Raw genomic sequence first — 57,671 nt, forward strand, 5'->3', positions numbered from 1 at the left:
TCTCAAAGTCGCCATTTTTCAAGCAGACCACTTGAAAAATCCCACGGCTGAGACCAAATTTGACTCACTCACGGCTACATGAGATGTATCCAATTAAACTGGCAGAACGTTGCCACTTCAGCGATCTCATCGCACATTTAGTCGATTTCAACCACTGTAACCGGAGGCAGCTAGAACCGATGGCCATAGCCGTGACAGCGGTGTTAGCTGCGCAACAGCTTACAGCGCGGGACGTGTTTGAAGACTGATGATCTTTATCAGGCTTCAAACCGAGCCGGAGGACCGCTTCTCAGGCCGCAGGCGGTCCCCACAGCGCCGGAATCTCTGGCAGCCGCAGGTGGTCGGTGATGACTAGTTTAATGGCGATAGGCCTTACCAGCTGGGGACTGGAGCGTGTTCGTGAACTTTCAACCTTTAACTACTATCAGGTTAATACGATAGTTCGCGTAAAATACAATTTGACTGCAGCAAATCGGCGAGAAAAAACATTAGTGATAAGTAGAAGGACCGATTAAAAAAGCCAACGCCCAAGACGTTAGCTTCCTTAATCTGTGTGGTTTTAGCTTGCACTATCGGCTAGCCGCCGCACGATGACACCAACTGAAACGGTGTTCAGCCCTGAAATTCAGTTGAGGCATCGTGGGTGAGCCTTTGTGATGGAATGACCACTTGGGCAACGTTGCCGAAACGTGTTCAGCGAGGCAATCGGCTCCGCTTAACCTCGTTCGGGAAAAAATCCAAGTTCAGGATTCCCTCCGGCGACATGGCCGAAACGTGTTCAGCAAGGCAGAAGCCTGCGCTTAACCCCAGTCAGGGAATAATCCAAACCCAGGATTTTTCCCTGACTGACGTTTATGCTCACCGACTCCCGCCTTGCTTCACACTCTTTTCCTATCTCACCGTCTCATGAATCAGCGTGAATGGTTCCGCGGAATCACTGATTTCAATGTTGGCGTATAACAGATCCTTGATGTCATCGACATTTTCGCGGTCGCTGTAGATCGTCAGGAGTGGTTCGCCGGCTTCAACCTTGTCGCCGACCTTCTTATCCATCATGATCCCCACGGCGTAATCCAACTTGTCGTCAGCCTTTTGCCGGCCGCCGCCTAGTAACATGCTGGCCACGCCCATTTCATCCGCTTCAACGCGGCTCACAACGCCACTGGTCTTCGCTGGTAGCGGAATCTTGAACTTGGCTTGTGGCATGATTTCTGGATGATCAATCACGCTACGGTCGCCACCCTGTGCCTCGACCATGTCCCCGAACTTCTTGAGTGCGGAGCCATCTTCAATGGTCTTTTCACACATCGTCCGGGCTTCGGCCATGTTGTCGGTCTTGCCGGACATGACGACCATGTAGGAGCCTAACGTCAAGACCAGGTCGGTAATGTCGGCCGGTGCTTGGCCCTTCAACAGGTCGATGGATTCCTTGATTTCCAAGGCGTTCCCAATCGCGTTCCCCAGGGGTTGATTCATATCGGAAATGATGGCCATGCAGTTCATGCCGACGCCCTTCCCGATACCCACTAAGGCCTTCGCCAATTCACGCGAATCATCCAACGTCTTCATGAAGGCCCCGGAACCGGTCTTGACATCGATCACCAACGCATCGGTTCCTGAGGCAATCTTCTTACTCATGATGGAGCTGGCAATCAACGGAATGGAATCCACCGTATCGGTCACATCACGCAAGGCATAGATCTTCTTATCGGCAGGCGCAATGTTCCCCGTGGCCCCGACGATCGCCAAGCCTTGGTTCTGAACCTGCTTGATGAAGTCGGCTTCACTGATTTCGACTTGATAGCCGGGAATGGCTTCCAATTTATCCAACGTGCCCCCCGTGTGTCCGAGGCCCCGACCGGAGATCATCGGTACCGGAATGCCCAGTGCGGCCACGATAGGTGCCAACGGAATACTGGTCTTGTCCCCAACCCCACCGGTCGAGTGTTTATCCACCTTAAGGCCGTCGATGCTGGACAGATCCAAATGATCGCCAGACTTCATCATAGCCATGGTTAGCTCCGAACGCTCTGCATCGGTCATGTCCTTGAAGTAAGTCGCCATTAAAAAGGCACTGGTTTGGTAATCAGGAATTTCACCGGAAACAACCCCGTCCACGAAAGTCTGAATCTCTTCCTTGGTCAGTTCGCCACCGTTACGTTTCTTATCAATAATATCAACCATTCTCATGTTTCAGCCACTCCATTTCTAATTGGATGCGTTTACCGCGACTGCGCTGTCGCCGTAACCTTTAGTAGTTGTGCTGCTGCGTGTTGATCAATAATCAAACAATTGGGGTACCCCCCTAGCAGAGCGGCCCGAACCGCCGGAATCTTGGCGTCACCGGCCGCAACGAGGATCGAATGTTCCTTGTGCCGTAAGTTATCGAGATCGATGCCAATCGTTCGCTGGTTTAATTTTGGATCGACGACTTCACCATTTTCGTCGATGTAACGGGAGAAGATATCCCCCACAGCATGGGCCTGCAGAAAGTCTTTTTCTTGATCCTGCAGGTACCCCAGCTGAAAGACCAGCGCCGAACTGCGCACCGTCCCCACGGAGTAAATCGCGATATTGGCTTTACGTCCCAGCTCGAGGAGGTACTGAATGTGTCGCTCGGCCTCCACCAATTCCTTAGTTTGTTGGTGGTCAAAGATCACGGGCAACGGCAAGTACTGGGGCACCGCATGGAAGGCATTGGCAAAGGCGTCAATGCTCTCGTAGGCATACGTGTGCTCCGTGGAGTAACTCACACTCCCCTTAAGCTGGATCACTTCCACCCCGGTTAACGTATCCGGTTGTAAATTCGATCCAATGGCATAGATGGTCTTCCCCCAGCCGATCCCAATAATATCGTGTTCGGTCACGATATCTTCAAGATAGTGTGCCGCGTACTGACCGACCGTATTGAGCAGCTCGCTGGCCGCAGTTAATTGCGTCGGGACCACGTGAACCTCCACGTGATAGGCACGCGTCAGGGCTTGTTCCAACGTTTGAACGTCTTGAACCGGATCAATGATCTGGATGCGAACCAAGCCCTGCTCTCTGGCATACTGCAGAAGTCGGGAAACGGTTGGGCGAGAAATCCCCAGTTGCTGGGCAATCTGACTTTGACTCTGATCCGATTGGTAGTACATCTTCGCAACCGCTAAACTTTGCGTCAGCCGCTGATCCGTGGTCTCCGTCATGAATTTGCCCTCTTTCTTTCATCTAAATAGTCTCTAACTGACGTTTATCAGCGCATATTACCCCGTTAACCCAAAACGGGTAGGTCCTCACCAATCGTAAACTGGTTAGGTCCAGTTAGCATGATGCGATCCTACCAGTTTTGTGGTTGCTTCTCTCAGGTAACACTGCGCGTCCTGTCAGTCGTCTGCTTATTCGGCAATTGCCGCTTCCAAGGCCACCTTGATCATGTCGCCGAAGGACGTTTCCCGTTCCTCAGGACTCGTGGATTCACCGGTAACCAAATGATTGCTAATCGTCAACACGGACAAGGCCTTCACGTGGTACTTCGCCGCGATCAGGAACAGCGCTGCTGATTCCATTTCCGTGGCGATAACCCCGTAATCGACCAACTTTTGCCGGTCCATTTCATCGTTGTAGAAGCGATCCTCGGCCAAAATGTTCCCGACCTTGACCGGAATCTTCAGGTCTTTAGCCGCATGGTACGCCGCGTCCAACAAGCCGAAGTCACTCAACGTGGCGTAGTAGATACCGCCGCCAAACGTATTGTGAATGATGGCCGAATCCGTGGTTGAGCCTTGGGCCAATACCACGTCGCGAACGTGAACGTCGGGACTCATGCCGCCAGCCGTTCCCACCCGGAACAGCTTCTTGGCACCATAATCGTTGATCAGCTCATGGGCGTAGATCGAGATGGAGGGAATCCCCATTCCCGTGCCTTGAACCGAGATCCGGTGGCCCTTGTAGGTTCCCGTATAGCCAAAGGCATTCCGAACCTTGTTATAGCACACGGGATTCTCCAGGAATGTTTCCGCAATGTACTTGGCCCGCAATGGATCTCCTGGCATTAAGACCGTGTCGGCGATATCGCCCATTTTTGCTTCCAAATGGTTACTCATGATGGTTATCCTCCTTGGATGTTCTAGTTCAAGTCAGCTAAGAAACTGTGACCCGCATCGTTGCCGGCCACGCCAAAGTTATCCAACACCGTTGCGCCAAAGTCCGAGAATGGTGACCGGATACCCAGGCTGCCACCCTGCTTAAAGCTTGGTGAGTAGGCCAGTAATGGCACGAATTCACGGGTGTGGTCCGTCCCGGTATAGGTCGGGTCGTTCCCATGGTCGGCCGTAATCATGAGCAGGTCATCGTCATGCATGTTGGCCATGACCGTTCCGAGCCGTTGGTCAAAGTCCATCAAGGCTTGACCAAAGCCCTTGGGGTTCCGCCGGTGACCGTACATGGCATCGAAGTCCACCAAGTTAATGAAGCAAAAGCCGGTAAAGTCTTCTTGCATGACGTGATCGACGTGATCCATCCCGTCCATGTTGCTTTCATTGTGGTAGCCTTCATCGATCCCGTGGCCGGAGAAGATGTCGTTAATCTTCCCCACGCCGACCACGTGAACACCAGCGGCTTGTAAACGGTCCATGTCGGTCTCACCCGTTGGTTCCAACGTGAAGTCCCGCCGGTTGGCCGTCCGCGTGAAGTGTTCGGCATCTGGCCCTACGTATGGCCGTGCAATGACCCGGCCAATTAAGTTTTCCGGACCATTTACCAGAGAGCGCGCATACTCACAGATCTTGTAGAGTTCGTCGAGTGGAATGATATCCTCGTGAGCCGCAATCTGCAGTACCGAGTCGCCGGACGTGTAAACGATCAAATCGCCCTTGGCCATCTGTTGTTCACCCAATTCGGCAATAATCTTGGTGCCGGATTCTGGCCGGTTCCCGATGATCTTCCGTCCTGAGAACGCTTCCAATTTCTTTAATAAGTCGGCCGGAAAACCATTCGGATAGGTACTCAAGGCTTTGCGAACCGGCAAGCCCATCATTTCCCAGTGACCATCCATGGAATCCTTACCGGCGGAGATTTCTTGCATCTTGCCGTAGTAGGCCTTGGGGGCGTCAGCGACGGGAACCCCTTCGATCGGCGTGTCCCGGAGATTGGATATCCCCAATTTAGCCAGGTTCGGTAAGGCTAGCTTGCCCGCATAGTAGTGACCCACGTGACCCAGGGTATCGGCCCCCTCGTCACCGTAGTTCACAGAGTCCGGTGCGGCCCCCGTCCCGACAGAATCCATAACTAAACCGAAAACGCGTTTAAACTTCATATCCGTATCCCTACTTTCACTGACTGATTTTTAGTAGCCTGACTTCGTTGCGGTTGCTTCACCCGTTAAGATGGCGACCGTGGCACTGACACCCAAACGACTGGCACCGGCATCGATCATGGCTAAGGCTTCGTCCTTGCTGTGAATCCCACCAGAAGCCTTGACGCCCAAACGATCGCCAACGGTTTCACGCATTAACTTAACGTCTTCTAACTTCGCACCGGCCGTTGAGAACCCAGTCGAGGTCTTCACGAAGTCGGCACCGGCCTGTTCACTCAGCTTGCAAGCGCGGATGATTTCTTCATTATTTAATAGGCAGGTTTCCAAGATAACCTTCAACAACTTCCCCTTGGCGTGAACGGCTTCGGCTAAGGCTAAGATATCCTGGCCAACCTTATCGTTGTTACCGGCTTTCAATTCGCCGACGTTAATGACCATGTCGATTTCTTCGGCGCCATCGTCAATGGCCTTGTTGGCTTCAAAGACTTCACTGTCCGTGGCCATGGCCCCTAGTGGGAAGCCCACAACGGCGATAGGGTTAACGTCGCTGTCCTTTAATTGCTCAGCAACGAACGGAATCCAGTAGGAGTTAACACAGACGGAAGCTGTATCAAATTGCTTAGCTTCGTCACAAGTTTGTTTGATGCTGGCCTCAGTTGCGTCAGCCTTTAAGTTAGTGTGATCAATGTATTTTGCTAATTGTGCAGTCGTTAATGTCATAGTATGAAACCCCTTTCATTTATCACAATTAGCATACCGGATTCGTGCACGTTTGTAAAGGCTATTTTTGAAATTATGTTCAGGATGCTTTTTAATTGTGTTTTAATGAACAAGTTAGAGCTGCGGTTTCACGTTTAACGTTTTACCTATGAAAACACGTGGTACCAACGCTGGCGTCTCCTCGAGACAAGGACGCTTTCTGAGTATTTTATTACAATTAACCCCCTAATCAGTTATAATTTTTTATGGTCTGTCTCGTAGAAAAAAGCCACCGCTAAAGGAAGAACTTCCCCCATAATCGATAGCTCATCGTGAATTACACTCTCGCTGCCGTCACAACCTACAATAACGACATACGTTTGGTGAACCGTGCCATTGCCTGAGTCAACTGATCGCCTACTTCATGATCAATCAACTGCCCTTGACGATTAAATACAGTCTGAACGTGACCAATCGTGATGAAGTCGTTCATCACATTCATTCCCATATAGCGCAGCAACTGTTGAATGTGGGCGTTAGCGTTCGCACCACCACGATCTCCAGAGGAATCTGTCACCACCAACACCGGCTTATTCGCAATATGTGACTTCGGTATCGGCACAGATAGCACATCTAAAGCATTCTTTAACCCACCGGGAATTGAGAAATTGTACTCTGGGGTTATCAGAAGCAATGCGTCCATTTGGTCAACCACACTTCGAAAGACTTGCCATTCCAGAACCGAGGCCTCTTCGCAATCCGGATTGTAGAGTGGTAAGAGGTCATAATTAAGCTGAACCCATTTTGCAGTTGTCTGGTTCTTCACTAAATAATCAGCTACTTTTTGGCTATAGGCTTGCCGACTAAGGCTTCCAACCAAAACGCCAATCGTTGCCATAACGCTCACTTCCTTAAATCATGAGATGACTCACATCTCAATTTCGCCAGTTTCGTGATGGCGCACATCATCACCGTGTCAAATAGAGCTGTCTAAACCGCTCGAGGTCACTTTCTCGAAGACCTAACTGCTCATGAAAGAAAGCCGAGAAGCCACCATATCTTGCCGTCACAATGTCTAGTAGTCGTGTAAAATAAACCGGTCTAACGGTTGAAATATCAAAAATTGATTGTAGATAGGCCAAACTATCGCTTGTTTTCTTAGCGGCACTCAGTTGCTGATTAATGTTCACCGCCAACAGCTCATTGCTCATTAAGTAGTCTTTTTGAACCACGTCATCGGGAATCATCAATGCTTTTAAAATTAGTATGGTCAATACTCCCGTCCGATCCTTCCCCATTGAGCAGTGAAAGAGGGTGCCGCCAGTTGCTGGTTCAAGTAAAGTTAGCATGAACTGTCGATAGGCAGCCTGTGCTTCAACACTCGTAATCAGCCGTTCATAGGCTTGCAGCATTTGCCGCAACCCAGCCTTCTTATCGACCAAATTCTGACTGAGTCGTCGGACATTGTTCGGACTGGTTGATAAGTCTTGGGTCGAAATCGGTAATTTCACAACGCGTATTCGAGAATCTAAATGATCCGGATACCGGGCCATCTCACCTGGAGAGCGCAGGTCAATCACCGTACGAATACCGTACTGATACAATATCTCTTGATCGTCGTTATCCAGATCGGATAGGTAGCCCGCTCTAATGAGCTTTTTGGGCTTGATCTGTTCACCATCATGCGTCCTGTACCCGGCTAGGTCCCGACAATTAAACCCGTTGTTCAACTTAATCTCGTGCGCCATTCGTTCCCCCCTCCCTTATGATGATGTGCATCGCAAAAGGGCCACGGCCTAATGCGATGGCCCTCGTGTGCATTAAGTTCTAGTGATGCTGGGAATGTCGAACCCCAATAGGCCATTTAATTTATCAATAACCGCTTTTAATGCTGATTCGACTTCTGAGACTTCACCAACGATAACGACCGAACCGCTAAAGCGATCAATAAAGCCCAATGTCACATTACTCGATTTGGTAGCGATATCGCCCGCGATGATTGCAGCCTCACTAGGGGTAATCGTCAATATTCCCAAAGCATTCTTCGGCGTCTGAATACCTAATTTTTCATAGATATCAGGCGTGGGATTGGCAACAATGTGAGCCAGCGTCACCTGCTTCCCAGGCACATACTCTTGAATGGTTCGTTCAATATCACGACTCATAGACTATCCCTCGCTAACCGATTCGCTCTTCCACCTCACGCTTTAAGTCTTCTAGTAAAGGTGAGTTATCCACGTCGCCAGACTGATCTCGTGTTTTGGCTTGGACCGAATCTCGTAACGCTTTCAACAGTGGCGATATATCCTGATCATCCCGATCTGCCTGATAACCGGCAACACTTTTGTGGCTCAGGGAGTTACCCATTTCTTGTGAAATAATATCACGAATGATTGTTTCAACTTTGCCTTGATCCATAATCTCAACGACTCTCCTTCATAAAAGTTTTAACAGCCACTTCACAGATTTCCTGATCCTGTGCAACTGTTCCACCGCTTACACCGATTGCGCCAATGACTTCACCATCAACTTCCAGTGGGATTCCACCACCAAAAGACGTCAGCTGTCCAGTCATCATCGTTTCAATTTGATAAAGTTCCTCACCGGGCTGTACCTGTTGCGACAAGTCAATGGTGGATTGCTGCATCGCTAAAGCCGACCATGCCTTCTTGGGAGCTAACTGGCTACTTACCAAGTTCGCGTTAGGCATATGGTAACTCATCTGAACGACCTGATCATTACGCATGATTGCGATTGTCACTCCGACATCCAATTCAGACGCCCGCTTCACCGCGGCCGCAATTACCGTCTCCATTTTAGTTAATGAAAACAGATTCGCCTTTCTCGCCAGAACCGCTTGAACTAACGCCGTCAACTGTGCTTCATTCATCGCCATGACCAGCTCCACCACCTTTTAAGTAGATTTCAATAACCTGCTTCGTCACCCGACTTATGAGGTCTTCATAGTCCTCCGAACGTGCCATGATATATAAGAAGTCAGACAGCCGATTGATATAACGCTCCAATTCTGGCCGAAACTGCACGCTTCTTGAGAGCTCAACAAACGATCGCTCAGCCCGGCGACAAATGGTTCGACAGACATGTAATTGTGCGCCGGCATGACTCGTTCCGGGAAGAATAAAACTATGAATTTGTGGGAGCCGCTGGGTATACTCATCAATCACGCTCTCCAGAAAATGCGTATCTTCGTCCGTGATGACTCGACTCTGCGCTAAAAACTTCTCAGTGTCTTTCGTGGCAATCTCACCTTGAAGATAAAACATCCGATACTCAACGGTCTGTAAAATTTTTCGATTCGCTTGACTTTGACATAGTTTCTCAGCGAGGCTGATTGTTGCGTTCAACTCATCAAATGTGCCATACGTCGCAACTCGAATCGAATCTTTTTCAACCCGCAGGCCATCAAATAGGCTCGTTTTACCTTTATCACCGCCTTTGGTGTAAATTGGCATAGCATTTCCTCCTCAACGGCACTTTATTTGTCGAACCGGTCAATGATCCCCACGATCGTACAGTCATTCACGTCGGTTGCATCCGGTTTGTTTTCGCTATCCGCGCGTCGTGCGCTCGATCCGCGGACAACTAACACGTTATCCCCAATCCCAGCATTCACTTTATCCGCTGCAACCTGTTCAAATCGGATCTCATTTTGATCCGAATCGATCGGTCGAATAATCATTAATTTCTGGCCAACTAAAGATGGGTCTTTTTGGGTAGACACAACGCTACCCATTACTCTAGCCATATACAATTTTCCTCAGTCCTCATCTTTATTTTGATGTTTTTCTCTCGACAAATTTCGCGTCCTTCATCTGTTAACCGTTGCCGGTTCGTCCTAATCAAGGTCGCGTTATCCGGCAATGCTGCTAGATTGGTTCGCGATAGGATTGACGCTTGATCACTAACCACTAGCGAACGCCGTCCAACTACAAACTTGATTGGCCAGTCCAAGACCATCATTCGCGGAATGAAATTCACCAGTTGTTCATTGACACGCAGATAAAAGTGAACATCATATTTAATGCCATTTAAGATCCATAACACCTGAGCATTATTGGTCTGCAGTGTATACAACGCTTTGATAAACGGTATGGAGACATCCTCGATAATGATGTTGCCATAATCCACGAATAATTGTTTATCCCGTGACGCCGGCAAGTCAGGCAAAGAGATGACCCGCGTTGCCGTCTGTCTTTTTTTTAATTTCTCAACGACCTTTTCCAGCAAGTCATCCATCGCCACACCTCCAATTCATCCCCAAAATTAGTGACTATTCACCAGCACCACTTGGCGTTTGAATGGATGGTAATACGCTCTCAACTTCACTATGTGGGCGAGGGATGACATAAGATGACACCACTTCACCAACATTTTCAGCTGCTTGAATCCCTGCGTCTACAGCTGATTTTACGGCCCCAACATCTCCACGAATCATCACAGTGACTAAGCCAGCCCCAATCTTTTCTTGACCCGTTAAGACCACGTTAGCAGCTTTTACCATGGCATCGGCAGCCTCAATTGACGGTACCAATCCTCTAGTTTCAATCATTCCTAAAGCGTTATTCATGGGTTATTCCTCCTTGTTATTGGTTGAATTCTTCTTATTTGCATCGTCTTTATTTTTCAGTTCGCTATAGTGGATGCACTTAACATGTGGTTCCCCCACCTTGCGTGGACACTCTGGGTCACCACATAAATTACACGTGACCTCAGCATCCACCGGCTTCTCAGTCGGCTGATCCTGTGACGTTGAGACACTGTCAGTCTTAACCAGCTGTGGCGCCTTTGTCACCGTTTTAGGACGAGGACCAAACATCGCCGATTCCTTCATCGAGCCATCGGAATTGTATTTTTCAGGATTAAAGTTTGGCGGATTAACGTCCGTTGCCCCGGAGCTCCCGATCTCATCCAATCCCTTCGCCGGACTCCCGATGACCAGACCTGCAACATATTTTTCCGGTAGAGTTTGTTTGACCGTCTCAACGGCAACTTCCAAAGCGGCAATGTCACCTGTAAACTCCAGCGTAATCCAACCGTTTTCGGCATTACGGATTCTGCTGAGTTGCACATCACTTGTCTTTAACATGCGATCTGCGGCAACCGTTGCGCTAGTGAGTCCGTCACACTCTACATATCCTAACGCTTCCATAATTTTATCCCCATTCATGCTAATTTCTTAAAGGGTATGCCCTTTACCAGTCGTGCGGCATTCGCACCTAAGACCCGTTGTTGGGCGTTATCCTCAAGACGAATATCAAATAGTGGGTGTTGCTCTGGCAAATTCTTATAGTGAACCACATACCGATCCCCATCGTAAGCAATGCCTACTGACAATCGTGAAGCCAGAGCCGCTTGATAAGCGCGTGAAACAACATCATCAACTGCGATTGTCTTAAGTAAAATTGGAATCTGTTCTTCCTCGATACCGTTAAGAAGTGGTTCCAGCAGACGTGCCGTGTGACTCACCGTACGGGGTACCCCAATAATGATTGCTGGTCGCTCAAGATTATCAGCCATTGCCTTGCCTTCTTTCTTCGGCATAGCGTAGGACCAGACCCGTTGCAACCGCATTTCTCGGCCCCATAATGCCACGAACGTTTCCCCGACCAGATACCAAGTTATAGTGTGCGAGCTCATCGGTAACTAGTTGTGGAATTTCAAAGTCCAGTGCAGAACCACCTACGATTACCACAAAGGGGATGTCACGAATATTGCCCGTCGGACTCACGTATTTCAACGCGCGAATGGCATTCGTCACGAACACCCGCTTCTTCGCCCCTTGACGCACCAGCTTAATTCTTTCGATGCTGGGATTACCGATTACGGGCTCGTAGCCGTCCGGCTTGATGACCACAACCCGGGCAAATAACTCGGAAGGCAAGGGATGATCGAAGAACTGTACCGAACCATCTTCATGGCGGAGTTGGAACAGATTTTCTACCTTAGCCAGTGGATAGCGCTTCACGTCCTCAGCGAGATGAACATCTGACAACCCAAGTTCAGAATTGATAATCATCGTAACCATATCACCGGCACCGGCTAGATGAATGGCAATGGACTGATCCTTTCGATCAATGATTGACGCATCCGTCGATCCAGCCCCAAAATCAAGAATGGCAATGGGTTTGGAGGTCCCAGGGGTCGTCAGTGCACCGTGAATGGCCGATTCAACCTCCGCTCCACCAATTTCAACCTTAACCTTCAATTCCTTTTCGATAAGCCGTGCAATGGCCGCCATCTGCAAGTGATCCGATTTAACCATTGCGGCGATTCCCACCGCGGACTCATTGAGAAATTCACCTGCAAGCCCCCCCTTTACCTTTACGGGGACTTGAGTATCAATGGCCAATAAATCCTGAATGGCAACGTCTTTGTTCTGCTTGCCAGTTAACGTGGCCATGGTCTGACGCACCTTTTCCAGCATGCCACCGATGTTTGTTCCGGTTTCGCCCGTGATGTCTTTAATATGTCGAAAGCTGGAAATCTTCTTCATGATAGCAGCGGCCCCACGTGAGACGCCTACCTCATCATTTCCCGTCTCTCCATTGATCACAATCTTGCCGGCTGGAATAACGCGGGCCTTGACGTCTCCTGCTGGTGTCTTAATGACCACCGCAGAGCGATTGCCAATCAAGGCTCGTGAGACAGGCACGATATTCTTGGTTTCCTCAGAGTCTAGTTGGAACAACGTGGCAATCCCATATGGATTAGCAAGCTGTGAGATGACTTGTCCCGGACCAGCGACTTCAACCCCTGCCAACATATGTAGGGGAACCTTATCAATCATCGCTACCTCATCAACAATCGGAATCTTCTGTTTTAATCGATTATCGACTAACACAGCATCATCGTTTTGGAGAATAGCAGCTGAAATTTGGTAGCCAGCTGCAACATACGCATTGATGAGTTTGGCGCAATTTTCGAAGTCAATCTCTCTCGGAACAATCACGATATACTGCTGATCCTTATCCCGTTCACCCGCCAACTTTAGAATCGGTACCGTTACACCCGAGGCCGTTCCAATCCCCCCCGGCGTATCAGGATTATGACCAATCATCGTCGACTCCGTAACCACCGTCTCTGTGATGGTCTCCATGGCCACGTCCCCAATCACTGGTGTGGCCTCATTAATCCGAATTAAGTCAATCTGACCGATTGCTAAGCTTGTTTTATGCAAAACCTGATTCAGCGCATCACGGATACCAACTAGATTTTCCTTAGTTCCTTTGATACCGGTAGTGGCAGCTATCCCTGATCCAATGAAACTAGCTACGCCTTCATCGGAAACATTGGCGAGTGCAACTTCAGTTGACGAATTTCCAATGTCAACACCAATCACTTTTTTCATTGCCATATCTAGACACCCTTTTTCAACGTTTTCTACTTATCTCCTTTAAGCTTCTTCCGGCTCGCGTAGTAGTCAGCTGCCTCTTCAAACCAAGCCGCACAGATTGTTGCCTGATAGTCTGAACGTAATTCCTTTGCAATCCCCAGCAGTTCTTCTTTAGTCGACCGGTAGGGACGCAAGGCATTATACATTTCGAGTAGGCGATCATCGGGAATCTTGGTAAGTTCCGCTGCACGGTCAAAATTCATCTGCAAGGTCTTGCGGCCAGCAGCACCCGCCACATCCCCTTGCATCTTCAACGCTTCAGCCGTAATCCGCAGATCTTTACGATCAATTCGATTATTGGCAATGTCGTCCAACGTCACATCATCAAGTGGCTTACCAGAAGGCGTTTTGATAATGTCCCGATGCTTTTCATAGAGGGGATAGTCCGCAACGCCATACTGTTTGTCCCTCGTAAGCGTGTCGTGAGTCGCTTGCGTAGACGCGGTATCAGAATTATTAACTTGGTTTAAAATATTCGATACTAATTCATTAATATCACTCATTGATACCTCTCCTTAAAATGTGACTTTAATCTCTTCTGCCGGCTTTCCTGAAACCACTTGATGCGTTTCGCGAATATGCAGAATTGCAGAGATTGCTTGGAAATTAGGCCGTGCCATTTGGTCATTAGGCTGAGAAACTGGTTCCGGTGAATCGCCCTTAGCATAGTGAGCCGCATTTTTCCCAATGGCCCGGAACATCTTCTCATCAACCACGGGCGCTTCAGGGAAGAGCTCCAGGTTGTTTAGCGCTTCTTGGTCCTTTTGGTGAATAATAACGGTTCCCTTGGATTGAATCCCAATGGAGATGCCAGAACCCGACAGGCTGTCCGCTTCCACAGCCATAAACGACACATCAGAAGTATCGTAGACCTTAACTACCCGTGCCTTCAGTCCCTCTTCTTCAATACCGGCAATCATTTGGCGCAAGGCCTCTTGATGGGTAACACTGGATTCAGTTTTGGTTAGCACCGTTGCATAGGCAGGCGCAACAGCAATCACGATCTCATCCTTAGAGTATCCCGGTTTTGCTAAACCAACTGGCTGAAACCAATCAAGTGCCTTTTCTGAGACAGCACCCGATTTTGAGGAAGCGCTACCATTATTTTGTGTATTATTTTTTTGAAAATCAATTGTTTGATCCGTCTGCGTTTGTGCCAGAACTTCACGAACAATCTTGCGGATTAAGTTCTCATCAATATCAGTCAAAATAATGCCCCTTTCTTACATATCAAAGTGCTCTGGATCAATAACTTGTGGAATATCGGTGACTTTCTTCCACTCCTCTGGATCATCGTACAACCGGTAGCCGGTGCCTGGGCCTTGGTAGTCATTGCCCTCATTGACGGCTGATTCAACGTGCCAATTCTTATCAAAGATTGCTGAGGTTTGCAGGTAATCGCCAACCACCTTTTGCTTCTGTAAGTTAAGAATAGCTTCCGCAACATCATGGAAGTCACTATCGACCAGCGCCTTGATTACATCGACCGCGGTGATCCCTCTGTCCATCATGTCTTGAGCAGCCTTCATATCAACGACCTTATCTCGTTTAGGCATGTCTTCGTGAACATCTGCATACGTTGCAGCCTCTACTTCTTCATCAGTAATGTTTGGTAACCCCAGGCCCTTGAAGACGGCTTGTAGCGCTTCAGCGGCTTTACGACGAACCTTAATGGCTTCTTCTTCTCGAATTGAATGAATCCCGAATGATTGTCCATAATCCCGCGATAGGAAGTGAATATCATCGTAGTCATAAACATCTTCGTTAGAGCCCGCAAAGGTGTTATCTGGGTTAGGTTCGGCCCCAAATCCTGAACAGATAAAGTCCGTTCCACCGATGAATTGACCCATAAACCGCCAAGTCCGCCGCATTGAAGAGTGAGAGAAGGATTGGTCACTCCCCGTTGCCGCTTCCAGGTCGTACATCATGCACAATAGGTTTTCACCAAGGACTTCTCGTAAGCCATTGGGAACCGCCGTAGGAATTGAAATACAACTCAGCGACCCATTTTGGAGACCTTGGACTCCGGAAGCCTTCGATAGTAAGATACAGCGTGCTTCCAGATACAGCATCGATTTACCTTCTGGATACCCCATCAGGACTTCTGAACCGGAGCCGGACGTGAACCGCATCTTAATCCCCCGTGAAGCATAGCAGGATGCTAAGAATCCCTTTGACCAAGGTGTATCATCACCATCCGTGAAGGACCGATCTGTACCATACACTGAAATGGTTTCTGCGTATGACGTTAAGCCCCGCATCCCCAACTGTAGTTCTGTGGCTTCATCAACTGAGCATTGGTGCAATACACCCGGTCGTCCAGTCTGTGACCCCACCAAAACGGACAGGGCATTGAATGGTGCGTCCCGACTGACAGCCGTTGTAGTTTCTTCTTCTGCAAATCCTCGCAACGCGGCTTCAGCTGCATCCGCCGCCAGCTCAACCGGATTATCAATGTAGTTAGTGACGTGACTTTGATTGGCTGGTTTACGGCGTTCCCGCATCTTCTTGGCACCCATAATCATTTCGCCAAAGTCCAGTTCGTTAATCACGGCTTGACCCTTGGCTGGCGTCATCGCCGTCGTGTACTTCAGGACTTCCTTGTGTGAAACATTCGGGTCAATCAGCATTCTCGCGATTTTAGTTGAATCCATCGCCATAACCTTTTCCGCATTGGCCACATTAATCCCGTAGTTGGCAATGTACATATCGATGAGGTCGAAATCGGAACGCTTCTTCCCATCCATTTCGGTGATGACCCCATCTTCAACCTTAATGCTTGGTTCGGGATCATTCGGGCTCTTCATCGCCACGAATCCTTCTTCAGGCCACTCTTGAACAATCACATCTTGATTGATTGGTCGTTGTTCCAATTTTTCAAATCTTTTTTGACGTTTCATTAAGTGATCCTCCTTAGAATAAAGTCTTTACACGATGTAGGAGGGGAAATCATTGGTTGGTTTATCTCCCATTTGTCCTAGTAGCTCTAAACCACGATCGCGCGCAGCAATGACAGCCTGACGGACAGCCCCCGATTCACCACTGATCGTCAAGGTCCCTTCGTTGGAAGGACTCCCGTTATGACTAGGGGTGGCAACCGAAATAATCTTCACGCCAGCGGTCTTCAACGCCGTATCCGCCATGACGATCCCGATGGCAGCCGGACAAGCATTAATAATTCCGAAGGCCTTGCCCTTTTCGGCACCCAATGCCTCGGAAAGACAGCCATCCGCTCGGGCCGTGTATTGCAATTCAATATAACCAGCGGCGTTTCCGTATACATCGCCAAAGTACCGATGTAAATTATCAAAGGTGACCTTTATAGCTTCACGAACATCCGAAGGGTCGTAGCCACCGATGATGATCATGCAGCCCTGTCCCCCGCCACCTTTGGTATCATTGGTCCACTCAACGTCGATACACTCTGTATTCGTAGACTTGATTCCTTCATCCATGGAGAACAGTTGTGGGCCACCACCGGTCCGGTCACTAACGATACCAATTACTGAATATTTTTTCTTAACGTGCAGTTTTTCAAGCAGAAGTGGGTCTACGTTAGGAATACATAAACCAATCGTATCCCCAGCTTCGTCAGCACCCACGAACTCGGGTGCAACGCTGGTAGAATTCAAAAAGTCAATCATACGACTGCCTCCTAATATTTTGTAACGGAGAATTTCGAGTGCATGAACACCCGCTAATAAAAAGGTTCTTATTTGTCCTCCACTTCAAACAAAATAAGAACCAATTTTAATCATTATTCTTTGTGTGGAAGAATCTTCTCGACATCCGTATGTGGACGTGGAATGACGTAATTAGAAACAACTTCGCCAACGTTTCCTGCGGCTTGAACCCCCGCATCTACGGCTGCTTTAACAGCACCAACATCCCCACGGACCATCGCTGTTACAAGGCCTGCGCCAATTTTTTGTTGACCAATCAAGTCAACATTTGCGGCCTTTACCATGGCATCTGCTGCTTCAATTGAGGGGACTAAACCTCTCGTTTCAATCATTCCTAGTGCCTCTTGTTCCATAAAGAAAGCCTCCTAATGTGAATGTTGCGCTGTAAGCGCTTACTCTTTTGCTACACGGTTATTATATAACAGGCACTTTTATTTTTCTTCATTCGCATCATGTACAAAATATAGATAATTGCAAAATACCATCTTCATTTATGATACTAATTTGCTTTTTTTCGATATATAAGCTATTCTGTATTCAGAAATAAGCCGATTAGCCGTCAAAGGAGACTTTTTTATGAACTTTAATTCACAAAGCAGTCACGCCATCCAGATTAAAAGAATTCTATCCCTGTTCTATCAGCTTACTAAGGCGCGCATTGCCTTTATCGACACCACCTTACAGCTGGTGACAAGCGATGGCATTTTTCCTAATTCTAGTAAAGTTAAGTCTCTTTTTCACAAAAGGAGCTTCTCCCTCTTCTTCCCCCTCATTACCAACAATCAGTTCAACGGCTTATTTATTGCCAACAAAAATAGTATTCCAATAAATGCGATGCCCTTACACCGCGCTGCTTTAGATAATATTTCCGTAAGCATTCTCAAACCTTATTATCAAGAGATTAGTGTGCTTTCGCCGTTAACTAAAGAAGAGTTGACTAAGGGCAACCAGCTATTCGGCCTAGTCGCTTCGGGATTTGGAGCCAAATCCGAAGCCGATCTTCAAGCCTTGAGCACGTCAAACGCCACTAACCCCAGCAAAAGTATTAATGACATCGACATCGCGTTAGCCTACATTGATGCCAATATCGACCAAAAACTGACGCTCGACACCGTTTCTCAAAATTCATATCTTTCCCCAGCCTATCTGAGTCGATTGTTTAAAGAACATTTTAAAATCAACTTTTCAAATTATATTCGAATCAGAAAAATCGCCTTGGCTCAACAGCGCCTAGTCTCAACCGACCACTCCATCAATCAGATTTCAAAGGCCATTGGGTTCGCGCGTTCCAATTATTTTAACAAGGTTTTCAAGGAAACCACGCACCTCACCCCCTTACAATTTCGGAAACGCTACGAGAGTGCCCAAAAGATCTATACGATTCACCGGGACATGGACTGGAACGACAATATCTCCGTTTATGCCGCCTCTCAACATTTCTTCCAGAAAAAAAGCATCCCCCTCGTAGAACAGAGTGTCAATGGCTATCCTTGTATCATGGCAATCGATGGCCTATCCTCGCTCAGTAATACTGATGGCTGGATTTATCTAGTAGACGGCGTACAACCCCAGCTATTTCCCAGTGAAACCTATGTGCAAGATAAGTCAGTGATTCAATGGATTTACATCAGCTTATCTTAGCCTCACGATTCAGACAATCATCCTCCCAAAACGAAGACATCTGGAACATTATCCACACGATTTCACAAAATAAGCCGTCCATAAGTTTCGCTTGCAGTTTCAAAATTAAAATCGTCCGATATCACCTATGGTTGACACATTAGGGAGATATCGGGCGATTTTAAAAATGATATAATTTTGCGTATTTTTCACAAAATAAGACATTTTATCATAAAGAAAGCGCTTTACTTCTCTTGAACGGGTGCTATATAATACTTTTGTAACAAACTTTAGAATGGAGGCTTTATAATGGGACGGTTGCAAGGGAAGGTTGCGCTGGTTACGGGTGGCTCCAAAGGAATCGGGAAAGCTGTGGTTGAACGCTTTGCTGAAGAAGGCGCCAAAGTTGTATTCACAGCGATCGAAAAAGAAGCCGGCGATTTATTAGAAAAAGAATTAATTCCAAATCGCCTAGTTTTTATGCAGCAAGATGTATCCAAAAAAGATGATTGGGATCGCATTATCAGTGCGACCATCAAACGATTTGGCAAGCTTAACATTATCGTCAACAACGCCGGAATTGGTGTGTTCTCCGATATCGAGAGTATGACTGAAAAGAATTGGAACGCAACGATTGGCGTTAACCTCACCGGGACCATGTGGGGGGTAAAGTATGGAATTAATGCGATGAAGAACAATCATGAAAAAAATTCCATCATCAACCTGTGTTCCGTTGAAGGTCTGATTGGCGACCCTGATCTACTCGCCTACAACGCGTCAAAGGGGGGCGTCCGTCTATTGACCAAATCTGCGGCACTGCACTGTGCTCGCGAAGGTTATGATGTTCGAATTAACTCTGTTCATCCGGGTTATGTGAACACGCCCTTAGTTGAAAATCTTGAGAAAACCGATCCTAAGGTCAAGGATCATTTGGTTTCACTTCACCCAATGGGTCGGTTAGCGGAACCCGCCGAAGTGGCAAACATGACGCTGTTCCTCGCCTCAGACGAATCCTCCTTTAGCACAGGGTCCGAATTTTTAGTTGATGGCGGTTATACAGCGCAATAGTTTTAACGATCCATCATGTACAACACCTAAAAAGTATAGAACCAAAGAAATGAGGAGCTTTTAATGTCAGATGTAAACGAAGATCTCATTAGAGAAGTGATTAAGCAAGTCCTTGCTGAGTCTAACGCGCAAGCAGACACAGCACCCGCCAAGAAATTTAATTCAAATGGCAAGAAACGTATCTTCGCCTTTAGTATTCGTAAAGATGAAGAACCCTACGTTAAGGAATGGGCCAAGAATCACCCCGATATCGAAGTCGGGTACACCGATGAACTGCTCTCCGCACAGACAGCAAAGTATGCAAAAGACGCGAATGGTGTGGTCGTCTACCAGCAATTGGCTTATACGGCTGACACCCTCCAAGCCCTTGCTGATCAAGGTATCACACGGATGTCTCTCCGTAACGTCGGGGTCGATAACATTGACGCCGACAAGGCCAACGAACTGGGTTTTCAGGTGACGAACGTGCCGGTCTACTCCCCTAACGCCATCGCCGAACACGCAGCCATTCAAACTGCTAGAATTTTACGTCAAACTAAAGTTCTCGATGAAAAAATTGAAAAAGGCGACCTTCGTTGGGCCCCCACCATTGGCCGAGAAGTTCGGGATCAAACAGTTGGCGTCATCGGAACAGGCCATATCGGACGGGTCTTCATGCAAATCATGGAAGGATTCGGCGCAAAAGTCATTGCGTTCGATCCGTTTGAAAACCCTGAATTAAAACGTAAAGGTTATTATGTCGATACCTTAGATGATCTTTATGCCCAGTCCGATGTGATTTCCCTACACGTTCCCGCAACCAAGGAAAATACGCACATGATCAATTCTCGGACTATCGCCAAAATGAAAGACAACGTTGTCCTCGTGAACTGTTCTCGCGGTGCCTTAGTCGATACGGACGCTGTCATCAAGGCGTTAGACAGCGGCAAGGTGGCTGGTTTCGTCATGGATACATACGAAGACGAAGTGGGCATCTTCAACAGTGATTGGCAGAACAAAGAATTCCCCGATAAGCGTCTCGCAAACTTAATTCACCGGTCTAACGTTTTGGTCACCCCACATACGGCCTTCTATACCACTCATGCCGTCCGTAATATGGTGCTCAAAGCCTTTGATAACAACCTGAAGCTCGTCAGCGGACAACCAGCTGACACGCCAGTTAAACTTGGTTAGCGCAGGCGCACCACTTTCAATTGATTCACCCAAATAATCTCTCATTCATAAAGTTTGATTGTCTTTAAATAGCAAAGCCCCTCATCAACAATTGGTGAGGGGCTTTGCTATTAATCATCTAAGAATTGACGGAGCGCTTCTGTCCGATCACCAGTTAAGGCGGAGACTTCAAACAGCTGCTTGGCGCCCGCACGTTTCAGTTGATCCGCCGCCCACGCGATCGCCGCCTGATCTGCAATATCCGTTTTGGTTACCACGCCAATGACCGGTCTCGCAAACATCGTGCTAAACGCTTCCGGATAGATCAGGCGCTGGTCCGTGGCGCTCTGAAGCATCACCACCACGTCTGCGTCCATCGCGGTCGTGGCAATACTGGTGTACATCCGGCGATGCTCAATATATTCGCCTGGCGTATCAATAATGTTTTGATAGAACTCAAGCGCTTGCGTCTTGTTGTAGTGGATAGTGAGGTCCTTTAGCCGCTGTAAGAGCGTGGTCTTCCCACAGCCAATGGCCCCAATAAACATCGCTCGTTGCATCGTCAATACCCCTTTGTCGTAAAGTACCAGTGAACGTGATCGCCATTCTTAATCTTTTTCAAATTGGCCGCCTTGTCAATAAATTTGTCATTGACGCGGTATTTCCAGCCGCTTCCCGTCTTCACATCATTCTCGGCCAAACCGTTAATGCTGCTGACGTAGACGACCACCCCATTCTGGTACACCAGCTTGAGCTTGGCCGCCTGCAGGACGGAGAAGGCCGTGGGATGCGCGCCTAGTGTCACGTGCCCCTTGAAAAAGGTCTTCTTATAGCCGGAAACCACCAGATAGGCTTTTCCCGTCGTCTGTTTCTTGGCCTTCTTGGCCGGCGCTACCTGCCGCTTTTGACGCGTTGTCGTGGCCTTTGAAGTCGTGGTCTGACGTTGACTGACCGCCTTAGACGACGCCGTCCGTGACGCTGACGATGGACGCGTGGCAGTCGACTTCTTGGCCGACTTCACAGTAGCTGATGCCTGACGAGACGACTTGGCAGAAGACGTGGCGGACTTCCGGTGGGCCTGTTTAGACGATGACGCGGCCTGATCACCGGCTGTTTTCGACTCAGTCGTCGCCGAGGAACTCGCCGCGACCCGTTCACGGGCAGGCGGCGTGCTTCCCTGTTGGTGATGCTGTTGAACGGCTAGCGCACCCCCGATAATCAGAATGGTCACCACGGTCGCGACAATAATACCTACCGACTTCTTCATGACAGCAGCTCCTTAACTAAAGTCTTATTTAAACGTGTAAACCAGCTTGGACGTGTATTTGCCATTGTGGTAAGCACTGGCCGCTAAGCTCACTTGACCATAGGCCAACGTCATGCTGTAAGCGTCCTTAACCGTGCCATCACTCTTCACGTAGCTCAACATGGTCCGCAGTGGGGTTGCCGTTTGGCCCTTCTTGATGGCCTTCTTGTTCAGGAAGTTGAAGGCGGTCTTGTTGGTGGCTAAGCCCAGAATAGCTTCGGCCGTGGAGTTGGCGTTTGGATTGGTCTTCCCATCGTAAACGTACCCAAAGGCCCCGTTCTTGTAAACGGCCTTCTTGAGGTAGCTCCGACCAGCTTTAGCCGCGGTCGTGACCTGTTTATTCTTGCTCTTGCCCATGGTTAAGGCGTTCACGGCAACGGCAGTGGTATCGCTATCCACGCTAGCCACGGTGTTGTTGTAAGCCCAACCATGGTTGGATTGTTGTTTCTTGGCAATCTTCAAGCTCAATGAGGACTTGGAGAATGCGGCCTTACTAGGCTTCTTAAAGGTCTTGTTAGAAGAAACCGCAATCAGCGCCGTACTCTGCACGTTAACGGTTTGCTTGGTCATGGATTTCTTATACAATGTGCTGACCAGGTTCAGGTTCTTCTTGGCACCGGCTGGCTTGTACTTGGTTGGGTTAACGCCGATGGCCTGTAGCCCAATGATGGCATTGGCCAATACGGCGGGATCACTCTTCTTGGAAACAACTAAGTTCTTCTTAACCAACTTCTTTTGGCTCTTGGTGAACTTATACCCCTGCTTCTTCAACCCCAACAGAAAATCAGAATAGCCAGCTGCGGCCCCCGTGGTCGGGTAAGCGGACTTGCTAAAAATCTTCGCCTGACTCTTCAGGCCATCTTTATTGGCCTTCATCATCTTTTTGGCGTATGTATTGGCCTTCTTAATATGGCTGGTCCGGTAACTCTTGCTAGCCGTCTTGATGCTGGCGGCACTGGCATCGGCCACCGGCACAATGGCCCCTAACATCATAACTGCGGTCATTGAAGCTGCGATTACTTTATTTGTCTTTAACATTATCCCATCATCCTTTTAATTTTTTTATGAACTAACTATGACACACCTGTGGTCATTTTCTCCCCTAGACCATTACGGCCATCACCACCCTTTCAAAATATACCGTTACCTGTCGACCGAAGTCCTGACGACTGAATGCTTTAGCGTTTTACTTTGGCACCTATATTGCCACTTTCAGGGTTCGTGATCTTCGCGACTGGGTAAAATTTGATATTTGACCGTTAATCGATCCATCAACTGACGCCACGGCCGATAAAGTAGCAGAATGCTGATGGCATTTGTTGCCGCGTGCAGGGCGTCAAACACCACGCTCCCGGCAAATGCCAGTAGGAAACTAGCAGGTTGTAGCGGTCGAACATAGGCTAGCGCGTACCAAAGATCCATGATCCAGCCGAACCAAAAGCCCCACAACGCCCCCCAGATAACTAGTACCCAGGTATTGTCCTTCAGCCGACTACGCCGGAGCAATCCGGTGGTCAGGCCCATCAGCCCCCAGGCTAACATCTGCCACGGTGTCCACGGTCCCTGACCCAAAAAGAGATTAGAAACCAACGCCATCATGGAGCCACTGACGAATCCCATCTCGGGACCCAGACTGACAGCGCTTACGATCACCACAAAACTGGTTAACTGAACGTTGGGTACTGCCGCCAAGGGCACTCGGCCCAAGACTCCCAAGGCTACGATGACCGCTAAAAATACTAATAAGCGTGTACTCATTTCACGTTTTTCGAAATGCCAGTACGCTGGCAAAATACTGCAAGCTAAACAACCAAAGCTAAACCAGAGGTAATGCCTCCCCCTTAACAGGAGCATGCCGACTAAAAGTAACAGCATTAACATCACTGGTACGATTAACACCCAGTTGACTTTTCGATGATCGATTACGACTCACCTCCCTTCGTTGCGCACCGAACATCCTGCCAAAACAAAGCTTCAGGAACCTGCTGCTTCACTAACCGGTTAACCGGCGTCGTTGAGAAGAAATTCCGGGTGAAGAAATCACGTGTCAGCTGCGGCTGGCTAACCTGACCGTTAAACATGAACGTACAGTGCAACGCGAATGCCGCACAGAAATCCATATCATGACTCGCCATGACAATCGTCAATCCTGCATGATGGCCTTGGCGTAGGATGCCGCCAATATATTGCTTGGTTACCGGATCTAACCCCTTGGTCGGTTCATCCAACAGCAGAAGTGTCGGCTTCCCAATCAGTGCCAGGCCGAGTCCCAACAATTGTTGTTGTCCCCCGCTAAGATCGAAGGCATTTTGATCGGCAACCGCCGTTAAATGGCACACGGTTAGCATTCGCTTCACGGCCTGTGCCACGTCCGACACCCCCACTAATGTGGCTTGTGCTCTCAGCTCAGCGGTCACACTTCTCCCACTAAACTGTTCCGTCGGATTCTGTGACAAGTATCCGATTTGCTGCAATCGGTCCTTGTTTTTCAACTTCCAAACAGTCCGTTGGTTTAACCGGATCTTCCCGTGCTGGGGCTTCTGTAAACCTGCCAAGACAGTCAGCAACGTAGATTTCCCCGACCCATTTTTTCCGATAATAGCCAACCAGTCACCTGAATAAACGGTTAAATCCAATTGGCGCAAAATAGTCTCTCCCGGCACATAGGACTTACTGATTGTATTGACCACGACCAGCGGTGACATCTGCTTTTGGGGCGGGACCGTTTGCTCCTGTCCCACTAGCTTGTAATCCGCCATTTGTAAGGCATGCCGACCAGCAGTGACCGTTAAAGGAAGTGGCTGGGCAGCCAACTCATGCGCCAAAAAAAATTCAGGAATCGGTGGGACAAACGGTCGGAGTTCCTGTGTCTGATACATCTGTCGCAAACCGGCTGAAACCGGTCCGACATAATCAACTCTGCCATGCGCTAACAAAATCAATTGATCCGTCATCGCTAAGACCTGGTTCAACCGGTGTTCCGTTAGAATAATCGTCACACCCAACTCATCATGGATCTGCCGTAAAACCGCCAAGAACGTTTGCGCCGTTGTCGGGTCCAGTTGCGCAGTCGGTTCATCCAACAAGATGACCTCTGGTTTCAGAACCAGGACCGAAGCCAGATTAACCAACTGTAGCTGGCCCCCTGACAGACTTTCAATCGACCGATGCAAGAGCTTATCCAAGCCTAAGAAATTTGAAAGCTCCGCAATCCGCATGGTCATATCGGCGGCATCCACACCCACATTTTCCAGTGAAAAGGCTAGTTCTTCAATGACCGTGGCCATAATGGGTTGGGTCTGGGGATCCTGTGTCACGTAGCCCAGTTGCTGAGCACTGGCCTTACGTGACAAGGTCTGGACAGAATGGTCGTGAAAGATCACCTGACCTGTCTGTTCACCAGCCGGACGTAATTCGGGCTTCAGGAGCTTCAGGAGCGTGGTCTTTCCACTCCCAGTAGCCCCAACGATAGTGACAAACGTGCCACTTTCAATCGTTAGTGAAACCTCTGCCAACGCCGGACGTGCTTGCTCCGGATAGTGAAAATTCAATTGATCAATGCGTATTAATTCTCCCATAAGCGATACATCCCCTCACCCAGAAGTGGCAGATTCACAAATCCCAGTAGCGGCAATACCAACCACCAATCGGTATGCGCTATCGCCGTAAACTGGTAAACGTCACCAGTCCAGCCCCACCCCTGCCATCGACACATGAGGATAACTGCAAATAAGGTGATCAGTCCGCCGCTAAAAATGATATCCGCCCGTTGCCAAGTGTACGATTGATAGTGACTTCGTTTACGCGCGCCAAAACCACGAGCCTCCATCAAAACTGCTGTTTCCATGGCGGAGGACACCGAATCAATGAATAAGATGCGCAGTAGTCTCCCCGTCTTACGAATTCGCTGACGCCAGTTTCCTTCAGAAAGAATAATTCCTCTGGTTTTCTGAAACATGGCAAGCCGGCGAAACTTCTGAATAAACAGACTCACTAACCGTAGCGAAATGGTCAGCAGCATTGCCAACCGCGGAACAACCGGAAAGAGTAAGTAACTGAGCTTGGGAGTCGTCACAATCCCGTTAAAAAGAACGAAAGCGACAATCATCGCCCCTAGTGACAACGCCATGGTGCATCCGTAAAGGAAACCGGTCCGGGTAATGCGCAAATTCACAACGCCCAGCGACCACTGCCATAGAAGTCCCCGACCATTTTGATTGAGAATCAAATTAAAGAGAACAATCACAATCATTAACGTGACAATACCCTTGAAAAAGGTTAGCAACCGATGAAAGCTGAAATACCAGCCGCTCAATAGCAATACACTAACGAATAAAGTCCCAATCAAGAGTAAATGGTTGAAAGTCAAAAGTAATGTGAATAATCCCACAAAATACAGGATGCTAACCAGTGGATGGACCTGACTAAAGAAGGTTGTACTTTTCACAGTTCCAATATTCACTAAAAGCCCCCCACACTTGTAACCGCTGCCACTTAAATTTCTGCCTTCAAGACCTTTTACCCCAGCAGTTCCCGCTAAAAAAGTCTTGGCGGCTCCACAATGTTAGCAGGTAACCGTTAAATTCTTCAGACATTGTGTATACTCATTGAAAACCAGTACAAAACAAATTCTATCAAAGCGCTTTCACGATGTCTACCACAATCATACAGTTAATCACTAGTCACGTCTACCTCCGAGTAGGAGATTCAAATCCACTCACTTATTTATGATCCCGCCTAGCCGCCAGACGTTCCGCCTTCTCCTTATTACTGGGGATTTCTGCGTACCCGTCTAAGGCGTTCACGTACCGGGCCATGGCAAACAGGTAGTCCGACAGTCGGTTGAGATACGTCAAAATAGCGGGATCTAGGGGTTGCACGGCATTTAACGCGACCGCGGCCCGCTCCGCACGGCGGGCCACCGTCCGCGCGTACTGTAAGTTGGCGCCGGCCGGAGAACCACCCGGTAGGATAAATTCCTTGAGTTCCGGCGTTTGTGCCGTAAAATCATCCACCCGCGCTTCCAACGCCGTCGTATCGGCGGGCGTCATTTCCTGATGGCGTTTCACACTGATATCGGCCTCTAGCGCGTACAATTTCCGCTGCACGTCACATAGCTCCACCCGTAGTTGGGCCTGGTCCACCTTCAAGCTCGTCACGACCACACCCAAGTAGGATTGCAGCTCGTCAATCTCACCCAGCGCGACAATCTGAGCATCCGTTTTGGCGACCATCCGACCACTCACTTGCTTGGTCATCCCCTGATCGCCGACCCGCGTATAAATCTTCGTCATTGGCGTCTCCTTTCGCCCGGTAACCTATCTGATTGGGCAAGCCCCGCCGGCACAGTCAGACTGGTCCACCAGTTCAACATCCTTCTGATCGTGATGTCCCGTCAACTCGGCAAATTTCTTCGCCACGTCACCCGTAATTTGGGCGCAGTGCTGTTGGTAAGTCGCCGCATCGATCGGTTCCTTAGGTGCCTGCTTGAAGTCGGCCCCGCTGTATGGCAACAGGGAGGTTGACTTGATGGCGTTGCGGTACTGACGCAAGAGGCCACTGATCTGGTCCCCCTCTTCCGGCTGGAAGGTCACCGTGCAACTCACGGCGTTATCCGACCAATACTTCTGCAGGAAGGCCTGGGTCGCAAATTGTTCAGCCATCGACACCTCACCCGCGGAGGCAAAGGCCGGATTATCGGCGTGGGCGGCCTTCACGGGGAACTCCACACACATCGTGTTCTGGCTGTAAACGTCGGGTTCCACCTTGTAGCCACAAGCGCGAAGGGCCGGCAGTAAGGGATCGCTATCCTGGAACCGAATCCGTTGAATCAGGTAACGGGCATAGTGGAAATGCATCCCCTCGGAGACCCCGGCCAACTTGGCCACCGTCCCGGACGGCTTAACCGTGGTGTGCTTAATCGACGGCTGACACCCCAGCGTCTTAGAATACGCCGCATCCGCAGCGACCACCGCTTGATACAGGTCATTGACCCGGTCGACGGCGAGCTGATTGTAAACGGGTCGCTGAACGGTCGTGCCATCGGCCAACGTCTGCGTTTCAAAGCCGGTCACGACCCGCTGCTTGAAGGTCTTTAGAATCCAGTCCTGAATTCCGGACATGGACACGCCAATCCGCCGATTCTTCTGAATGGCCTTGCGTGAGACCTCCCAGTCGTAGTGGCTAAACGTGACCCGCTTCGTGTACCGGGCGCCCAGTCCAAACGCGTCTTCCAACGGCCAGCCCTGTTCCTCGGCGACGCTAGGAAAGACTTCAAAGAGGTTGCAGGGTTCGCCATTACTCAGCGAGATTTCACCACACGGATTGGTGCCTTCAACCGCGCCATCAATCCCTTCCTGCCGACCATCGACTAGGCGGCCATAGTTCCGCGATAGCTCGAGATTCACGATCCCGGGTTCCCCATTTTGTTGAATGGCCGCGGCCACGGGTTGGTAGTCGTTAAATTGTTGATCCACGGCGACACTGTTGTTGGAGGCCCAGCGGTGATGGTAGAGCTTAGCCTTGTCTTGCTTCATGGTAATAAAATCTTGGTCGGCGGCACCGCCCAGGGCGAGTTCGGCCGAGCGCCGGACGTTACCCGCAACTACCGTTTTACCAATCAAGTTACCCATATCGGTACAGTCGACGGCGGTTAGATCACGGCCGACCGCGTCATTCAAGATCTGGTTAATATCGAAGAGCATTTCAACCAGTGGCATGGGGCCAGAAGCGGTCCCGCCAAAACCGTGAATGGGCGCATCCTTGGGCCGAATATCGCTAATGTCCAAGACCACCTGTCGCTGATGCGTGGGATTGCTGGCATCGAAGTGCGCGTCGATCAGATTGGCATTGGCCAGTACCCAGCCTTCCCGCGTATCCGGTAACCGGTAGTAGCGGGCATTGGCCAGCGTGTGGTCGCGCAACCATTCGGTCCGGTCAACGGCGCCGAGAGCCACCGAATCCGCGTAGGAGGCACTCGCGGCGTCAATCACAATCGTCAGGTCAATCTGCCGGTCAACCCGCGGCATCTGGCGAACATTGTCGGGCGTCACGGAAAAGCCGACCCCGCCGCCCTTCATGAGTTGATCGAACATGAAGGAAAACGGCATGGAGACCGCGACCTGATTGGCCGTCAGGTAGTCGGGAACGATGTGACTGTCCCCATAGGCCTGGGGCCGAATCGCCACAAACCAACAGTTGTTCAGCGCATCCCCGTTGCGGTGCTGGTAATCGGTGCCGGAGATCCAAAGATTCCGACCGGATGGTGTGGCGGCTAGGCCGTAGATCAGCCGAAATAAGCGTTGGGCCTCCTGCGTCAAGTCAGCCCGTACTTGGGCGTCCGCCGTCCCATCGTGCAATCGAGGGTCGAGGTTAATGTTGCCCTCCACCACGCGTTTAACCGTCTCGGGCCATTCCTCGGTCCGATTCTGTTCCGACAGCCAACGGGCGTAGGTCCGCTTGTAGGTCACCCATCCCAGTTCACCCCAATGCGGCGTCACCTCGCGTTCAGTCTGGGCGATAAAGTCCGCCGTTAATGTGATTTTTGTGGCCATTGCTGCAGTCATCATATCAATCGCTCCCATCATTAAGAATGCACCATATATGGTACCAAGATTCCGAAACGAATACAATATATGGAAAAAGCAAATTGTCCCTAGACATTTCACTCCGACCCGCTATGTAACATAGTTAACAGATAGAACACAAGTTTTCTTACTGAGCGGTTAATTGTAAGTGGGCAAAAATCACCGTCTCCGACTAACCGGGTTGCCACCGCTATTAATAACTGGAGATCTCCCCCACGAGTAAACGACCGGCCCTGACGATCGTTCAATTGGTCATAATTTTAATGCGCGCCCGGAAAATTTTTTTATTTTGAATCATCGTACACGAAAAGAGCCTTCAAGATATGAACCCCCTAGATATGGGAGCTCCCCGTGACACGATCCCAGAGACACAAAAAGTCGGCGACCGACGTCACCGACTTTAGCGTAATGCTCCTTTTTAAGCTTTCCCCAACTTTCCGTTCACTAACGAACGGCTAAAACCATACTCGTTTGACCATCACACTGTCCTAAGTCTGCTCAGAATTAATCAGTGTCCAGTTAATTTGACTCTTATATGTTGCCGAAGACTGTAGCGCGTCCGCATCCAAATCCAGCAGGAGGCCCTGACTCGCTGTCCAGTCCCCCGTCACGTTGGTGGTCGCGTCACTCCCATCAGCCGCATGACGCATCACGGGGGCGGCTGCCTCGGACAACGCCGTCTGCTGCGTCCCATTGACGTAGACTAAGTGTCCCGCCAACGCGTTGCCCGCATCGTCCGCCAGAGGTGTCGCCGCCGCCGTTAGCTGCCAACCGTTGCCACTAGCGCGGGTATCCTGAATCACAATCGAGAGATCACTCGAACTATCGCGTGCGACCAATTGCTGGGCACCCGTCAGCTGGGCTTGGTACCGCGCCGCACCGCTTATCGTCTGAAATTTCAGCTCACCCACCGTGATGACGACCTCACCCACGTTGGAAAGGGCGCCCGTGGTTTTATCCTCAGCCGTCAGATCGAGCACGTTGGCCCCCGGCTGTAGCTTATCGGCGGGAACCGAAACCGAGAAATGCCCCGCCGCATCGCTGGTTGCCAAGTCGGTATCCGACAAGTCTGTGTCGTCATTCAGCTTTCCGTGGATCACGAGGTTACTGTTGGTCACCGCATTGGCCGTGTCCGTCACGGTTCCGGTGACCGGCACGTCAACCGTCCCACTGGCTGAAATCGCCGTCTTATCCGTGGCCAAATGTAGCGTCGACGGACTGACGGTGAAGCCCGGCATCGTCGCCTGGACAATGGCATTACTCCCCCGGAAATCACTCACGGTGCTGGCCGCGGTCGTCGCAGAGTTAACGTCCGCCGCCGTGCCCGTCAGCGTAATCGTAGCGGTCTGATTGCCTCCGTTTAAATCCTTTAAGTCAATGCCGTTGCCCTGACTCAGGCTATCGAGATCAGCGGCCCCCAGCGTTGTCGAATCACCATTCCCATATTTCACGATGCCCTTAGTCATCGTCAGTCCATCGGGAATTTTGAGCAGTGCCTTAATGCCCTGCCAGTCCGCCGAGCCGCTCTCATAATTTGCGTGATACGTCAACGTCACGGGTGAATTGGCGCTAATCTTATCCCCATCGCTCACGGTCTTCCCGTTCGCCGTCATGTCAGCCGATGCCGTGGCATTAACGAGGTTCGGAATCTGCTCGAACGCCACCATGCTGGCTTCACTATAGCTCCCCGTGGCACCGGTAAAGCCCCAATAGGCGGTTCCAGTGCCCTGCGGATCGATGATTCCCGGGTCAACGTCCACACTATTCGTCTGCCCGGGCTGACTGGCACCGGTCGTCGGATTCTTATCGTTAAACGCATAAGTCATCTTCGCCGCGGTCGTCCCGGACTTCGGCGTATAGGTCAGGGTCAAATGATGCCAAGCACCGTCGGACAAGTACTCGAAGTTATTGCCTTGAATAACGCCTTGATGCTTCATTTGAATGTACGAGCTTGTCTTAGTCGTTATAAACGGAAAAATACCGGTCGTTTCCGACAACGTCTTAGCCAAATACGTCGAGGACTGGGCCGGATAATTCGCCGCGATATGTGGCTCCGTTAGCTTCCCACCAGTCGTATCGGTATCAAACGAATCGGCCCCCGTTGTATTCGCCATAGAGGTAGATTTATTGATATACGAATCAAATTCCAACGCCCAGCTGTTCTGAATCGCCGTACTGGCCACCGCCGCCGTATCGGTCGTCCCTAGATTGGCAACGCCCCAGACGCCCAAGGTCTCCCCGTATGGCGAGTTCGTGCCAAAATTGGGGGTGGCACTATAAGGTGAATCGGCATTTTGAAGAACCAAGGCCATGCCATCCCCGGGGATATCTGCCGGAACATAGGTTAATGTTTTATCATCGTAACCCTTGGACCCGAAGTTCAGCCACATCGATGCGACCTGCTTCTTATTCAGGTCAAACTTAAAGGCTTCATTCGACCAAATTGATCCCACCTGACCGCTATTGGTCGTGAGTTCCACGACTTGCGTACCGGGCGACGCCGCATTCGTCCCGTCAGCCACGTGGGCATCGTTATTCGACGAAGTTCCCTTTTGAAAGTAGCTATTGAGGGCTAACCCTTGCGGTACCGTGGCTAATCCATTATCAATATCTAACTTATCCGAGGACGCATACCCCGGCTGAATACCACTCAGGCCTAGAAATAAGGCCGCTAACCCAGCCACTAGCCATCCTTTTCGTTTCATCTGCAATCCCCCGATTATGCTCATCATTTGTCTCGCGTTTTAACGAACCAAGCGCAATTCATATTATACTACCAAACAATCATTAATAAAATAGTTTATGGGAGATAACATTGATAAATCATGAATTGTGTCCTAAATCCCGTGGCACATACAGATCACAATAATTTCATCCGTCAATTATTATCCACTACGTCCAAAGTGTGGTGTGAAATTTCTAAAGCATTTTGCCATATAAAAAGGCCCGTCTGCCGCTAAGCACGGTGACGGGTCTTCATCTCTAGATTTACTTTTTAACCAATACCGTGACACTTTCCACGTGGGGTGTTTGAGGGAATTGGTCGACCGGCTGAATCGGCCCGTCGATGACGTAACCGAGTTCTTGGAACCGCGTCACATCGCGGACCAACGTGGCCGGGTTACAGCTGACGTAGACGACCTTCTTGGGGCCCATCTTCGCCGTAGAGTCAATCAGGCTTTCGGCCAGACCCTTACGTGGTGGATCGACCACCACGACGTCGGGCTTGATGCCGGCTTCCTGCCACTTGGCCATCTGGTCTTCGGCCTTGTCGACTTCGAAGGTCACGTTGGTCAAATGGTTCTTCTGCGCGTTCACCTTGGCGTCCTCGATGGCTTCGGGGACAATATCGACCCCGTAGACCTGCTTGGCATGCTTAGCCAAGGCCAGTGAAATCGTCCCGATCCCACAGTAGGCATCGATCACGGTCTCCTCACCGGTCAGGCCGGCCTTGTCGATGGCCATTTGGTAGAGCTTCTCCGTTTGTTGCGGGTTCACTTGGTAGAAGGACCGCGCCGAAATGGCGAAGGTTAAGCCCAACAGGCTATCCTCAATCGTTGGCTTGCCGTACAACGTCCGCGTCACGTTCCCCATGATCACGTTGGTCTTCTTGGCGTTGACGTTGAGCACGATGCTGGTGACTTCCGGTAAGGCCTGGTGAATCTGGTCCACCAATTGGGCCTGACTCGGCAGCTTCTGCGTCCGGCTAATCAGGACAATCATCATCTCATGGCTGTAGTAACCACGGCGCACCATGATGTTGCGGATGACACCCTTGTCATTGATCTCGTTGTAGGCGGGAATCTCGAATTGACGGAGGATGTCGCGAACCTTGACGATGGCCGCATCAATGGCGGGATCCTGAATGTAGAAGTCGGTCAACGGGATAAGTTCGTGGCTGTGTTGCCGGTAAAATCCGGTTTCCAGCTGCCCCTTGATCATCCGGACGGGCACTTGGGCCTTGTTCCGGTACTGGGTCGGGTTGGCCATGCCCAGCGTTGGCGCCACCTCAACGTCTTGGTGAGCCTTACTGAAGAGTTCGGCAATTTGGTGTTGCTTGAACTTCAGTTGGGCCGGGTACGCCAGGTGTTGGAGCGGCGCAATCCCCGTCTGCCGGTAAGTCTTGTCCACGTCCTTCACCCGGTCAGGCGATTCCGTTTGCCAGGAAATGGCCCGCGCAAAGCCGTAGTGGCTCTGAACCTTGGTGACCTGAATCGTCAGTTCTTCGCCGGGTAAGGCGTTTTCGATAAATAATGGGAAGTCATCGACCTTGGCCACGCCCATCCCCTGATAGGTCAGGTCGGCAATGGTCACGTCGAGACGTTCGTTCTTTGATACGGGTGCTTTAGTTTTCATGTGTTCTCCTTAATGAGAAAGGGATTTTGCCCCTAAAATTTCGCGCAAAATCCCTTCAGTATCTTAGTCTTCCGTTGGTTGTTCGCCCGCAGGTAAGTTTTCAACCTGCTTGACGAAACGTTGTTCTGCTTCCAGAACCTCCGGCGATTCACTGGTGACCGCCGAATCCGGAATGGCGTCGAGGTTGGCATACATTTCAATATGCTGGCCCAGGTTACGGAACTTCATGGGGGCATCCCCACCGTATTCGCCATCCAAATTAATCATCATCCGCTCCTCGACCGGCTTGGCAACCACCTTGCTGGTCTTCTTGTAAATGATGTGGGGATCGTTGATGTGCTTGCCACCGTTTAGAACCAGGCCCATCAACCGCAGAATCTCCGGCATGCTGGCGGTCTTGACGATGATCATGGTGAACTTCCCGTCATCCAGGGCGGCGTCGGGCACAATCTGCTCGAAGCCCCCGATGGAATTGGTCAGCGCCAAGAGGAACATGGACGCCTTGCCCCGGAAATGGCCGCCATCGTAGGTCAAATCCATGTCGATGGGTTTGATGCGCGGCAACAGTTCGGCCCCCTTTAACAGGTACGCCAGGTAGCCAAAGATGGACTTCAGGTTCGACGGCACGTCGTAGGTTAACTCCGTCAGTAGTCCCCCACCGGCGATGTTAATAAAGTACGAATCGCCCGCCTGGCCAATATCCATCTTAATCGTCTGGTCCTTCAAGACCACCTTCGCTGCCGCCAACGGATCTTCGCGCGGGATGTGTAACGCCCGGGCATAATCATTCGTGGTACCGGCAGGAATAATGGCCATTTTAGGACGATGTGGTAATCCAGCAATCCCGTTGACAACCTGATTGATCGTCCCGTCGCCCCCGGCCGCCACGATGAGCTCGAAACCAGCTTTCGCCACCCGAGTCGCTTCGTTTTGAGCCGAGTTGGGGTCAGCGGTGGTCGCAAAGGCACTCGTCTCGTACCCCGCTTGTTCAAACACCGCTAGAATGTCAATCAGGTCTTTCTTCAGGGCCTCGCGACCCGAAGTTGGATTATAAATGACCCGTGCCCGTTTACGCATGATGTGCCTCCATTGCTCTATTTCTGTAATGCCGTCATTAACAATTTGTTAACGACTTGCGGGTTTGCTTGCCCGTGCGTTTGCTTCATAATCTGACCAACCAGGAACCCAACGGCCCGTTTCTTCCCGTTGTTAAAGTCCTCGATAGATTGCGGGTTCGCCTGCAACACGTCATCGATAATTGGTTGTAACTTGGCGGGATCGGACAGTTGAACCAAGCCGTGCTTCTCGACAAAGGCCTTAGGTTCTTCGCCATTGGTGATCGCCTTAAAGACCTTCTTGGCCATCTTGCTGGAGATCGTGCCATCGGAAATCAGGTTGATCATCCCGGCCAGGTTTTCTGGCGTCAACTTCGTGGCCTGTAAGTCCACGTGGTTGTCGTTCAAGTAGGCGTTCACGTCCCCTTGCAGGTAGTTGGCCGCCATCTTCGGATCGGCCTTCAAGGCCACCGTAGCGTCAAAGAAGTCCGACATTTCCTTGGTCTGGGTGATGACCATGGCGTCATAGTCCGTCAAACCAAGGTCGTTGACGTACCGTTCCCGCCGCTTGGTTGGCATTTCTGGCATGGCATCGCCCAATTCCTTGATCCAGTCGTCGCTGATGTTTAAGGCTGGCAGGTCGGGTTCTGGGAAGTACCGGTAGTCATCGGCACCGGCCTTGACCCGCATAAGGATCGTTTCGCCGGTCTTTTCGTCGAAGCGCCGCGTTTCCTGTTGGACGGAACCGCCGGACATCAAGACCTGTTGTTGCCGCTTTTCTTCGTACTCCAACCCGCGTTGCACGTAGTTAAAGGAGTTCAAGTTCTTCAGCTCGGTCTTGGTCCCAAACTTTTCTTGGCCCACGGGACGCACGGAAATGTTGACGTCGACCCGCATGGACCCTTCTTCCATCTTCACATCGGAAATCCCGGTAAATTGAATCCGTTGCCGTAGGGCTTCCAGGTAAGCGTAGGCTTCGGCTGGTGAAGCGATGTCGGGCTTGGACACAATTTCAATCAGTGGGGTCCCCTGCCGGTTCAAATCGACGTAGGAGTAGTCGCGTTCGTGGGTGTTCTTCCCGGCATCTTCTTCGATATGCATCTCGGAGATCCCGATCTTCTTCTTCACGCCATCGACGTCGACTTCCACCCAGCCGTCATGACCGATGGGCTTGTCGGATTGGGTAATCTGGTAAGCCTTCGGGTTATCCGGGTAGAAGTAGTTCTTCCGGTCGAAATGCGTGTGTTGTTCGACCGTGGCGTGTAAAGCCAGGGCCGCAATGATGCCGTCCGCCACAACACCCTTGTTGGTCGTGGGCAATACCCCAGGGTATCCCCAGTCGATCACGTTGGTGTTGGCGTTAGGATCGGCCCCGTAAGCCACGGGGGATGGGCTAAAGATCTTTGAATTGGTCTTTAACTCGATGTGGACTTCTAGTCCAATGGTCGTTTCAAAGTTCATTAGTTTTGACCTCCTAACGTTGGGACTTGTAAATGAAAGTCAGTGTTTTGTTCAAAGACGTAGCCCGCCTTGTACAGCGTGCTTTCGTCAAATGGCCGGCCAATCAGTTGCATACCGACGGGTAAGTTGTTGCTGAAACCGGCTGGTAGTGACAGGCCAGGGAGCCCCGCCAAGTTCACGGGAATCGTGAGGATATCGTTCATGTACATGGTGATTGGGTCCTTAATTTCAGCCCCTAAATCAAAGGCTGGCGTTGGCGCAACCGGCCCCATGATGAAGTCGTGGTCCTTCAAGACGGCCTTAAAGTCGTTGATGATGACCGTCCGTACCTTGGCGGCCTTTAAGAAGTAGGCGTCGTAGAACCCGGCTGACAGGGAGAAGGTCCCCAGCATGATCCGGCGCTTGACTTCGTCACCAAAACCTTCAGAACGGGACTTCACGTAGACGTCTTCCAGGTTCTGAACATCCTTGGCCCGGTAGCCGTACCGAATCCCATCGAACCGTTGTAAGTTGGATGAGGCTTCGGAAGAGGCGATGATGTAGTAAGCGGCGATCCCATACTTGTTGTGTGGAAGGGAAACTTCATCCACCGTGGCCCCCAGCTTGCGGTAAGTGTCCGCAGCGGCCAGGATAGCCGCCTTGACGTCCTCGTTGACCCCTTCGCCCAAGAATTCTTTGGGCAAGCCAATCCGCAGGCCCTTGACGCTGGTAGCATCGTTCAGGTCACCGGCAAAGTCCGGCACGGCCTGCGTTGAGCTGGTTAAGTCGTGATCATCATGCCCGGCAATGGCACTCAAAATGGTGGCGTTATCCTTAACGCCCCGGGTCAGTGGCCCGATTTGGTCCAGACTAGACCCAAAGGCAATCAGGCCCCACCGAGAAACCCGACCATAAGTCGGCTTCATCCCAACGACCCCGTTAAAGGACGCTGGTTGACGAATGGAGCCCCCGGTATCGGTCCCTAATGCGGCAACGACTTGACCAGAGGCCACAGCCGCCGCGGAACCACCCGAAGAGCCACCGGGAACCTTGGTTTGGTCCCAAGCGTTCTTGGTTTGCTTGAAGGCCGACGTTTCGGTCGAGCCCCCCATGGCGAATTCATCCAAGTTGGTCTTCCCAACCGTCACCATCTGGGCGTCGGCGAGCTTCGTGGTCACCGTCGCATCGTAGACGGGCTTGAAGTTTTCAAGAATCTTCGATGCCGCCGTCGTGGTCAGGCCCTTGGTCACAATGTTGTCCTTGATCGCCACGGGAATCCCGGCCAAGGGCTGGTCGGCGTTAATCCCGGCGGCGTCAATCTTGGCCGCTTGGTCTAAGGCGGCGTCTTCATTTAAGGCTAGAAAGGCGTCAATCTTAGGATCAGTCGCTTTGATGTTGTCGAAGGTCGCTTGGGTCAGCTCCTTAGAACTGATCTTCTTGGCCACCAAATCGGCGTGGAGACTGGCGAGATCTTGTTTGAAATAATTCATCTGTTAGTTATCCTCGCTTTCATCAATGATGGCTGGTACCTTCACGAAGCCGCGAGCGGCATCCGGTGCGTTCTTAAGCAGCGCTTGACTCTGTCCCCAATTTTCGGCGACATCTTCACGCATCACGTTTAATTGATCAGAAACACTACTGGTTGCTTCAACGCCGTCAGTATCAACGTCGCTAAGCGTTTCAAAAAGGCCGATGATGTCATCCAATTGGGGCGTAAAAGCATCCAACTGGGCATCCGTAAATTCAAGCTTTGCTAAACTCGCAACGTGTTGAACTTGGTCTCGATTAATTCGATTAGCCATCAATATCCCTCTTTCTAAGTTATCCGCATTCACCGTTTATCCCCCACATGCCGGAAGATAAACACACAATAACATTCTACCATATATCCGCGTGCCACCAAAGATTCTGACGGGAAAATGCCGCCTTTTTTCTGGGACGGTCGTATTCACGCGGCAACTGACCATGAAACCAAGGCGCCACTACCATGAACGCGAGGTGGTTGCTGGCCGCCTTACCGTTCGCCAAATTTGGTCTGGAACGCGGTGGGCAGGACCGGGAAAAGCCATAGCCCGGTCTTTTCCCTCGCTTTGAGCCGTCAGCCCGCGTCTCAAAGACGCCATTTTCCAAGCAAAACACTTGGAAAATCCCACGGCTGAGACCAAATTTGACTCACTCACGGCTACGTAAGCTATAAACCAACCTTTACGGGTGAACATTGTCATTCCAGCGATGTCATCGTGCATTTAGTGACCGTCAGCCACTCTCTGCTTATCAGGCTGCAGGTGATCACCAGTACTCCGGCACGAGAAGGTAGTCGTTGCTGAATTCTAACCCTCATCGACTAGCATCGCGACACCGTTCCCTTTCGTACGGAACCGAAAGCCCATCATACCAGTTCCAGCACGGCCTGACAACTCATTTCATTGAGAGAAAAAGGTTGTGGGTCCTTGCATCCTCAACGACACAAACACCCACAACCTCATTAATTTTTAGTAACTATTAAAGACGTGACTGGTAAATTTCTTCGAGCCCGTCGAACGGGAGAGGAAGCTTTGCACCCCGTCTGTCGAGGACACCGTAATGTCAATCGGCACACCGGACGGCAAGTACTTCTGGGCCGCCGTTTGGAGATACTGCGTAAAGCTGATAATTTCCGTTTGGCTGTAGAACTGAATCGTAATGTTCACGTGCATCCCTTGCAGGTTCTTACCGTTGTAGCGAGCCTGTGCGGTCACCCCACTCAGGTTCGGGAAGAAGTTCTCAACCTGAGTCTTGAAGTTCGTGAAGGAACTCTCGTCGTTACTGTTCGGGCTGCTGGACCCACTTTCGATTGGGAAGACGTAATTCTTGTCTCCCAGCGGCGTCCACGTCTTAATACTCGTGGCCCCCGCCTTATTGTTGGAATAGGCCAGGAACGTTCCGCCGACCAGACTGTCGTTAGAGGCCTGCCGGTAAACGGCAATCACGATGGGCACATTCTTCAGCGCGGACTTCTTACGTAAGCGTTGTAAGACCGTATCGGCCGCCTTCTTCGCGTAGGCTTCACCGGCCGCCTTGTCAATCTTCGTTTCGTAAGTGGCCCCGTACTGGGTCTTCTTGTAGTAATCCACCGAGTTCACGGCAATCCCAATTGTGACCCCACCCAACGACAACTTATTGTCTTTTTGGGTCATGTAGTCCTGTTCTTCCAGGGCTTGGATGTAAACTGGGTTCCGTTTCGTTGGCGACGTTGAGCCGTTGCTAGCTGGGTTCAGCCCATCCGGATTGGACTTGGACTTACGATCCAGCCAGTTCTGAACGGTCGAAGAATCGAGGTATTGGCCTTCCTGGAAAACATACTTCTTGGTGGAAAAGACCTTCTTAGAAACGCTCAACATCCCGTTCTCAAAGCTCTTCAGATTGTAAGTATTGCCGGAGTCTTGACTGTTCGTGACCCCCCGCGACTTACTGGTCTGATAGTGGCCACTCTTAATGACCCCTTCGTAGTCCCCATCCGAAGATTGTCCCGTCAACTGGGTCCCACCAGTTTTGTTACTTCCGGAACCAGAAGACATGCTGGAACTACTTAAATTACCACACGCAGCCAAAAATAAGGGTACCGCGGCCAACGCGATAAAAGTTCGTAACCGTTTCACGACTTGTTTCCTCCTAAAGGTCATCATTTGTTCTCATTCATTGCCGCCGCCAACTGGGCTTCGTTCCACACGGGAACATTTAAGCTCTGCGCTTTGGTGAGCTTGCTACCGGCCGCTTTTCCGGCAATCAGCAGGTCAGTTTTCTTGGAGACTGATCCGGTGACCGTGGCGCCGTGTTGTTCCAACCAAGCCGTGGCCTCGGGGCGCGTGAGCTCCTGAAGCTTTCCGGTCAACACGACCCGTTGGCCCGCAAATTGACCCTCGGAATCAACAGGCGTGGCTGGGCCACTAGTATAGGTCAGATTGACGCCCAGGTCGGCGAGCTCGCGGACCAAGTCTTTAACCTGATCACTGCTAAAGTAAGTGACCACGCTGTCGGCAATGATGCCGCCGATGGTGTCAATGGCCGCGATAGTCTCGCTGTCCGCAGCCATCAAGCTGTCAAGATCGCCGAATTCCGCGGCAATTGAGCGGGCCGCCTTGGCCCCCACGTGCCGGATGCCTAAGCCAAATAGCAAACGTTCTAATGAATTATTACGACTATTATCGATTGCTGTCAAGAGGTTTTGGGCCGACTTCTCCCCAAATTTATCTAAAGTTAATAATTGATCGGCAGTTAGACGGTACAAACTGGCCACGTTGGTCACCAATTGCCGGTCAAATAACTGGGCCACAATCTGCGGACCCAAGCCCGCAATGTTCATCGCATTCCGGGAGGCAAAGTGATTCATCCCCTCGGCCAACTGTGCGGGACAGTTAGGGTTGATGCACCGTAGCGCCACTTCCTCGTCCAAATGAACCAGCTCGGCGCCACAGGACGGGCATCTTGTGGGAATCGGATACGGTTGCGCATCGGCCGGGCGTTTGGCGGCAACGTACTGCGAAATTTCTGGAATGATGTCGCCCGCCTTGTGGAGTAGCACCGTATCCCCGATCCGAATGTCCTTGGCTTCCAAATAATCCGGATTGTGCAGGGATGCCCGGGCCACCGTGCTTCCGGCCAGAGCCACGGGTTCCATCACAGCCGTGGGCGTGACAATGCCGGTTCGCCCGACCGTCCATTCGATATCGAGAATCTTGGTTTGAACCTCTTCGGGTGGGAACTTGTAGGCAATCGCCCAGCGCGGCACCTTGACCGTGGCACCCAACGCCCGTTGCAACGGTAATGGGTTGGCTTTAATGACAATCCCATCAATCCCATAGGGCAAATCGGACCGTTTGGCCTGGTACTGATCGATGTAGTCGCCCACCTCGGTCATGTTGTGCGCCACTTGATAGGTGGGATTGGTCGTAAAGCCTAATGACGCCAATTCATCGAGCAACCCGCTCTGGGTCCGCGTGTTCAACGGCTCGTAGTCGGCGATGTTATACATGAAGGTCGCCAACTGCCGATCAGCCGTCACCTGGACGTCCAACTGCCGTAGCGACCCCGCCGCGGCGTTGCGTGGATTGGCAAACGGCGCCTTCCCGGCGGCTTCTCGGCGTTCGTTTAACGCCAAGAAAGCGGCCTTAGGCATGTAACACTCGCCCCGAACATCAATCGTCAACGGTCGACTCAGGGTCTGTGGAATCGACTTAATGGTCTTGAGATTGGCCGTGATATCCTCGCCAATCTGTCCGTTGCCCCGCGTCGACCCCTGAACAAACTCCCCGTTCTCGTAACGGAGTGAAATGGCCAAGCCATCGATCTTCAATTCACAGTTATAGTCAAAGTCCTCGTCAACGTTGGACCGCAGCCGCTCGTCAAATTCACCGAGTTCCTCGAGTGAAAAGACGTCACCGAGTGACAACATGGGAATCTCGTGGGTCACCTTGGGCAGGTCGCCTCGAGTGGTTCCGCCGACCCGTTGCGTGGGGGAATCCGCCGTCACGATGTCGGGAAAGGCCGTTTCTAAGGCGACCAACCGAGCATACACGCGATCGTACACATCGTCTTCAACGGCCGGTGCGTCAGCATCGTAGTACTGCTGGCCCCACTTGATCAATTGCGGTCGTAAGTCGGCCGCTTCATCGGCAGCCTGTTTCTTCGTTAAAGTATTAATGGGCTTGTCCGTCATAATATCCTCCCACGTTAACTTGATTATTCAACTCGTTTGATCGGCGCAAAGGCGGCCAATAACCGCTTAACACCCTGTTCCGGAAAGGCAATATCCAGTTCCGCGTCCTCGCCAGTGCCACTGACCTTGACCACGGTCCCAACGCCCCACTTCTTGTGACTGGCTTTGTCGCCAATGCTCCAGGCCACCTTGCCAGCACCAGTGCCAGTGGGTTCGGTGATCCGGCCGGTCTTGCCATGGTACGGCTGTGCCACGGCACTCGCCGTCCGCCGCGCAAAGGGTACGTCACGCCGACTCGGTGTCAGGCCAGCCTTGCTTTCGCTGTAATCCAAATGCAGAAGTTCCGGTGCAATCTCGGTAATGAAGCGCGATTCCGGATTGTTCTGGCGCCGACCGTACAACATCCGTGAGTAGGCGTTGGTCAGGTACAACTTTTGCTGGGCCCGCGTGATACCCACGTAGGCCAACCGCCGTTCTTCTTCCAATTGGTCGTCTTCGAGCAGCGCACGGGACAGCGGGAAGATTCCCTCTTCCAGGCCCATCAAGAAGATGACCGGAAATTCCAGTCCCTTGGCGGCGTGCAACGTCATCAAGGTCACTTCGGCCGGTTCCTCGTCCACGTCGTCTTGTGCCGAGACCAGCGCTAAATCAGCCAAGAATTCAACCAGCCGATCGTCGTTTTCATCGTGATCTTCATTATCCCAGCCATCATCGAACTTTTGCGTGACGGACAGGAATTCTTCGATGTTTTCAATCCGCGTCTCGGCTTCCAACGACTTAGACGCCTTTAACGCGGCCATGTAGCCGGTCTGATCCAGCAACTGGCTGGTAATATCCGAGACGCTGGCCGTTGCGGCCATGTCCTGAACCGCCTTGATGGTCAGGCCAAACTTCTCCATAGCGTTGCGGATGCGGGCGCCCAAATTCGTGGCGAGACTGATATTTTGGGTGGCTTCCAACTCAGTCCAATCGTTGAAGTCGGCAAAGTCGCGGAGCTTGGTTAAACTCGTCGCACCGATCCCACGCTTAGGTTCATTGATAATCCGTTCCAGACTCATGGAGTCAGCCGGATTGGCGATCAACGTTAGGTAGGCCAAGACATCGCGAATTTCCTTACGGTCGTAGAACTTGTGGCCCCCAACCATGGTATATGGAATGTTGGCCTTGACCAACGTTTCTTCGATCACCCGTGACTGAGCGTTGGTTCGGTACAGGATGGCAAAGTCGCCGTAATCGTGGTGGTTCTGTTCCCGCTCTTCTTGAATCTTGGCGACCACGTAATGGGCCTCATCATTTTCATTTTGCCCGCGATAATACGAAATCGGGTCGCCCTCAGGATTCTCCGTCCAGAGGTCCTTTTTCTTCCGGTTGACGTTGCGTTGAATCACGTCATTGGCCGCCTTCAAAATGGTCTTGGTCGACCGATAGTTCTGTTCCAGCAACGTCACGTGGGCATCGGGGTAGTCATGCTCAAAGTTCAGGATGTTTTCCATGTTGGCTCCCCGCCAGCCGTAGATACTCTGGTCACCATCCCCAACCACACACAGGTTATGGTATTTCTTCGCCAGCATGTTAACCAGCATATACTGCGCATCGTTGGTATCCTGGTATTCGTCGACGTGAATGTATTGGAACTTGTCCTGATAGTGGGCCAAGACGTCCTGGTTGTCCTTAAACAGCTTGATCGTCAACATGATCAGGTCGTCGAAATCCATGGCTTGATTGGCCTGTAACTGACGTTGGTAGCTTTCATAGACATCGGCGACCGTCGTCTCAAAGGGATTCCCCGCCGCCTCACGCATCATGGCCGGCGTCTGTAGGGCGTTCTTCGCATTGGAAATAGCGCCCAACACCGAACGGGGCTCGAACTTCTTTACGTCGAGGTTCTGGTCCTGCAAGACCCGCTTAATGAGCGTCCGTTGTTCCCCGGTATCCGCAATCGTAAACGCCCGGTTGTACCCTAATTTATCGGCATCGCGCCGCAGAATGCGGACACACAACGCATGGAACGTGGAGACCCACACGTCGTTGCCATCGGGTCCCAATAACTTGGCGACCCGTTCGCGCATTTCCTTAGCGGCCTTGTTGGTAAAGGTAATCGCCAGAATCCGCCACGGCATCACGTTATTGTGCTCAATCAGGTAGGCGACCCGGTGGGTTAACACCCGGGTCTTCCCACTACCGGCACCCGCCAATACCAGGAGGGGCCCCTCCGTTTGAAGGACCGCCTCCGTTTGTTTATCATTCATGCCAGTTAACAATTCTTCTCCTGCCACCGTGAACACAATCCTCTCTGTAGTTAGTCCTGATTATTATAGCAAAATTCTACGGGTAACGACACCGCTAGACCCCAAATGACCCGGGATTTAACCATCCCTTAAGCCGCGTTTGCGCGTCACCCTTACTGATTTTTAAGTATTCGACAAGCCCATCCCCAGCGTTGCCAATTACGCACACATGTTCCCCTTTTCTAATCCTTCCCCATTTTACCAAACCTTATCCGGAACGCCCACCCCTTTGCCCGATTTTTCCAAAACGCTTATGATTTTGCTAATCATTCGGCCGGCCAGCGCTGATTTAGCTGGACTGCGTGCGATCCACGAACAAAACTGCACTGCCCCGGAACACCTTCTCCCGGAACAATGCAGTCATTATGGTTTATTCACTTATTGATCGGACGTGGGCCGATTCTGATCATCCGGCGTACTTACCGCGTCGGACCAGATGTTTGTGTCGTCTAATTGATCGAGGATGGGTTTAATGCTGTCGCCTTGAACCGCAATATGGCCCATAATGTCATCGTCTTGTTGTTTCTTCAGGTGGTAGAACGTAAAGTGCCAGTTTGCTTTCAACTGCCACTGCGTCCGCATGGCCGGCAACTGCGCCTTGGTGAAGGCCGCGGTGACCGCCGGCGTTAAAATGTGGGCCGAGGCCAACGGTAAGCCGGCAATGGCCCGCAAATGTTGATCGAACTCCGTCACGTTGGCTGCGGCTTCAAAGACGTATCCCGTCTCACTCGGTGCCGGCACAATCTTCTTAACGTAGATGGCTCCGCTACTGGTAAGGTAGAAGGAGACTTCAAAGACCCCCACGTAACTGACATGTTTGGTGACTTCGGTGGCGATGCGTTGAATTTCGCCGGCCACCGCATCGTCAACTTGTGCGGGGACCCAGGTCCGGACCGGCCGATCATCGACCGACTGAACCTCGGTGATGGGAAAGGCCTGACCGTTGCCGTCCTGATCACGCGCCACGATGATCGAATACTCCCGGTCATAGGCAATCTGGGACTCCAGAATATAGGTGCCCCAGTCCAAGAGTCCCGCGGCCTTGGCAATGTCCGTTTGCGTCTTGATTACCAGTTCCCTGCCCCGCGACCATTCCTTTTGAATCGGCTTCAACACGCAGGGATAACCGATGGCGTTGATGGATTGGTACACGTCATCGAGGTTAATGATCGTCGCGTACGGCGCGATGTTGACGTTTAATTGTTCAAAGAATGCCCGTTCCAACAGCCGATCCTGCATCATTTCGAGCATATCTGAACCCTGAGGAACCCGCGTGTACTGGGCTAAGAATTTCACAACGCTGGTGCTGACCTGATCGGAATCGTATACGATGGCCGCACAGCTCTCTGCAAAATGCTGCAGTTTATCGCTATCCTTATTACTGCCGACCGCTTTAAAGTCCGCTAACTGTAATGCCTCGCTGGTTTCATCGGCACCGTATGCCCCGACACGTAAGCCCATCTTCCGGGCGGTCGTGACCAGCATCGCTGCGTTGGCACTGCTCCCGATCACCCCAATGGTATCTCCAGGATATAAGACTGTGTTCGCCAATTTGCTCCCTACTTTCTCACTCAGATTTTAATGACACGACGCTTAGCCGTCACCTTCATGCACTATTTTAAAGTTTGCGTGGTGAATAAACAAGCAACGTGTTTAGTTAATCGTTTGCAAAGATAACCGTGTTATCCTCAAAGGCGGCGATGCTGGCCAAGGCTTCCAGTTGAATGCCGGCATCTTCCACCATCTTGTGGCCCTTCTGGAACCGTTTCTCAATCACGACACCGACGCCGGCCACCTCAATCTGAGCGGTCTTGGCAATGTCCAGTAGACCCTGAACCGCCTGTCCGTTGGCCAAAAAGTCGTCGATGATGAGTACCCGATCGTCGGGACTTAAGAAGCGTCGGTCGATCGAAATATCGTTGTTGACCTGCTTGGTATACGAGAAGACCTTCGCCGTGTACAGGTGATCCGTCAGCGTCAGGCTCTTGTGCTTCCGCGCAAATATCACCGGAACATTGAGGTGTAACCCGGTCAAGACCGCCGGGGCAATCCCCGAAGACTCCACCGTCAAAATCTTGGTAATCCCTGCATCGGCAAAACGCCGCGCAAATTCGGCGCCCAGTTGGTCCATCAGTTGGGGATCAACTTGGTGATTCAAAAAGTTATCGACCTTCAAGACGTTTCCCGGTAACACCGTTCCGTCTTGACGAATGCGATCCTCTAAAAGTTTCATGACAACGCGGCCTCCATTTATTGATTGTGCGTCGCGGCTGGGTGGGCTTCACCCCCGTGACGACTCGTTATTCTTATTCTACCTGATTGAACCTTAAAAACACAACGCCCGGCGGCGACATTTACCAAGGCTTAACCAATCCACAATCCCAACAATTCCGCCAGTACCGTGGTCAGTGCTAAGATGGCCAGGTTTCTCACGGCTAAAATAAAAGTCTGTTTTTTTACCTGAATCCGGAAAAAAGCGACCACATTTCGGTAGATTAGTGGGATACTGATGAGGGACAATAACGACCAACTGGGCAAATCACCCAGCAGGACGCTGGCAATCAAGGACAGATACCCGACAATATAAAATCCCGCAAATAACCACAGCGCACGTGATTTGCCCAAATAATAGACAATCGTCTTGCGGTTTAAGTCCAGGTCCTCCTGCGCATCACAGATGTTATTGGCCAGCAACAGGGCCGCAATCGCCGTGACGGCAATCCCCGAGGCCAACAACACACGCAACATCACCATTCCCGTGAACTGCCCCGTCTGATAGAGGTTGAGGTACACGGTAATCAGCATGATGAGGTAGCCCATCGTAAAGCCGGCGAAGAACTCCCCAGTCGGTGTGCCCGATAACGGTCGGGGTCCCCCGGCGTAGAGGTACCCGACTAGAAAACACAGCACGCCCATCACCAACAACGGCCAACCGGTGACCCAGACCAAATACAGGCCAATGATCCCGGCGACCACGGCGAAGCTCGCCATTAACGCAAAGATTCGGTGAACTTTCAGGTGCTGCACACCAATGATATTGGTTTTCTTTTTCCACTCTGCCGCTTGATTGCCGGCCTTGGTGTAGTCCTGGTAGTTATCGTTGATGTCAACGGCCATGTTGAAGAGTAGCATGGCCACGAAGAACCACGCCGTGACCGCCCAGTTCAGCTGATGAAAGTTCGCTTGAACAAAGATCAGCCCTAATAAAAACGGCCACACCGACGCGATTTTCGCCTTAATTTCCACCAATTCCAAAAAGATATTCAGTGTCACGTTAATCCCCCCGAAAATGAATTCTAAATAGATGATAACCTTTATTTGACAACGTTTCCACATGTCGGTAAGATAAATTTTAACGTATACATAGTGAGGTGCAGTATGGATCGACAACTTTGGCGGCAATTTCCCCAGGTGGAACCGCAACTCGTCGCGCTACAAGACTACTTGTTAGCCGCGGTCCAGTTAGATAACCAACCCATCCACAGTAAAATATTAGCGCTCTTAAACGCCGGCGGTAAGCTTCTGCGCCCCGGTTACTTTTATTTATTCGCCGCATTTGGCGATCAGGCAACGCCGGAACAACTGCGCGCAGGCGCGGCCGCGTTGGAGATTCTCCACGTCGGCACGTTGATTCACGACGACGTGATCGATGAATCGCCCACGCGGCGCGGCGTCCGGACGATTCAGATGAAATACGGCCAGCGTAACGCGATTTACGCCGGCGACTTTATGTTCACCGCGTACTTTAACCAAGTGCTCAAATCCACAACGGAACGTGACTTGATTCAAAGTCACATTGACGCCATGCATCGCATCTTACAAGGCGAGCTGAGTCAAATGGCCTTAAATTACCAGGAGAACATCAGCATTGACGCCTACCTCAGAGAAATTGCGGGTAAGACGGCGGAACTCTTTGCGCTGAGCTGTTATCAGGGTGCACGCTTAGCTGCCGCCCCGGCCGAAGTGATCACGAAGGCCCGAGAGATTGGTCTCGCCATTGGGAGTGCCTACCAGATCCTGGACGACATTCTCGACTACGCCGGCGATCCCAGGAAGACCCGCAAGCCGGTTCTCGAAGACCTGCGCTCCGGTGTCTACTCTTTGCCCCTGATTCTTGCGATTCCGCAGGCGCCACGTGATTTTCACCGTCTCCTGAAGAAGAAACAGGCGATGACCACGGCTGACATTGCGGCGGTCCAGGCCCTCGTCGACCAGCATGCCGGCGTGGCCAAGGCCCGCGAACTGGCCACCCGGCTCACGGATCAGGCGCTCGCCGCCATCGCACAGCTCCCCGCGGGTCAGAACCAGACCGACCTGACGACGCTGACGAAACTGTTGCTTCGCCGCGATCACTAGCTGGTACTCCCCACTATACAGGACGGCTTTTCAGAAGTCGCGTGCGACCTTCGCCAATCGTCTTTAGCCACCAAATGACCAAGCGATTAGACGATGGTGGGGCACAACTGATGCCCTTTGGCTCATTTGAACAGTCACCTTTAGCCATCAACTTCGCGGTTGATGGCTTTTTACGGTCGTCCGTTAAACACTCGAACGACCCGTTGCGCACTATCCCGACCAGCCATTAATCATTCGGACAATTAATCGATTCAACGTCTTAAGGGCTAGATACGATTGCGATCCCCTTCGCTTGTCATTTAAGGGGCCGTTACGTATCATGACAGTTGAGCCCAGCACTTAATCAAATAGAATCACTTCAACCATTCGATGAAAGCGTACCATTACCCAATCTACAAGCGTGACACCCAACCATCCGATACCAGTATCAAGCAATCTACCAACATAAACACACATCCTGCACCACCAGATACCGGCACACACAACACCTGCCCCGAGAGTACCCGTCTCGGGGCCAAACGCTGGACTCGATCCACGTTTTACGGCAACAGAAAAACCTCTGATCAACCCAATCAGAGGTTTTTTTAACCGGTTAAAGCGAACGTATATTCGTCTACTTGTGGAATTAACGTCAAACTTACGAAAACTGAAATGACACCTCAACGTCATTTTGCATAATGATAACGACATTGCACGACAATAATCGAATCGCTGGTCACGTAATATACTAGACGATTTACCTTATCAATGCGCCTTGACCAGCCATGATCGCCTCGATACTTTAACGGTTCCGGTTTACCAATACCTTCGAAGGGATGTCGTTGAATATCATCAATTAATTTGTTGATAACCCTTAACGTTTTACGATCCTGTACTTGCCAATAACAATACTCATCCCAACCCTGATCGGTAAATGCTATCTTATCAATTTTCATCTACAGCGTGCCGCCAATCCTCAACTGATAGAGTCTTAAGATGTCCACTGTTCATTTGGTCAATCGACTTATCCAGCGCCTTACGATTTTCATTAGAGCCTAAAATATAGAGGGTCTCTTGCCAAGATCGAAACTCCGATTCTGACATTAAGACAACATTTCTATTTTTAGGCTTGGTAATAATCACGTGTTCATTATAATCAACGACATCATCGGTTAAACTTTTAAGGTTTTTCCGAGCGTCTGTAATGTTGGTCGCCGTAGTTGCCATGGATACATGCCACCTTTCTTTGTACAAGTTTATTATATCATAAAATGTACATAAAATCGTACGCTTTATAGAAAAACGTACAAATATAATAACGAGCTCGTTCTTACCTCAAAATAGGAAAGCCTAACCCCCTACCGGCCCCGATCCAAGTTGTAAAGCGACTGAAACCGCGGATTATCCCGGTACAGCTCGGTCGGTGTTCCCTGCATATCGAAGTGGCCGTCCTCAATGAACCGCACCTGATCAACGTGCTTAATCCCGGCCAAATGATGTGTGACCCAGATGATGGTCTTGTCGTGTAAAACGTCAAAGACCGTATCTAACAGATGCTGCTCGGTGATGGGGTCTAGACTGACCGTGGGCTCATCTAAAATGATAATGGGCGCGTCCTGCAGAAGAATCCGGGCCAACGACAACCGTTGGCGTTCGCCGCCGGAGAAGCGGCTTCCCGCCTCTTGAACCTGCGTTTGGTAACCGGCCGGAAGTCGGGTAATCAGGTCGTCCAGCTCGACGGCCTTCACCGCCGCCATGACGGCTTCGTCCGTGGCGTTGAGGTTCCCGAGGCGGACGTTGTTCATGACGGTCGTGTTGAAGAGATACGGCTGTTGATCCAGCACGCCAAAGAGGCTGGCCCGCTGATCCTGTAACCGCGCGATGGGTTCGCCGTTTAGCGTGACCTGACCGCTAGTTGGCGTCTCATCGCCAAGAATCAGTTTCAATAGCGTACTCTTCCCGGTACCACTGGGCCCCAGTAAAGCCAACTTTTCACCTGGGTGTAGCGTCAGGGACAGGTCATCGATCACCTCACGCTGGGCCCCCGGATAGGTGAACTTGACGTGGTCCAATTTCAATTCGTCCAACGCCCCGATGGTGGTTTGGGCGACCTGTTTCGGTTCGTTTTCATCTAGCGCGTTCACCCGCTGAATCGAGTTCTGGTAGACCGGCCACTCGCTGACCCCCTGGCTCATATCGGCGAAGGGCTCGACGGTCGGAAAGAGCGCCAGTCCAAACGCGGCGACCCAGTTGGCCTCGGCCTGGTTGTGGGTGAACATGACGCCCGCCCACCAGACCAGCAGGATAACGGCGGCACCGAAGATAAACTGAATGGCAAAGTTCCGCCACCATTGAAAATGATGGTCCGACCGACGTAACGCGGCAATCTGGTCGATTGGGGCGTCCTGTTGGGCCAAGAAGTCCTGTCGGCGACCGGAGATTAACCAATCCCCCAAGCCTAGCACAGCATCGGTCAGCTGCGTGTAAAAGGTCCGCTGAACCTGCCGCGCTTGGAACTCCCGGCGACCATTGACCGTCACCGACAATAATGGCATCAGAATCACAATAACGCCCAGTAAAATCAGCATTAACAGCCCGAAGGCCCAGTTGAAGTAGCCAATCCCGATGACCACGAACAGGTAAAGCAACCAGCCAATGACCAGCGGAAAGACCGTCCGCAGATACAGGTTTTCAATGTGATCGATGTCTTCGGCCAGGATGCTCAGCACATCTCCCGTCTGGTGCGTCTGGCGAATCGCCACCGCCTGTTTCTCCACGGCCTCGTACAGCCGCTTCCGAAAGTCGGAGACAATCCGTAAGACCCAGTTGTGGCTGGTCAGACGTTCCGCATAGCGAAAGGCCGGCCGCCCAATCCCGAAGGCCCGGGCTAACACAATCGGTACATAAATCATCAGAATATTGTAGGGGTGCGTGGCCGCCCGACTAATCAGGTAGCCCGAGTTGAACATCAGCGCCCCGCCACAGAAGAAGGTCATGAAGCCCAGGAATAATACCAGCGCCAGCAATTTCTTGTAGCGACGCAGGTAGGGCATGACCCAGTGATCATGTTTAAATGTCGCAAAAAATCCCTTCATTTGACCGTCGCCCCTTCCATCTCAGACCGTAACCGTACGTAGGCGCCACCCTGTTGCTGGAGCTCGGCGGGCGTCCCCTGTTGGACAATCTCGCCGTGATCCATCACCAGAATATAGTCCATTTCATTCATCCAATGCAGCCGGTGAGTCGCAAAGAAGACCAGATGGTGGTCAAAGACCGGCAACATCGTCTGCTTCAATTCCACTTCGGTCTCAATGTCCAAATGCGCCGTGGGTTCATCGAACAGGAGAATCCGTCGCGAATCGTCCAGAAAGGCGCGGGCCAACGCAATCCGTTGGGCCTGACCCCCACTGACACCCCGGGCGCCCTCACCGATCGGCGTCTGTAAGCCGTCCGGTAGCGTGGCGATCCAGTCGGTCAACCCGGCCTTGGCCGCGGCGGCCGCAACCGCCGCATCGCTGGCCGTGGGTGAATAAAAGGCCAGGTTATCCCGCAACGTCGCGTGGAATAGGTACGGTGCCTGCGGGATGTAGACGAAGCTGCGTTGCCAGGCCCGTTGATCCAGATGGGGCACGGCGGTCCCACGAACGTTAATTTGACCGGCATCCGGGCTCAAAAAGCCGCCTAGGGTGTTGATGAGCGTGGATTTGCCGGAACCGGAAGCCCCGATAATCCCCACCTTCTGGAAGCCCCGGACCGAAAAGTTAAGGTCCTTGAGCGTCGGCTTCTTAGCGTCGCCGTAGCTGACGTTAACGTGGTTCAGCCGAATCTCGTCATCGTCGCGCCAGACCGGGTCCCGCGTTTCGAGCAGATCCCGATCGGTTGGCGTCTGCCGCTGTAAGATGTCGAGCACCGCCGTCAAGGCATTCTTGCCGTTTAACGTCGCATGATAGTCGTTGGCAAAGTTCCGAATCGGTGCGAAATAATCTGGTGCCAGCGTCAAGATAATCAGCGCGGGCAACAGCTGAATCGTATTGTTCATCAGACCAAAACCCAAGAAGACGGCGATAATGGCGATCGACAAGGTGGTGAAGAAATCCAACGCGAAGGTCGAGGTCATCGCAATTGTCAGCGTCGACATGGTCTTCTTGCGGTAATCCTCACTCACCTGGTAAACGTTGTTGGCATACGTCTTGTTTAACCCCAGCTGCTTCAGCGTGGGCAGGCCCCGCAAGGTATCCACAAAGTGATTGGACAGCCGCTGGTAGCCGGCATATTGCCGGTCGGCCTTGGCTTGGGCGGCCAGACCCAGAATAATCATAAAGAAGATAATTAAGGGATAGATCGCCAGGAGAAACAGCGCTTCTTTCCACTGAATCAAGGCTATGTAAATCAACACGATCCACGGCGTCAACGACAGGTCCAACACCTTCCCGATAATCAACATCAGGTAGGTCTGAATCTTGTCGATCCCCTCCAGTCCCATGGTGACCACGTTCCCGGTCCCCTTCTGTGCCACGACACTGGGACCGAGGTCAAAGAGTTTGGCCATGAACTGTTTGCGCAGCGTCTTCGTAGTGGTCTCCACGAATGGATACAGCAGCCAGTTCTTCGATAGCGTCAAGAGATGGCGCGCCAGGAAGGCCACCGCAAATAAGGCCAAGGGCACCACAATCGTCCGCACCGACTTTAGTTGCCACAGGTTCACGATGGCCACCGAGAGATACTTCGCTTGAAAAATAATCATAAATGCTTGAATAAACGTCAAGACCGCCATAATGGCCGCGGCGGGCTTCACACCCGGAAACTTAAACACCCGTTTATCAATCACAATAACGCCCCCTCTAACAAGTAAGTCTTACTGATATGATACAGCTTTCACCGCCAATTTTCGAGCGCTTACATCCCTAAGATTGCGGGAACTCTCGTGCTCGCAGCCGTGGCTAATCGCCCCCATTTGGCCAATGAAAAAGGACGCCGCCCGCAGACGACATCCCCGATGATAAATTCTTTCAGTCAATTACGCGCTTTGCTTTGGTGACGCCAAGCGCTTGTAGAAGACCCAGTAACTCCAGATGAAGTAGATCAACACGATCGGTAGAATCGTAAACGTGAGGATCGTCATCAGATGGAGCGTGTATGGCGAGTTCGATGAATTCTTAATCAACAGCGAGTTGGCCGGGTTGTTGGCAATCATGACCCGCGGGAATAACCCGTTGAAGATCAGCACGACCACGCTGATGAGCGACAGCCCACTGCCGATAAAGGAGAGCCACTCGTGGTTCCCCAATACACCCCAGTAGGCCAGCACCGTGAAGATGACCAGTGCGACGACAATGGCCGTGGTGGTCATCGGCTTCTTGTCGAAGAAATCGGTGGAGAAGAACAGCAGGATGGCAAAGACCACTTCACCGGCAAATAGTACCGGATAGAGAATCTTGTTCCAGGCCAAGGCCCGTTCCCGCAGGCTCCCGGTGGTCTTCAACCGCATGAAGTTCAACCCGTGAACCAGGCAGAGTACCGTGACGGCGACCCCACCGACCACGGAGAAGAGATTGACGTAATCACCGAAGTGCGCCGTCATATCGCCGTTCTTGTCGATTGGCATCCCGGCAATCATGGCCGTGAAGAGCATCCCGAAGAGAAAGGCCGCACAGAAACTCCCAATGGTTGACGCCCATTCCCAGAAGTTCCGCCAGGTATCCGTCTTCATATTTGCCCGGAATTCGAAGGATACTCCCCGGAAAATCAGGGCGGCTAAGATCAGGAACAGTACCAGATAGAAGCCGGAGAACAGGGTCGCGTACCACATTGGGAAGGAGGCGAACATCGCCCCACCGGCCGTGATCAACCAGACTTCGTTGCCATCCCAGTGCGGGCCGATGGTCTTAATGACCACGTCACGTTCGTCGCTGGTCTTGGCGAAGCTCTTCACCAACATCCCAACACCGAAGTCAAACCCTTCTAGGAAGAAGAAGCCACTAAACAACACGCCAATCAGAATGAACCACAGGAATTGTAGGCTAGTCATGGTTAAACGCCCCCTTCGAGTAAGGATCTAACTCTTTCGTATCACCTGCTGCGTAGCCATCGGTGTTCTCGACATCTGGCCCCGCCTTCAGCGTTCTGTGGCAGAGGATAATCATGATCAGCCCCATGATGGCAAACATCGCGAAGTAGACGATGTTGGTCGTCAATAGCGAGGCCACGGAAACGTTTGGCGATACCGCATCGGCAATCGTCAACAGGCCGTAGACGATCCATGGATAGCGCCCGAATTCAGTGACGAACCAGCCAGCCGTGTTGACCACGAATGGTAACCACAGGCACAGACCCAAAATGTACAGGAACCAACGTTGCTTCATAATCAGTTGCGAGCGTTTCCGGTTAAAGATTAAGCCCACAATCGCGAGTAAGGCAAACAGGGCCCCAGCACCTGCCATGATCCGGAAGCTCCAGAACAACGTCTTGGTTGGGACGTAGTAGTTCATGTCGCTACCGAACTTCTTGTCATACTTTGCGTGCATGTCTTTGTTAACTTGATTCATGCCTTTGACCGTCCCAGTCGTCTTGTGATAACTCAATAAGTTCAAGACGTACGGTACGTCAACGGACCAGGTGGTCTTGTGCTGCTTGGTGTCAAAACCGGAAACAGCCGCCCATTCACCCTTGTTGGTCGAGTTCTTGTAGAGCCCTTCCATTGCGGCGAACTTCATGGGCTGGTTGTTAATTAAGTACCGGGTCTGCAGGTCCCCACTGGCAATAGAGCCCAGTGAGAAGATTAAACCGATAACCAACGCCACGTTCAAGGACTTGCGGTAGAAGCCCACGTGATCCTTCTTCAATAACCGCCAAGCCGAACAGCCGGCAATCACAAAGGCAGCGGTTACAAATGCCCCGAAAATAACGTGGGGGAATTCATTCCACAGCTGCGGGTTCCCAATCACCTTACCGAAACTGACCATTTGCACGTGACCGGTCTTTTGGTTGATGATGTACCCCAAAGGATTTTGCATGAAACTATTCGCTGCCAAGATCCACAGCGCGGATAGTGAAGACCCGAACATAACGAGCCAAATAAAGAGTGTGTGCACCCACTTGTTAAAACGATCCCAAGTGAACATCCACATGCCAATGAACGTCGATTCCAAGAAGAATGCGGCCAAGGCTTCAATGGCCAGTGGTGCCCCGAAGATATCGCCCATGAAACGGGAATATTCGGACCAGTTCATTCCGAATTGGAACTCTTGAATAATACCGGTAACCACACCGACGGCGAAGCTGTACAGGAACATTTTGCCCCAGAACTGCGCCATCTTCTTATAATCCTCATCACCCTTGATGGCGTACATGGTTTCCATGACCGCCACCACAAAGGCTAACCCGATCGAAAATGGAACGAAGAAAAAGTGAAAGACAGTGGTCATTCCAAATTGAAACCGCGCTAGGCCCAGGATATCCAGACCAAGATTTAGCATTTTTCTAACCTCCCCAAACGTTATTAGTGTAAATAAATAATTGCTGTCTTGTGTTCATTATATCTAGTGATAAGTGAATTTTCAATGCCTGGGCCTCAATATCCCAAAGATGATGGCTATTATTCGAAATTTATGTGAAAATTGTTCGTTGACTTTCGTAACACATTCAAAAGAGTGTGCTATGTTGGCGAAAATTAATGCATGCGCTTTCAAATTTAACGGCTAAAATGCGTAAAGTCGTGATAAAATATAGTTAAGTAATTGGTATGAGGAGGTTTTTCATCATGACAGAACGCGTACTTGCTCTACAACCCTTAGCACCAGAACAACGGGCCCAACTGGAACAGACCGGCGTCGAGATTGTGGACGCGACGGACTGGGAAAACCAGGCACCGATCACCATCATCTTTGGGTGGGATCGCGAGGTTGGTCCGGCAGCCCTGATGGCACCCAATAATCAGGTGAAATGGATTCAAACCGTCAGCGCCGGGATTGACTACCTGCCGCTGGACTGGATTAAGGCCCATGACGTTCAGGTGACCAACGCCAGTGGTGTCTACTCACCAGCGATTGCGGAATCCACGTTAGGTTACCTGCTGTACTTCGTGCGGGGCTTTAATGAAGCCGTGAAGAATCAGGCCGGGCATTTCTGGCAACAACCCGCCCGTGACGACCTGAATATGCTGGCCAACCAGCACGTGGTCATCTACGGGACCGGCAGTATCGGCCAGGCCATTGCGAAATTGCTGAATGGCTTCGGTAACCAGCCGGCCGGGGTCAACCGCTCGGGTCATCCAGTTGACGGCTTCGGCCAGACCGTGAGTCTCGACCACGACCAAGATCTCCTGAAGGACGCCGACATCGTTATCAATGCGATGCCCGCCACCAGTACGACGGTGCACTACTTCGATGAGGGCTTCTTCAAGCAATTAGATGGGTTGAACGTCTTCGTCAACGTCGGTCGCGGCAAGTCCGTTGACCAACAGGCCTTGATGAACGCCCTGCTCTACCAAAACGTGCTGCACGCCGCTTTGGATGTCTTTGAGACCGAACCGCTCCCCAAGGATTCGCGCCTGTGGGATTACCCAAACGTCTTGGTAACGCCCCATCAAACCGGATTTGCCAAGGAAAACACCGCGCCGATCCTGGATATCTTTGGGCAGAACCTGAAGAGCTGGCTCGCCGATGGCAGTTTGACCGTTA

The 57,671-nt window shown here is 51.2% G+C and carries 53 protein-coding genes (1 of these 53 running past the window's edge); 5 read left to right on the plus strand and 48 right to left on the minus strand.

Features of this window, described 5'->3' with window-relative positions:
• Positions 1-891: 891 nt before the first annotated feature.
• The 22 genes from HEQ50_RS03165 to HEQ50_RS03270 all read right to left on the minus strand — a co-directional run bounded on the left by HEQ50_RS03165 (position 892) and on the right by HEQ50_RS03270 (position 17,445).
• Entirely contained in the window at positions 892-2,190 is a 1,299-nt protein-coding gene (locus tag HEQ50_RS03165) for a pyrimidine-nucleoside phosphorylase (protein ID WP_168899086.1), read from the minus strand.
• A gap of 32 nt (positions 2,191-2,222) precedes the next feature.
• A complete protein-coding gene (locus HEQ50_RS03170) occupies positions 2,223-3,188 on the minus strand; it encodes a sugar-binding transcriptional regulator (protein ID WP_168899087.1) in 966 nt (321 codons plus the stop codon).
• A gap of 189 nt (positions 3,189-3,377) precedes the next feature.
• Positions 3,378-4,085 carry a purine-nucleoside phosphorylase gene (gene deoD, locus HEQ50_RS03175; protein ID WP_168899088.1) on the minus strand — a complete coding sequence of 236 codons (708 nt, stop codon included), beginning with the start codon at positions 4,083-4,085 and terminating at the stop codon, positions 3,378-3,380.
• Positions 4,086-4,108: 23 nt separating this feature from the next.
• A complete protein-coding gene (locus HEQ50_RS03180) occupies positions 4,109-5,296 on the minus strand; it encodes a phosphopentomutase (RefSeq protein ID WP_168899089.1) in 1,188 nt (395 codons plus the stop codon).
• A 30-nt stretch (positions 5,297-5,326) separates the two neighbouring features.
• Entirely contained in the window at positions 5,327-6,016 is a 690-nt protein-coding gene (gene deoC / locus HEQ50_RS03185) for a deoxyribose-phosphate aldolase (protein WP_168899090.1), read from the minus strand.
• A gap of 340 nt (positions 6,017-6,356) precedes the next feature.
• Complete coding sequence (locus HEQ50_RS03190) at positions 6,357-6,893, minus strand: NADPH-dependent FMN reductase (RefSeq protein ID WP_168899091.1); 537 nt, start codon at positions 6,891-6,893, stop codon at positions 6,357-6,359.
• A gap of 70 nt (positions 6,894-6,963) precedes the next feature.
• Complete coding sequence (locus HEQ50_RS03195; protein ID WP_168899092.1) at positions 6,964-7,743, minus strand: tyrosine-protein phosphatase; 780 nt, start codon at positions 7,741-7,743, stop codon at positions 6,964-6,966.
• A gap of 72 nt (positions 7,744-7,815) precedes the next feature.
• Positions 7,816-8,160 (minus strand): BMC domain-containing protein, encoded by a 345-nt coding sequence (locus tag HEQ50_RS03200; protein WP_168899093.1) that lies wholly within the window; start codon positions 8,158-8,160, stop codon positions 7,816-7,818.
• Between the two features lie 13 nt (positions 8,161-8,173).
• A complete protein-coding gene (locus HEQ50_RS03205; protein WP_168899094.1) occupies positions 8,174-8,413 on the minus strand; it encodes a hypothetical protein in 240 nt (79 codons plus the stop codon).
• A 4-nt stretch (positions 8,414-8,417) separates the two neighbouring features.
• The gene (locus HEQ50_RS03210) at positions 8,418-8,885 is read right to left on the minus strand and encodes a heme-binding protein (protein WP_168899180.1); all 468 of its coding nucleotides are present in this window, start codon (positions 8,883-8,885) and stop codon (positions 8,418-8,420) included.
• Positions 8,878-9,468 carry a cob(I)yrinic acid a,c-diamide adenosyltransferase gene (locus tag HEQ50_RS03215; RefSeq protein WP_168899095.1) on the minus strand — a complete coding sequence of 197 codons (591 nt, stop codon included), beginning with the start codon at positions 9,466-9,468 and terminating at the stop codon, positions 8,878-8,880. The genes HEQ50_RS03210 and HEQ50_RS03215 overlap by 8 nt, the downstream gene beginning before the upstream one ends.
• Before the next feature lie 23 nt (positions 9,469-9,491).
• The gene (locus tag HEQ50_RS03220; RefSeq protein WP_168899096.1) at positions 9,492-9,761 is read right to left on the minus strand and encodes a EutN/CcmL family microcompartment protein; all 270 of its coding nucleotides are present in this window, start codon (positions 9,759-9,761) and stop codon (positions 9,492-9,494) included.
• Positions 9,749-10,252 carry a PduM family microcompartment protein gene (gene pduM, locus HEQ50_RS03225; protein ID WP_168899097.1) on the minus strand — a complete coding sequence of 168 codons (504 nt, stop codon included), beginning with the start codon at positions 10,250-10,252 and terminating at the stop codon, positions 9,749-9,751. Before pduM ends, HEQ50_RS03220 begins: the two co-directional genes overlap by 13 nt.
• Before the next feature lie 34 nt (positions 10,253-10,286).
• Entirely contained in the window at positions 10,287-10,583 is a 297-nt protein-coding gene (locus tag HEQ50_RS03230; RefSeq protein ID WP_168899098.1) for a BMC domain-containing protein, read from the minus strand.
• A gap of 3 nt (positions 10,584-10,586) precedes the next feature.
• Entirely contained in the window at positions 10,587-11,165 is a 579-nt protein-coding gene (locus HEQ50_RS03235) for a BMC domain-containing protein (RefSeq protein ID WP_168899099.1), read from the minus strand.
• Positions 11,166-11,179: 14 nt separating this feature from the next.
• Positions 11,180-11,533: a glycerol dehydratase reactivase beta/small subunit family protein gene (locus HEQ50_RS03240; protein ID WP_232842662.1), complete on the minus strand. Its 354-nt coding sequence runs from the start codon at positions 11,531-11,533 to the stop codon at positions 11,180-11,182.
• Complete coding sequence (locus HEQ50_RS03245) at positions 11,526-13,370, minus strand: diol dehydratase reactivase subunit alpha (protein ID WP_305066823.1); 1,845 nt, start codon at positions 13,368-13,370, stop codon at positions 11,526-11,528. Before HEQ50_RS03245 ends, HEQ50_RS03240 begins: the two co-directional genes overlap by 8 nt.
• 26 nt (positions 13,371-13,396) lie before the next feature.
• The gene (locus tag HEQ50_RS03250) at positions 13,397-13,912 is read right to left on the minus strand and encodes a diol dehydratase small subunit (protein ID WP_168899100.1); all 516 of its coding nucleotides are present in this window, start codon (positions 13,910-13,912) and stop codon (positions 13,397-13,399) included.
• 12 nt (positions 13,913-13,924) lie between these two features.
• Positions 13,925-14,617: a propanediol/glycerol family dehydratase medium subunit gene (locus tag HEQ50_RS03255; protein WP_168899101.1), complete on the minus strand. Its 693-nt coding sequence runs from the start codon at positions 14,615-14,617 to the stop codon at positions 13,925-13,927.
• 15 nt (positions 14,618-14,632) lie between these two features.
• The gene (locus HEQ50_RS03260; protein ID WP_168899102.1) at positions 14,633-16,309 is read right to left on the minus strand and encodes a propanediol/glycerol family dehydratase large subunit; all 1,677 of its coding nucleotides are present in this window, start codon (positions 16,307-16,309) and stop codon (positions 14,633-14,635) included.
• 27 nt (positions 16,310-16,336) lie between these two features.
• On the minus strand, positions 16,337-17,053 hold the full coding sequence (gene pduB, locus HEQ50_RS03265; RefSeq protein ID WP_168899103.1) for a propanediol utilization microcompartment protein PduB: 717 nt from the start codon (positions 17,051-17,053) through the stop codon (positions 16,337-16,339).
• 113 nt (positions 17,054-17,166) lie between these two features.
• Entirely contained in the window at positions 17,167-17,445 is a 279-nt protein-coding gene (locus tag HEQ50_RS03270) for a BMC domain-containing protein (protein WP_168899104.1), read from the minus strand.
• A 223-nt stretch (positions 17,446-17,668) separates the two neighbouring features.
• Here HEQ50_RS03270 and HEQ50_RS03275 point away from each other — a divergent pair, with 223 nt between their 5' ends.
• The 3 genes from HEQ50_RS03275 (at position 17,669) to HEQ50_RS03285 (ending at position 20,953) form a co-directional block, all read left to right on the plus strand.
• The gene (locus HEQ50_RS03275; RefSeq protein WP_168899105.1) at positions 17,669-18,733 is read left to right on the plus strand and encodes an AraC family transcriptional regulator; all 1,065 of its coding nucleotides are present in this window, start codon (positions 17,669-17,671) and stop codon (positions 18,731-18,733) included.
• A 288-nt stretch (positions 18,734-19,021) separates the two neighbouring features.
• A complete protein-coding gene (locus HEQ50_RS03280; protein ID WP_168899106.1) occupies positions 19,022-19,780 on the plus strand; it encodes a glucose 1-dehydrogenase in 759 nt (252 codons plus the stop codon).
• Positions 19,781-19,843: 63 nt separating this feature from the next.
• Entirely contained in the window at positions 19,844-20,953 is a 1,110-nt protein-coding gene (locus HEQ50_RS03285; RefSeq protein ID WP_168899107.1) for a D-2-hydroxyacid dehydrogenase, read from the plus strand.
• A gap of 110 nt (positions 20,954-21,063) precedes the next feature.
• On the opposite strand, the gene HEQ50_RS03290 is transcribed toward HEQ50_RS03285, so the two are convergent.
• From HEQ50_RS03290 to HEQ50_RS03385, 20 genes are all read right to left on the minus strand, one after another.
• Positions 21,064-21,492: a EutP/PduV family microcompartment system protein gene (locus HEQ50_RS03290; protein ID WP_168899108.1), complete on the minus strand. Its 429-nt coding sequence runs from the start codon at positions 21,490-21,492 to the stop codon at positions 21,064-21,066.
• Positions 21,493-21,494: 2 nt separating this feature from the next.
• On the minus strand, positions 21,495-22,199 hold the full coding sequence (locus HEQ50_RS03295; protein ID WP_168899109.1) for a DUF4430 domain-containing protein: 705 nt from the start codon (positions 22,197-22,199) through the stop codon (positions 21,495-21,497).
• A gap of 24 nt (positions 22,200-22,223) precedes the next feature.
• On the minus strand, positions 22,224-23,276 hold the full coding sequence (locus HEQ50_RS03300; RefSeq protein ID WP_168899110.1) for a fucose-binding lectin II: 1,053 nt from the start codon (positions 23,274-23,276) through the stop codon (positions 22,224-22,226).
• A 174-nt stretch (positions 23,277-23,450) separates the two neighbouring features.
• A complete protein-coding gene (locus HEQ50_RS03305; RefSeq protein WP_168899183.1) occupies positions 23,451-24,113 on the minus strand; it encodes an ECF transporter S component in 663 nt (220 codons plus the stop codon).
• 47 nt (positions 24,114-24,160) lie between these two features.
• A complete protein-coding gene (locus tag HEQ50_RS03310) occupies positions 24,161-25,816 on the minus strand; it encodes an ABC transporter ATP-binding protein (protein WP_168899111.1) in 1,656 nt (551 codons plus the stop codon).
• Positions 25,804-26,700 (minus strand): energy-coupling factor transporter transmembrane component T, encoded by an 897-nt coding sequence (locus tag HEQ50_RS03315; protein WP_168899112.1) that lies wholly within the window; start codon positions 26,698-26,700, stop codon positions 25,804-25,806. Before HEQ50_RS03315 ends, HEQ50_RS03310 begins: the two co-directional genes overlap by 13 nt.
• Positions 26,701-26,959: 259 nt before the next feature.
• Entirely contained in the window at positions 26,960-27,532 is a 573-nt protein-coding gene (locus HEQ50_RS03320) for a cob(I)yrinic acid a,c-diamide adenosyltransferase (protein WP_168899113.1), read from the minus strand.
• A gap of 24 nt (positions 27,533-27,556) precedes the next feature.
• Complete coding sequence (gene nrdJ / locus HEQ50_RS03325) at positions 27,557-29,803, minus strand: ribonucleoside-triphosphate reductase, adenosylcobalamin-dependent (protein WP_168899184.1); 2,247 nt, start codon at positions 29,801-29,803, stop codon at positions 27,557-27,559.
• A gap of 509 nt (positions 29,804-30,312) precedes the next feature.
• Positions 30,313-32,529 carry a WxL domain-containing protein gene (locus HEQ50_RS03330; RefSeq protein ID WP_168899114.1) on the minus strand — a complete coding sequence of 739 codons (2,217 nt, stop codon included), beginning with the start codon at positions 32,527-32,529 and terminating at the stop codon, positions 30,313-30,315.
• A gap of 283 nt (positions 32,530-32,812) precedes the next feature.
• Positions 32,813-34,180 (minus strand): 23S rRNA (uracil(1939)-C(5))-methyltransferase RlmD, encoded by a 1,368-nt coding sequence (gene rlmD, locus HEQ50_RS03335; RefSeq protein ID WP_168899115.1) that lies wholly within the window; start codon positions 34,178-34,180, stop codon positions 32,813-32,815.
• 63 nt (positions 34,181-34,243) lie between these two features.
• Complete coding sequence (locus HEQ50_RS03340; protein ID WP_168899116.1) at positions 34,244-35,257, minus strand: diacylglycerol kinase; 1,014 nt, start codon at positions 35,255-35,257, stop codon at positions 34,244-34,246.
• 17 nt (positions 35,258-35,274) lie between these two features.
• Positions 35,275-36,696, minus strand: coding sequence for an Asp-tRNA(Asn)/Glu-tRNA(Gln) amidotransferase subunit GatB (gene gatB, locus HEQ50_RS03345; protein ID WP_168899117.1), 1,422 nt, complete (start codon positions 36,694-36,696; stop codon positions 35,275-35,277).
• Positions 36,696-38,165 (minus strand): Asp-tRNA(Asn)/Glu-tRNA(Gln) amidotransferase subunit GatA, encoded by a 1,470-nt coding sequence (gatA, locus tag HEQ50_RS03350; RefSeq protein WP_168899118.1) that lies wholly within the window; start codon positions 38,163-38,165, stop codon positions 36,696-36,698. The genes gatB and gatA overlap by 1 nt, the downstream gene beginning before the upstream one ends.
• A gap of 3 nt (positions 38,166-38,168) precedes the next feature.
• A complete protein-coding gene (gatC, locus tag HEQ50_RS03355) occupies positions 38,169-38,477 on the minus strand; it encodes an Asp-tRNA(Asn)/Glu-tRNA(Gln) amidotransferase subunit GatC (protein WP_168899119.1) in 309 nt (102 codons plus the stop codon).
• A 690-nt stretch (positions 38,478-39,167) separates the two neighbouring features.
• On the minus strand, positions 39,168-40,337 hold the full coding sequence (locus tag HEQ50_RS03360; protein ID WP_168899120.1) for a CamS family sex pheromone protein: 1,170 nt from the start codon (positions 40,335-40,337) through the stop codon (positions 39,168-39,170).
• Positions 40,337-42,370, minus strand: coding sequence for an NAD-dependent DNA ligase LigA (gene ligA / locus HEQ50_RS03365; protein ID WP_168899121.1), 2,034 nt, complete (start codon positions 42,368-42,370; stop codon positions 40,337-40,339). Before ligA ends, HEQ50_RS03360 begins: the two co-directional genes overlap by 1 nt.
• A gap of 23 nt (positions 42,371-42,393) precedes the next feature.
• Entirely contained in the window at positions 42,394-44,646 is a 2,253-nt protein-coding gene (gene pcrA / locus HEQ50_RS03370) for a DNA helicase PcrA (RefSeq protein WP_168899122.1), read from the minus strand.
• Between the two features lie 390 nt (positions 44,647-45,036).
• Positions 45,037-46,209 carry an ATP-grasp domain-containing protein gene (locus HEQ50_RS03375; RefSeq protein WP_168899123.1) on the minus strand — a complete coding sequence of 391 codons (1,173 nt, stop codon included), beginning with the start codon at positions 46,207-46,209 and terminating at the stop codon, positions 45,037-45,039.
• A 106-nt stretch (positions 46,210-46,315) separates the two neighbouring features.
• Complete coding sequence (locus HEQ50_RS03380) at positions 46,316-46,891, minus strand: xanthine phosphoribosyltransferase (protein WP_168899124.1); 576 nt, start codon at positions 46,889-46,891, stop codon at positions 46,316-46,318.
• Between the two features lie 131 nt (positions 46,892-47,022).
• On the minus strand, positions 47,023-47,931 hold the full coding sequence (locus HEQ50_RS03385) for a 1,4-dihydroxy-2-naphthoate polyprenyltransferase (protein ID WP_168899125.1): 909 nt from the start codon (positions 47,929-47,931) through the stop codon (positions 47,023-47,025).
• Between the two features lie 105 nt (positions 47,932-48,036).
• Here HEQ50_RS03385 and HEQ50_RS03390 point away from each other — a divergent pair, with 105 nt between their 5' ends.
• Complete coding sequence (locus HEQ50_RS03390) at positions 48,037-49,014, plus strand: polyprenyl synthetase family protein (protein ID WP_168899126.1); 978 nt, start codon at positions 48,037-48,039, stop codon at positions 49,012-49,014.
• Between the two features lie 665 nt (positions 49,015-49,679).
• On the opposite strand, the gene HEQ50_RS03395 is transcribed toward HEQ50_RS03390, so the two are convergent.
• The 6 genes from HEQ50_RS03395 to HEQ50_RS03420 form a co-directional block, all read right to left on the minus strand.
• A complete protein-coding gene (locus HEQ50_RS03395) occupies positions 49,680-49,949 on the minus strand; it encodes a Txe/YoeB family addiction module toxin (RefSeq protein WP_168899127.1) in 270 nt (89 codons plus the stop codon).
• Positions 49,939-50,220, minus strand: a complete 282-nt coding sequence (locus HEQ50_RS03400; protein WP_168899128.1) for a type II toxin-antitoxin system Phd/YefM family antitoxin — start codon at positions 50,218-50,220, stop codon at positions 49,939-49,941. The genes HEQ50_RS03395 and HEQ50_RS03400 overlap by 11 nt, the downstream gene beginning before the upstream one ends.
• A gap of 131 nt (positions 50,221-50,351) precedes the next feature.
• On the minus strand, positions 50,352-52,088 hold the full coding sequence (gene cydC / locus HEQ50_RS03405) for a thiol reductant ABC exporter subunit CydC (protein ID WP_168899129.1): 1,737 nt from the start codon (positions 52,086-52,088) through the stop codon (positions 50,352-50,354).
• The gene (gene cydD, locus HEQ50_RS03410; RefSeq protein WP_168899130.1) at positions 52,085-53,821 is read right to left on the minus strand and encodes a thiol reductant ABC exporter subunit CydD; all 1,737 of its coding nucleotides are present in this window, start codon (positions 53,819-53,821) and stop codon (positions 52,085-52,087) included. The genes cydC and cydD overlap by 4 nt, the downstream gene beginning before the upstream one ends.
• Positions 53,822-54,010: 189 nt before the next feature.
• A complete protein-coding gene (gene cydB, locus HEQ50_RS03415; RefSeq protein ID WP_168899131.1) occupies positions 54,011-55,021 on the minus strand; it encodes a cytochrome d ubiquinol oxidase subunit II in 1,011 nt (336 codons plus the stop codon).
• Positions 55,014-56,468, minus strand: coding sequence for a cytochrome ubiquinol oxidase subunit I (locus HEQ50_RS03420; protein ID WP_168899132.1), 1,455 nt, complete (start codon positions 56,466-56,468; stop codon positions 55,014-55,016). Before HEQ50_RS03420 ends, cydB begins: the two co-directional genes overlap by 8 nt.
• 284 nt (positions 56,469-56,752) lie before the next feature.
• Between HEQ50_RS03420 and HEQ50_RS03425 the strand changes: the two genes are divergently transcribed.
• Positions 56,753-57,671, plus strand: the 5' portion of a protein-coding gene (locus tag HEQ50_RS03425; protein WP_168899133.1) for an NAD(P)-dependent oxidoreductase. 29 nt of this gene lie beyond the right edge of the window; 919 of the gene's 948 nt are visible here — the first part of the coding sequence; it begins with the start codon at positions 56,753-56,755; the stop codon falls past the right edge of the window.

It is taken from the genome of Lactobacillus sp. HBUAS51381 (assembly GCF_012641095.1).
In the GTDB taxonomy this organism is placed as follows: Bacteria; Bacillota; Bacilli; order Lactobacillales; family Lactobacillaceae; genus Levilactobacillus.

Excerpts from the sequence above, each read along its gene's own strand:
- HEQ50_RS03165 (WP_168899086.1), bottom strand. The coding sequence starts at position 2,190 with ATGAGAATGGTTGATATTATTGATAAGAAACGTAACGGTGGCGAACTG.
- HEQ50_RS03305 (WP_168899183.1), bottom strand. The coding sequence starts at position 24,113 with ATGCTGTTACTTTTAGTCGGCATGCTCCTGTTAAGGGGGAGGCATTAC.
- HEQ50_RS03215 (WP_168899095.1), bottom strand. The coding sequence starts at position 9,468 with ATGCCAATTTACACCAAAGGCGGTGATAAAGGTAAAACGAGCCTATTT.
- HEQ50_RS03320 (WP_168899113.1), bottom strand. The coding sequence starts at position 27,532 with ATGACGAAGATTTATACGCGGGTCGGCGATCAGGGGATGACCAAGCAA.
- HEQ50_RS03390 (WP_168899126.1), top strand. The coding sequence starts at position 48,037 with ATGGATCGACAACTTTGGCGGCAATTTCCCCAGGTGGAACCGCAACTC.
- gatB (WP_168899117.1), bottom strand. The coding sequence starts at position 36,696 with ATGAACTTTGAAACGACCATTGGACTAGAAGTCCACATCGAGTTAAAG.
- HEQ50_RS03380 (WP_168899124.1), bottom strand. The coding sequence starts at position 46,891 with ATGAAACTTTTAGAGGATCGCATTCGTCAAGACGGAACGGTGTTACCG.
- HEQ50_RS03330 (WP_168899114.1), bottom strand. The coding sequence starts at position 32,529 with ATGAAACGAAAAGGATGGCTAGTGGCTGGGTTAGCGGCCTTATTTCTA.
- HEQ50_RS03360 (WP_168899120.1), bottom strand. The coding sequence starts at position 40,337 with ATGACCTTTAGGAGGAAACAAGTCGTGAAACGGTTACGAACTTTTATC.
- HEQ50_RS03205 (WP_168899094.1), bottom strand. The coding sequence starts at position 8,413 with ATGGATCAAGGCAAAGTTGAAACAATCATTCGTGATATTATTTCACAA.
- HEQ50_RS03210 (WP_168899180.1), bottom strand. The coding sequence starts at position 8,885 with ATGAATGAAGCACAGTTGACGGCGTTAGTTCAAGCGGTTCTGGCGAGA.
- HEQ50_RS03190 (WP_168899091.1), bottom strand. The coding sequence starts at position 6,893 with ATGGCAACGATTGGCGTTTTGGTTGGAAGCCTTAGTCGGCAAGCCTAT.
- HEQ50_RS03240 (WP_232842662.1), bottom strand. The coding sequence starts at position 11,533 with ATGGCTGATAATCTTGAGCGACCAGCAATCATTATTGGGGTACCCCGT.
- HEQ50_RS03245 (WP_305066823.1), bottom strand. The coding sequence starts at position 13,370 with ATGGCAATGAAAAAAGTGATTGGTGTTGACATTGGAAATTCGTCAACT.
- deoC (WP_168899090.1), bottom strand. The coding sequence starts at position 6,016 with ATGACATTAACGACTGCACAATTAGCAAAATACATTGATCACACTAAC.
- cydB (WP_168899131.1), bottom strand. The coding sequence starts at position 55,021 with ATGACTAGCCTACAATTCCTGTGGTTCATTCTGATTGGCGTGTTGTTT.
- pduM (WP_168899097.1), bottom strand. The coding sequence starts at position 10,252 with ATGGATGACTTGCTGGAAAAGGTCGTTGAGAAATTAAAAAAAAGACAG.
- HEQ50_RS03340 (WP_168899116.1), bottom strand. The coding sequence starts at position 35,257 with ATGCGTAAACGGGCACGGGTCATTTATAATCCAACTTCGGGTCGCGAG.
- HEQ50_RS03180 (WP_168899089.1), bottom strand. The coding sequence starts at position 5,296 with ATGAAGTTTAAACGCGTTTTCGGTTTAGTTATGGATTCTGTCGGGACG.
- gatA (WP_168899118.1), bottom strand. The coding sequence starts at position 38,165 with ATGAATTATTTCAAACAAGATCTCGCCAGTCTCCACGCCGATTTGGTG.
- HEQ50_RS03290 (WP_168899108.1), bottom strand. The coding sequence starts at position 21,492 with ATGCAACGAGCGATGTTTATTGGGGCCATTGGCTGTGGGAAGACCACG.
- HEQ50_RS03280 (WP_168899106.1), top strand. The coding sequence starts at position 19,022 with ATGGGACGGTTGCAAGGGAAGGTTGCGCTGGTTACGGGTGGCTCCAAA.
- HEQ50_RS03170 (WP_168899087.1), bottom strand. The coding sequence starts at position 3,188 with ATGACGGAGACCACGGATCAGCGGCTGACGCAAAGTTTAGCGGTTGCG.
- HEQ50_RS03260 (WP_168899102.1), bottom strand. The coding sequence starts at position 16,309 with ATGAAACGTCAAAAAAGATTTGAAAAATTGGAACAACGACCAATCAAT.
- HEQ50_RS03275 (WP_168899105.1), top strand. The coding sequence starts at position 17,669 with ATGAACTTTAATTCACAAAGCAGTCACGCCATCCAGATTAAAAGAATT.
- HEQ50_RS03270 (WP_168899104.1), bottom strand. The coding sequence starts at position 17,445 with ATGGAACAAGAGGCACTAGGAATGATTGAAACGAGAGGTTTAGTCCCC.
- rlmD (WP_168899115.1), bottom strand. The coding sequence starts at position 34,180 with ATGAAAACTAAAGCACCCGTATCAAAGAACGAACGTCTCGACGTGACC.
- HEQ50_RS03310 (WP_168899111.1), bottom strand. The coding sequence starts at position 25,816 with ATGGGAGAATTAATACGCATTGATCAATTGAATTTTCACTATCCGGAG.
- nrdJ (WP_168899184.1), bottom strand. The coding sequence starts at position 29,803 with ATGACTGCAGCAATGGCCACAAAAATCACATTAACGGCGGACTTTATC.
- HEQ50_RS03420 (WP_168899132.1), bottom strand. The coding sequence starts at position 56,468 with ATGCTAAATCTTGGTCTGGATATCCTGGGCCTAGCGCGGTTTCAATTT.
- ligA (WP_168899121.1), bottom strand. The coding sequence starts at position 42,370 with ATGACGGACAAGCCCATTAATACTTTAACGAAGAAACAGGCTGCCGAT.
- gatC (WP_168899119.1), bottom strand. The coding sequence starts at position 38,477 with ATGGCTAATCGAATTAATCGAGACCAAGTTCAACACGTTGCGAGTTTA.
- HEQ50_RS03195 (WP_168899092.1), bottom strand. The coding sequence starts at position 7,743 with ATGGCGCACGAGATTAAGTTGAACAACGGGTTTAATTGTCGGGACCTA.
- HEQ50_RS03230 (WP_168899098.1), bottom strand. The coding sequence starts at position 10,583 with ATGAATAACGCTTTAGGAATGATTGAAACTAGAGGATTGGTACCGTCA.
- cydC (WP_168899129.1), bottom strand. The coding sequence starts at position 52,088 with ATGAAGGGATTTTTTGCGACATTTAAACATGATCACTGGGTCATGCCC.
- deoD (WP_168899088.1), bottom strand. The coding sequence starts at position 4,085 with ATGAGTAACCATTTGGAAGCAAAAATGGGCGATATCGCCGACACGGTC.
- HEQ50_RS03400 (WP_168899128.1), bottom strand. The coding sequence starts at position 50,220 with ATGGCAACTACGGCGACCAACATTACAGACGCTCGGAAAAACCTTAAA.
- HEQ50_RS03250 (WP_168899100.1), bottom strand. The coding sequence starts at position 13,912 with ATGAGTGATATTAATGAATTAGTATCGAATATTTTAAACCAAGTTAAT.
- HEQ50_RS03295 (WP_168899109.1), bottom strand. The coding sequence starts at position 22,199 with ATGAAGAAGTCGGTAGGTATTATTGTCGCGACCGTGGTGACCATTCTG.
- HEQ50_RS03395 (WP_168899127.1), bottom strand. The coding sequence starts at position 49,949 with ATGAAAATTGATAAGATAGCATTTACCGATCAGGGTTGGGATGAGTAT.
- pduB (WP_168899103.1), bottom strand. The coding sequence starts at position 17,053 with ATGATTGACTTTTTGAATTCTACCAGCGTTGCACCCGAGTTCGTGGGT.
- HEQ50_RS03235 (WP_168899099.1), bottom strand. The coding sequence starts at position 11,165 with ATGGAAGCGTTAGGATATGTAGAGTGTGACGGACTCACTAGCGCAACG.
- HEQ50_RS03285 (WP_168899107.1), top strand. The coding sequence starts at position 19,844 with ATGTCAGATGTAAACGAAGATCTCATTAGAGAAGTGATTAAGCAAGTC.
- HEQ50_RS03200 (WP_168899093.1), bottom strand. The coding sequence starts at position 8,160 with ATGAGTCGTGATATTGAACGAACCATTCAAGAGTATGTGCCTGGGAAG.
- HEQ50_RS03220 (WP_168899096.1), bottom strand. The coding sequence starts at position 9,761 with ATGGCTAGAGTAATGGGTAGCGTTGTGTCTACCCAAAAAGACCCATCT.
- HEQ50_RS03300 (WP_168899110.1), bottom strand. The coding sequence starts at position 23,276 with ATGTTAAAGACAAATAAAGTAATCGCAGCTTCAATGACCGCAGTTATG.